General features: G+C 42.8%; 57 protein-coding genes and 1 tRNA gene (1 of these 58 only partly in view). 31 read left to right on the top strand and 27 right to left on the bottom strand.

Annotation, left to right across the window (positions count from 1 at the left end; translation table 11 throughout):
- Positions 1 to 121 precede the first annotated feature (121 nt).
- The gene (locus IEV61_RS05085) at positions 122 to 709 is read right to left on the bottom strand and encodes a non-canonical purine NTP diphosphatase (protein ID WP_188414339.1); all 588 of its coding nucleotides are present in this window, start codon (positions 707 to 709) and stop codon (positions 122 to 124) included.
- A gap of 2 nt (positions 710 to 711) precedes the next feature.
- Positions 712 to 1,251 (bottom strand): hypothetical protein, encoded by a 540-nt coding sequence (locus IEV61_RS05080; protein ID WP_188414338.1) that lies wholly within the window; start codon positions 1,249 to 1,251, stop codon positions 712 to 714.
- 65 nt (positions 1,252 to 1,316) lie between these two features.
- Between IEV61_RS05080 and IEV61_RS05075 the strand changes: the two genes are divergently transcribed.
- Positions 1,317 to 2,810, top strand: a complete 1,494-nt coding sequence (locus IEV61_RS05075) for a peptidylprolyl isomerase (protein WP_308472317.1) — start codon at positions 1,317 to 1,319, stop codon at positions 2,808 to 2,810.
- 8 nt (positions 2,811 to 2,818) lie between these two features.
- Entirely contained in the window at positions 2,819 to 3,784 is a 966-nt protein-coding gene (locus tag IEV61_RS05070; RefSeq protein WP_188414337.1) for an AAA family ATPase, read from the top strand.
- A 778-nt stretch (positions 3,785 to 4,562) separates the two neighbouring features.
- On the opposite strand, the gene trhO is transcribed toward IEV61_RS05070, so the two are convergent.
- The gene (trhO, locus tag IEV61_RS05065) at positions 4,563 to 5,522 is read right to left on the bottom strand and encodes an oxygen-dependent tRNA uridine(34) hydroxylase TrhO (protein WP_188414336.1); all 960 of its coding nucleotides are present in this window, start codon (positions 5,520 to 5,522) and stop codon (positions 4,563 to 4,565) included.
- A gap of 162 nt (positions 5,523 to 5,684) precedes the next feature.
- Positions 5,685 to 8,204: a DUF5686 and carboxypeptidase regulatory-like domain-containing protein gene (locus tag IEV61_RS05060; protein ID WP_188414335.1), complete on the bottom strand. Its 2,520-nt coding sequence runs from the start codon at positions 8,202 to 8,204 to the stop codon at positions 5,685 to 5,687.
- Positions 8,205 to 8,334: 130 nt separating this feature from the next.
- Here IEV61_RS05060 and kbl point away from each other — a divergent pair, with 130 nt between their 5' ends.
- Genes kbl through IEV61_RS05030 form a run of 6 tightly spaced genes read left to right on the top strand, consistent with a single transcriptional unit; the run spans position 8,335 to position 12,309 of the window.
- Positions 8,335 to 9,525: a glycine C-acetyltransferase gene (gene kbl, locus IEV61_RS05055; protein ID WP_188414334.1), complete on the top strand. Its 1,191-nt coding sequence runs from the start codon at positions 8,335 to 8,337 to the stop codon at positions 9,523 to 9,525.
- A 39-nt stretch (positions 9,526 to 9,564) separates the two neighbouring features.
- Complete coding sequence (locus IEV61_RS05050) at positions 9,565 to 9,852, top strand: DUF6364 family protein (RefSeq protein ID WP_188414333.1); 288 nt, start codon at positions 9,565 to 9,567, stop codon at positions 9,850 to 9,852.
- A complete protein-coding gene (locus tag IEV61_RS05045) occupies positions 9,842 to 10,261 on the top strand; it encodes a type II toxin-antitoxin system VapC family toxin (RefSeq protein ID WP_188414331.1) in 420 nt (139 codons plus the stop codon). The genes IEV61_RS05050 and IEV61_RS05045 overlap by 11 nt, the downstream gene beginning before the upstream one ends.
- Before the next feature lie 9 nt (positions 10,262 to 10,270).
- Positions 10,271 to 11,305 carry a phenylalanine--tRNA ligase subunit alpha gene (gene pheS, locus IEV61_RS05040; RefSeq protein WP_188414330.1) on the top strand — a complete coding sequence of 345 codons (1,035 nt, stop codon included), beginning with the start codon at positions 10,271 to 10,273 and terminating at the stop codon, positions 11,303 to 11,305.
- A 2-nt stretch (positions 11,306 to 11,307) separates the two neighbouring features.
- Entirely contained in the window at positions 11,308 to 11,721 is a 414-nt protein-coding gene (locus tag IEV61_RS05035) for a Rieske (2Fe-2S) protein (protein ID WP_188414329.1), read from the top strand.
- A 3-nt stretch (positions 11,722 to 11,724) separates the two neighbouring features.
- Positions 11,725 to 12,309 carry a TetR/AcrR family transcriptional regulator gene (locus tag IEV61_RS05030; protein WP_188414328.1) on the top strand — a complete coding sequence of 195 codons (585 nt, stop codon included), beginning with the start codon at positions 11,725 to 11,727 and terminating at the stop codon, positions 12,307 to 12,309.
- Positions 12,310 to 12,327: 18 nt separating this feature from the next.
- Here the strand turns inward: IEV61_RS05030 and IEV61_RS05025 are convergent, their stop codons facing one another.
- Entirely contained in the window at positions 12,328 to 13,365 is a 1,038-nt protein-coding gene (locus IEV61_RS05025) for an LLM class flavin-dependent oxidoreductase (protein WP_188414327.1), read from the bottom strand.
- Positions 13,366 to 13,713: 348 nt separating this feature from the next.
- On the opposite strand from IEV61_RS05025, the gene IEV61_RS05020 reads away from it, so the two are divergent.
- Positions 13,714 to 13,866, top strand: coding sequence for a hypothetical protein (locus IEV61_RS05020; protein WP_188414326.1), 153 nt, complete (start codon positions 13,714 to 13,716; stop codon positions 13,864 to 13,866).
- Positions 13,867 to 14,083: 217 nt separating this feature from the next.
- Here the strand turns inward: IEV61_RS05020 and IEV61_RS05015 are convergent, their stop codons facing one another.
- Complete coding sequence (locus IEV61_RS05015) at positions 14,084 to 14,437, bottom strand: HesB/IscA family protein (RefSeq protein WP_188414325.1); 354 nt, start codon at positions 14,435 to 14,437, stop codon at positions 14,084 to 14,086.
- Positions 14,438 to 14,533: 96 nt separating this feature from the next.
- On the opposite strand from IEV61_RS05015, the gene IEV61_RS05010 reads away from it, so the two are divergent.
- Positions 14,534 to 15,064, top strand: a complete 531-nt coding sequence (locus IEV61_RS05010) for a DUF7935 family protein (RefSeq protein WP_188414324.1) — start codon at positions 14,534 to 14,536, stop codon at positions 15,062 to 15,064.
- A gap of 455 nt (positions 15,065 to 15,519) precedes the next feature.
- Positions 15,520 to 16,947 carry a chromosomal replication initiator protein DnaA gene (gene dnaA / locus IEV61_RS05005; protein WP_188414322.1) on the top strand — a complete coding sequence of 476 codons (1,428 nt, stop codon included), beginning with the start codon at positions 15,520 to 15,522 and terminating at the stop codon, positions 16,945 to 16,947.
- A 118-nt stretch (positions 16,948 to 17,065) separates the two neighbouring features.
- Here the strand turns inward: dnaA and IEV61_RS05000 are convergent, their stop codons facing one another.
- The 6 genes from IEV61_RS05000 to IEV61_RS04975 all read right to left on the bottom strand — a co-directional run bounded on the left by IEV61_RS05000 (position 17,066) and on the right by IEV61_RS04975 (position 20,584).
- On the bottom strand, positions 17,066 to 17,596 hold the full coding sequence (locus IEV61_RS05000; RefSeq protein ID WP_188414320.1) for a Uma2 family endonuclease: 531 nt from the start codon (positions 17,594 to 17,596) through the stop codon (positions 17,066 to 17,068).
- 62 nt (positions 17,597 to 17,658) lie between these two features.
- Positions 17,659 to 18,207 carry an NUDIX hydrolase gene (locus IEV61_RS04995; RefSeq protein ID WP_188414318.1) on the bottom strand — a complete coding sequence of 183 codons (549 nt, stop codon included), beginning with the start codon at positions 18,205 to 18,207 and terminating at the stop codon, positions 17,659 to 17,661.
- Complete coding sequence (locus IEV61_RS04990; RefSeq protein ID WP_188414316.1) at positions 18,200 to 18,610, bottom strand: hypothetical protein; 411 nt, start codon at positions 18,608 to 18,610, stop codon at positions 18,200 to 18,202. The genes IEV61_RS04995 and IEV61_RS04990 overlap by 8 nt, the downstream gene beginning before the upstream one ends.
- A gap of 12 nt (positions 18,611 to 18,622) precedes the next feature.
- Positions 18,623 to 19,423 (bottom strand): TPM domain-containing protein, encoded by an 801-nt coding sequence (locus IEV61_RS04985; protein WP_188414314.1) that lies wholly within the window; start codon positions 19,421 to 19,423, stop codon positions 18,623 to 18,625.
- 13 nt (positions 19,424 to 19,436) lie between these two features.
- On the bottom strand, positions 19,437 to 19,871 hold the full coding sequence (locus IEV61_RS04980) for a TPM domain-containing protein (RefSeq protein ID WP_188414312.1): 435 nt from the start codon (positions 19,869 to 19,871) through the stop codon (positions 19,437 to 19,439).
- A gap of 134 nt (positions 19,872 to 20,005) precedes the next feature.
- On the bottom strand, positions 20,006 to 20,584 hold the full coding sequence (locus tag IEV61_RS04975; protein WP_188414310.1) for a LemA family protein: 579 nt from the start codon (positions 20,582 to 20,584) through the stop codon (positions 20,006 to 20,008).
- 133 nt (positions 20,585 to 20,717) lie between these two features.
- Between IEV61_RS04975 and IEV61_RS04970 the strand changes: the two genes are divergently transcribed.
- The 3 genes from IEV61_RS04970 to IEV61_RS04960 all read left to right on the top strand — a co-directional run bounded on the left by IEV61_RS04970 (position 20,718) and on the right by IEV61_RS04960 (position 25,786).
- A complete protein-coding gene (locus IEV61_RS04970) occupies positions 20,718 to 23,021 on the top strand; it encodes a GH92 family glycosyl hydrolase (protein WP_188414308.1) in 2,304 nt (767 codons plus the stop codon).
- 333 nt (positions 23,022 to 23,354) lie between these two features.
- Positions 23,355 to 25,454 carry an LruC domain-containing protein gene (locus IEV61_RS04965; RefSeq protein WP_188414306.1) on the top strand — a complete coding sequence of 700 codons (2,100 nt, stop codon included), beginning with the start codon at positions 23,355 to 23,357 and terminating at the stop codon, positions 25,452 to 25,454.
- Positions 25,455 to 25,600: 146 nt separating this feature from the next.
- Complete coding sequence (locus tag IEV61_RS04960) at positions 25,601 to 25,786, top strand: CsbD family protein (RefSeq protein ID WP_188414304.1); 186 nt, start codon at positions 25,601 to 25,603, stop codon at positions 25,784 to 25,786.
- A 199-nt stretch (positions 25,787 to 25,985) separates the two neighbouring features.
- On the opposite strand, the gene IEV61_RS04955 is transcribed toward IEV61_RS04960, so the two are convergent.
- Positions 25,986 to 28,412 carry a TonB-dependent receptor gene (locus tag IEV61_RS04955; RefSeq protein WP_188414302.1) on the bottom strand — a complete coding sequence of 809 codons (2,427 nt, stop codon included), beginning with the start codon at positions 28,410 to 28,412 and terminating at the stop codon, positions 25,986 to 25,988.
- Positions 28,413 to 28,623: 211 nt separating this feature from the next.
- On the opposite strand from IEV61_RS04955, the gene IEV61_RS04950 reads away from it, so the two are divergent.
- A complete protein-coding gene (locus IEV61_RS04950; protein WP_188414300.1) occupies positions 28,624 to 29,925 on the top strand; it encodes a zinc dependent phospholipase C family protein in 1,302 nt (433 codons plus the stop codon).
- A 231-nt stretch (positions 29,926 to 30,156) separates the two neighbouring features.
- On the opposite strand, the gene IEV61_RS04945 is transcribed toward IEV61_RS04950, so the two are convergent.
- Positions 30,157 to 30,615 (bottom strand): ferritin-like domain-containing protein, encoded by a 459-nt coding sequence (locus IEV61_RS04945; protein WP_188414298.1) that lies wholly within the window; start codon positions 30,613 to 30,615, stop codon positions 30,157 to 30,159.
- Positions 30,616 to 30,827: 212 nt separating this feature from the next.
- Between IEV61_RS04945 and IEV61_RS04940 the strand changes: the two genes are divergently transcribed.
- The 4 genes from IEV61_RS04940 (at position 30,828) to IEV61_RS04925 (ending at position 33,876) form a co-directional block, all read left to right on the top strand.
- Positions 30,828 to 31,202, top strand: a complete 375-nt coding sequence (locus IEV61_RS04940; RefSeq protein WP_188414296.1) for a single-stranded DNA-binding protein — start codon at positions 30,828 to 30,830, stop codon at positions 31,200 to 31,202.
- A gap of 73 nt (positions 31,203 to 31,275) precedes the next feature.
- The gene (locus IEV61_RS04935; protein WP_188414294.1) at positions 31,276 to 31,452 is read left to right on the top strand and encodes a hypothetical protein; all 177 of its coding nucleotides are present in this window, start codon (positions 31,276 to 31,278) and stop codon (positions 31,450 to 31,452) included.
- 75 nt (positions 31,453 to 31,527) lie between these two features.
- On the top strand, positions 31,528 to 32,313 hold the full coding sequence (locus IEV61_RS04930; protein ID WP_188414292.1) for a DUF4350 domain-containing protein: 786 nt from the start codon (positions 31,528 to 31,530) through the stop codon (positions 32,311 to 32,313).
- Between the two features lie 108 nt (positions 32,314 to 32,421).
- Positions 32,422 to 33,876, top strand: a complete 1,455-nt coding sequence (locus IEV61_RS04925; RefSeq protein WP_188414291.1) for a phytoene desaturase family protein — start codon at positions 32,422 to 32,424, stop codon at positions 33,874 to 33,876.
- A 157-nt stretch (positions 33,877 to 34,033) separates the two neighbouring features.
- Here IEV61_RS04925 and IEV61_RS04920 read toward each other — a convergent pair whose 3' ends face one another.
- The 3 genes from IEV61_RS04920 to IEV61_RS04910 all read right to left on the bottom strand — a co-directional run bounded on the left by IEV61_RS04920 (position 34,034) and on the right by IEV61_RS04910 (position 37,290).
- On the bottom strand, positions 34,034 to 34,501 hold the full coding sequence (locus IEV61_RS04920; RefSeq protein ID WP_188414289.1) for an SEL1-like repeat protein: 468 nt from the start codon (positions 34,499 to 34,501) through the stop codon (positions 34,034 to 34,036).
- Positions 34,502 to 34,744: 243 nt separating this feature from the next.
- Positions 34,745 to 36,919, bottom strand: coding sequence for a TonB-dependent receptor (locus tag IEV61_RS04915; RefSeq protein ID WP_188414287.1), 2,175 nt, complete (start codon positions 36,917 to 36,919; stop codon positions 34,745 to 34,747).
- 53 nt (positions 36,920 to 36,972) lie between these two features.
- Positions 36,973 to 37,290: a hypothetical protein gene (locus tag IEV61_RS04910; protein ID WP_188414286.1), complete on the bottom strand. Its 318-nt coding sequence runs from the start codon at positions 37,288 to 37,290 to the stop codon at positions 36,973 to 36,975.
- A gap of 219 nt (positions 37,291 to 37,509) precedes the next feature.
- Between IEV61_RS04910 and IEV61_RS04905 the strand changes: the two genes are divergently transcribed.
- From IEV61_RS04905 to IEV61_RS04895, 3 genes are all read left to right on the top strand, one after another.
- A complete protein-coding gene (locus IEV61_RS04905; RefSeq protein ID WP_229747039.1) occupies positions 37,510 to 39,063 on the top strand; it encodes a PAS domain-containing sensor histidine kinase in 1,554 nt (517 codons plus the stop codon).
- The gene (locus IEV61_RS04900) at positions 39,056 to 39,421 is read left to right on the top strand and encodes a response regulator (protein WP_188414283.1); all 366 of its coding nucleotides are present in this window, start codon (positions 39,056 to 39,058) and stop codon (positions 39,419 to 39,421) included. Before IEV61_RS04905 ends, IEV61_RS04900 begins: the two co-directional genes overlap by 8 nt.
- A gap of 141 nt (positions 39,422 to 39,562) precedes the next feature.
- Positions 39,563 to 39,952, top strand: coding sequence for a hypothetical protein (locus tag IEV61_RS04895; protein ID WP_188414281.1), 390 nt, complete (start codon positions 39,563 to 39,565; stop codon positions 39,950 to 39,952).
- Positions 39,953 to 40,026: 74 nt separating this feature from the next.
- On the opposite strand, the gene IEV61_RS04890 is transcribed toward IEV61_RS04895, so the two are convergent.
- From IEV61_RS04890 to IEV61_RS04875, 4 genes are all read right to left on the bottom strand, one after another.
- Positions 40,027 to 42,018, bottom strand: coding sequence for an ATP-binding protein (locus IEV61_RS04890; protein ID WP_188414279.1), 1,992 nt, complete (start codon positions 42,016 to 42,018; stop codon positions 40,027 to 40,029).
- 278 nt (positions 42,019 to 42,296) lie between these two features.
- On the bottom strand, positions 42,297 to 43,298 hold the full coding sequence (locus IEV61_RS04885) for a hypothetical protein (protein WP_188414277.1): 1,002 nt from the start codon (positions 43,296 to 43,298) through the stop codon (positions 42,297 to 42,299).
- 3 nt (positions 43,299 to 43,301) lie between these two features.
- On the bottom strand, positions 43,302 to 44,687 hold the full coding sequence (locus tag IEV61_RS04880; protein ID WP_229747038.1) for an MBOAT family O-acyltransferase: 1,386 nt from the start codon (positions 44,685 to 44,687) through the stop codon (positions 43,302 to 43,304).
- A gap of 546 nt (positions 44,688 to 45,233) precedes the next feature.
- Positions 45,234 to 45,307, bottom strand: a tRNA-Ala gene (locus tag IEV61_RS04875).
- Between the two features lie 448 nt (positions 45,308 to 45,755).
- Between IEV61_RS04875 and IEV61_RS04870 the strand changes: the two genes are divergently transcribed.
- The 4 genes from IEV61_RS04870 to IEV61_RS04855 all read left to right on the top strand — a co-directional run bounded on the left by IEV61_RS04870 (position 45,756) and on the right by IEV61_RS04855 (position 47,719).
- On the top strand, positions 45,756 to 46,952 hold the full coding sequence (locus IEV61_RS04870) for an MFS transporter (RefSeq protein ID WP_229747037.1): 1,197 nt from the start codon (positions 45,756 to 45,758) through the stop codon (positions 46,950 to 46,952).
- A gap of 193 nt (positions 46,953 to 47,145) precedes the next feature.
- A complete protein-coding gene (locus IEV61_RS04865; RefSeq protein WP_188414273.1) occupies positions 47,146 to 47,334 on the top strand; it encodes a hypothetical protein in 189 nt (62 codons plus the stop codon).
- Positions 47,335 to 47,356: 22 nt separating this feature from the next.
- Complete coding sequence (locus tag IEV61_RS04860) at positions 47,357 to 47,527, top strand: hypothetical protein (RefSeq protein ID WP_188414272.1); 171 nt, start codon at positions 47,357 to 47,359, stop codon at positions 47,525 to 47,527.
- Positions 47,528 to 47,563: 36 nt separating this feature from the next.
- Positions 47,564 to 47,719 carry a hypothetical protein gene (locus tag IEV61_RS04855; RefSeq protein WP_188414270.1) on the top strand — a complete coding sequence of 52 codons (156 nt, stop codon included), beginning with the start codon at positions 47,564 to 47,566 and terminating at the stop codon, positions 47,717 to 47,719.
- 72 nt (positions 47,720 to 47,791) lie between these two features.
- Here the strand turns inward: IEV61_RS04855 and lpxB are convergent, their stop codons facing one another.
- Together lpxB and IEV61_RS04845 are read right to left on the bottom strand one after the other, a co-directional pair.
- Positions 47,792 to 48,904 (bottom strand): lipid-A-disaccharide synthase, encoded by a 1,113-nt coding sequence (gene lpxB, locus IEV61_RS04850; RefSeq protein ID WP_188414268.1) that lies wholly within the window; start codon positions 48,902 to 48,904, stop codon positions 47,792 to 47,794.
- Positions 48,901 to 49,164: a stationary phase survival protein SurE gene (locus tag IEV61_RS04845; protein ID WP_188414266.1), complete on the bottom strand. Its 264-nt coding sequence runs from the start codon at positions 49,162 to 49,164 to the stop codon at positions 48,901 to 48,903. Before IEV61_RS04845 ends, lpxB begins: the two co-directional genes overlap by 4 nt.
- Before the next feature lie 78 nt (positions 49,165 to 49,242).
- Between IEV61_RS04845 and IEV61_RS04840 the strand changes: the two genes are divergently transcribed.
- The gene (locus IEV61_RS04840) at positions 49,243 to 49,806 is read left to right on the top strand and encodes a hypothetical protein (RefSeq protein ID WP_188414264.1); all 564 of its coding nucleotides are present in this window, start codon (positions 49,243 to 49,245) and stop codon (positions 49,804 to 49,806) included.
- A gap of 174 nt (positions 49,807 to 49,980) precedes the next feature.
- Positions 49,981 to 50,598, top strand: a complete 618-nt coding sequence (locus IEV61_RS04835; protein ID WP_188414262.1) for a PAS domain-containing protein — start codon at positions 49,981 to 49,983, stop codon at positions 50,596 to 50,598.
- Between the two features lie 5 nt (positions 50,599 to 50,603).
- On the opposite strand, the gene surE is transcribed toward IEV61_RS04835, so the two are convergent.
- Positions 50,604 to 51,371, bottom strand: a complete 768-nt coding sequence (gene surE, locus IEV61_RS04830; RefSeq protein ID WP_188414260.1) for a 5'/3'-nucleotidase SurE — start codon at positions 51,369 to 51,371, stop codon at positions 50,604 to 50,606.
- 271 nt (positions 51,372 to 51,642) lie between these two features.
- Here surE and IEV61_RS04825 point away from each other — a divergent pair, with 271 nt between their 5' ends.
- From IEV61_RS04825 to IEV61_RS04815, 3 genes are all read left to right on the top strand, one after another.
- A complete protein-coding gene (locus IEV61_RS04825; protein WP_188414258.1) occupies positions 51,643 to 52,440 on the top strand; it encodes a glycosyltransferase family 2 protein in 798 nt (265 codons plus the stop codon).
- Positions 52,441 to 52,558: 118 nt separating this feature from the next.
- Positions 52,559 to 52,969: a response regulator transcription factor gene (locus IEV61_RS04820; protein ID WP_229747036.1), complete on the top strand. Its 411-nt coding sequence runs from the start codon at positions 52,559 to 52,561 to the stop codon at positions 52,967 to 52,969.
- Positions 52,966 to 54,201 carry a sugar transferase gene (locus IEV61_RS04815; protein ID WP_188414254.1) on the top strand — a complete coding sequence of 412 codons (1,236 nt, stop codon included), beginning with the start codon at positions 52,966 to 52,968 and terminating at the stop codon, positions 54,199 to 54,201. The genes IEV61_RS04820 and IEV61_RS04815 overlap by 4 nt, the downstream gene beginning before the upstream one ends.
- 172 nt (positions 54,202 to 54,373) lie before the next feature.
- On the opposite strand, the gene IEV61_RS04810 is transcribed toward IEV61_RS04815, so the two are convergent.
- From IEV61_RS04810 to IEV61_RS04800, 3 genes are all read right to left on the bottom strand, one after another.
- On the bottom strand, positions 54,374 to 54,988 hold the full coding sequence (locus IEV61_RS04810; RefSeq protein WP_188414252.1) for an acyltransferase: 615 nt from the start codon (positions 54,986 to 54,988) through the stop codon (positions 54,374 to 54,376).
- A gap of 171 nt (positions 54,989 to 55,159) precedes the next feature.
- Positions 55,160 to 56,329, bottom strand: coding sequence for a glycosyltransferase family 2 protein (locus IEV61_RS04805; protein ID WP_188414250.1), 1,170 nt, complete (start codon positions 56,327 to 56,329; stop codon positions 55,160 to 55,162).
- Positions 56,330 to 56,332: 3 nt separating this feature from the next.
- On the bottom strand, positions 56,333 to 56,508 hold the 3' end of the coding sequence (locus IEV61_RS04800) for a glycosyltransferase family 2 protein (RefSeq protein WP_188414248.1). 739 nt of this gene lie beyond the right edge of the window; the window shows 176 of its 915 coding nt (coding positions 740-915); the start codon falls outside the window, past its right edge — the gene reads right to left on this strand; it ends in the stop codon at positions 56,333 to 56,335.

The following is a 56,508-nucleotide window of genomic DNA, read 5'->3' as shown; positions in this document are numbered from 1 at the left end:
AGGCGTTCACGCCTGGCCGCATTTTAAGGTAAGCGTCCACGCTTACGTAGTAATATTAGTTCGTAAGCGTGGACGCTTACATCAGGATTCATTGAGGCGTGGACGCCTCAACGGGCATTTATCAAACCGTCTTTTCCTTCAGAAACGCGATCAGCTTTTCCATAGCTATAGCCCGGTGGCTAATGCTATTCTTCTCTTCCATCGTCATTTCGGCAAAGGTAATGCTGTAGCCTTCGGGCTCAAATATGGGGTCGTAGCCAAAGCCATCGGTTCCGGCTTTTTCTTCACGAATGGTGCCATTGACGGTACCTTCAAAAAAGTGTTCCTCACCGTTCCACATCAGCGAGATTACCGTGCGAAAACTTGCTTTACGGTTGCTTTGACCTTGCAGGTTTTGCAATACTTTGTTAATGTTAGCCTCGTGGTTACCATGAGTGCCTGCATAACGGGCCGAGTAAACGCCGGGTTCATTGTTCAGGGCTTCAACTTCCAGTCCGCTGTCGTCGCCAAAGCAATTGAGGTTGTACTTGTTAAAAATGTAGTGACTTTTTATAGAGGCATTTTCACGGAAGGTAGTACCGGTTTCGGCAATATCATCGGTGCAATTAATATCGGTAAGGCTGAGCAATTGCAGCTGATTGCCGGTTTTAGCGGCTACTTCTTCAAGCTTATGTTGGTTATTAGTGGCAAAAACTAAGGTAGCGGGCATTGTTAAAAAGTTTTGATTTGGTTCCAAAAGGCTTTGGTGTTTTCTTTATTACCCATCATTTCCTCAAAGGCAAAGGTGTAAAGGGCCTGGCAGTTATCGGCCTGGTCGGTTTCGTTCAATACAAGCGCCGGCAAATTTGAGGGCAAGGCTTTGCTGCCTAAAATTAAAAGCTTTTGTGGCTTGAAAAATTGCGATAACTGCTCCCAGTTTGCTGCCTGGGTATGAGCCAGGTTTACAATGGCCAGATCTTGCAGTGAGTAGTTAATGCGGGTAACGGTGCTTATTAAAGCGTTTAAGTGTGCCTCGGCAATAAATTCATCGGCAGTGTAATGCGTTAGCACCAAAAAGTTTTTTTGATTATCGCCTAAGTACTTAAACGTTATTACAGGCGTTTCATCAATTATTGTGGGTGTTTCTATTGGGGCAAGCGGCTCTGATGGCTGCGCAATAGGATTGCGGTAAGCGTCGCGGTCGGCCCGGAGCAAAAACAGATCATCGGGTAAAAAGTACTGTAGCTGGTTAAGCGGCGTATCCAATTTCACTTTAACAAATTTTAACAAAATTAGCTAAAGCAAGTGAGGGTTTATGGGCATATTCGCATATTATTATGCCACAGGTATATAATGACATATTAATGCCGCCGAAGTCGGGAAATTTTGCGAAATTCGGAGGTTTATTTCAGTGGCGCTGCGCTTACTTACGGCAGTGCGCAATTAAATGGTACATGAGAAAGTTTATAGTTGTTTTTTTTAGTAGTTTATTAACTTTTGGTTTTGCCCAGGCACAACGCAGCACTTTAGATAAGGTGGCGGGCGTGGTAGGCGGAAGCATTATTTTAAAATCGGATATAGAGTTACAGTATGCCAACTACCTGGCACAGGGCGGTGCGGCTAATCCTGATATTAAGTGTGCTATTTTAAGTCGTTTGTTAACCCAAAAATTACTGGCACAGCAAGCGGTAATTGATAGTGTTACCGTAACCGAGGATGATGTAGATGCTAATATTGACCGCCGTATGCGCGGTATGATACAACGTGCCGGCGGACAAGACCGCCTGGAGCAGTTCTTGGGTCGTTCTACCATCCAGTATAAAGATGAGATACGCCCCGACATCAAGGAGCAAATGATTGCAGAAAAGATGCAGGGAAAGATCACCGAAAAAGTGAGTGTTACCCCGCAGGAAGTTCAGCGCTTTTACAGCCATATCCCTAAAGACAGCTTACCATCTTACAACAAAGAGGTAGAGGTTGGAGAGATCGTTTTTCAACCGAAACTGAATAAAGACGAAAAGCAGTTTTACAAAGACAAAGCCGAAGGTTTACGTACCCGTGTAAAGAACGGTGAAGATTTTGGTAACATCGCACGGATCTATTCGCAAGATCCGGGTTCGGCTATGGATGGGGGAGATTTAGGCTTTTTTGACCGTAGTACTATGGCTAAAGAGTTTACCGCAACCGCGTTTAAATTAAAAGCAGGCGAAATCTCTCCCGTGTTTGAAACCGAGTTTGGCTTTCACTTTTTACAGGTAATAGAGCGCCGTGGTGAGCAGGTTCACGCCCGTCACGTATTGGTTATTCCGGTAATTACACCGGGTAGTTTAACACGTATTAAGGCTAAAGCCGATAGCGTTTATGACCTCATTACCAAAAACAAGCAAATTGATTTTTCTACCGCTGCATCGGTTTACTCTGATGATAGAGAAACCAAATATAATGGCGGTATGATACTGAATGCCGAAGAAGTACAATCGCGTTCAACGCTGATCCCTACCAACAAATTAGACCCGCAGGTGGCTTTAATTGTTGATACCATGAAAGTGAATGGTATTTCAAAACCACAGTTATTTACCGCTCAGGATGGTAAACAAACTTACAAGATCTTGTACCTGCGCTCGGTAACGGATGCACATAAGGCCAATTTGGCGCAAGATTTACCAAAGCTAAAAGAAGTAGCCCAAGCCGATAAAGTGAACCGCACGGTAAGCGAATGGTTTGAAAAGAAAAGGAAAAGCACTTTTGTGCGTTTAGACCCTGAATTTACCACATGTGCCGAATTAAAGCCATGGATAAACACACAGCAAACTGCTCAAGTTAAGCCTTAATATAGTTTATGACGTCGTACCGTTCGGAAGTAGAGGCCGCTGATGCTCTAAAACAGGCCTACCAAAACATTAAAGCTGAAATAGCCAAGGTTATTGTAGGCCAGGATGAAGTGGTAAAGTCAGTATTGATCTCTATTTTTAGCAACGGGCACTGCTTGCTGGTAGGCGTACCGGGGCTGGCCAAAACCCTGCTGGTGCAAACCATTGCACGGGTATTAGACCTTAACTTTAACAGGGTACAGTTTACCCCCGACTTAATGCCCTCGGACATTATAGGTGCCGAAATTTTGGGAGAAGACCGCCACTTTAAATTTATTAAAGGACCCATTTTCTCCAACATTATTTTGGCCGATGAAATTAATCGTACGCCGCCCAAAACCCAAGCTGCGCTGTTAGAAGCTATGCAGGAAAAAGCCGTTACTGCGGCCGGTGTTACACACCAGTTGGACAAACCCTTTTTTGTACTGGCTACCCAAAACCCCATAGAGCAGGAGGGAACCTATCCTCTGCCCGAGGCACAGCTTGACCGCTTTATGTTCAACGTAACGTTAAGCTATCCATCATTTGCCGAGGAGTTACAGGTGGTAAAGAATACGACGAGTACGAATAATGTACAGTTAAATAAAATAATTACAGCTGCCGAAATTGTGGAGTTTCAGCAGTTGGTGCGTAACATCCCCGTGAGCGATCATGTGCTCGAATATGCGGTGCGTATGGTGTCTAAAACCCGTCCGCAGGGAGAGTTGGCTACCCCGCAAGTAAAGCGTTTGTTAAACTGGGGCGCTGGTCCGCGGGCTTCGCAATACCTAGTGCTGGGCGCTAAATGCCATGCCGTTATCAGTGGCAAGTATTCGCCCGATATTGAAGACGTGCAGGCCGTAGCCAAACCTATTTTAAGGCACCGCATTGTTCGCAGCTACCATGCCGAAGCCGAAGGGTTATCTGCCGATCAGATTATTGAGCAGTTGTTTTAAAAATTGCTTTTGTAGATATTAAGAGGAGGCTTCGTGTAAACGGGGCCTTTTTGGTTCCCGGGTAGTCTGAAGACTACCGGCATACGTGTTCGAAGTTAAAGACTGCGAACAGTGCTGTTGTGTTTCTGGTTATCAATAAGTTTCTTCCGTTGTTAAAAGCTATCTTTAGCCTGATATGGTAAAGGTCGCTTCGAAAAAGTTGTTCAGAATATGGATCGTCAATGCCGTGCTATGCGTAGCCGGAATGTTGATCTATAGGTATTTTATTGTAAAAGCTATACCTAATGAGCAAAACTTCTTTTTCGCGTTATTGACAGTTGGGGTAGCTATACTGAAAGTAGTTTGGTCCCAGTTGTTTTTCTTTTTAATGCTTTTTTGTGGTTTAACCATTTTTTTAAATCTAAATCAGCGCATTGTAAATAGCCTGTTTTTATCCCTGTTAACTTTTCTGCTCATTCCTTTTTCATTAACAGTCTACATCATCATTGATACCGTGGCATCAAGTAACTGGACAATAGAACTCCCCTTATTTATAGATTGGATAATGCCTCCTATAATCTATATCGCATTTACAAGTGTGCAATTTTTGTTGTTTAGAAGATACGTATCGCAAGTTAAAAATGTAATTCAGTAGTCTGAAGACTTCTGAAGCTTGACCTGTCTACTATACTTTAAAATAGCCCTATACCTATAAATAACAAAAGCGCCATTCGGCGCTTTTGTTATTTATAGACTTTTACAATTAATTGCTTTAAAGTAATGTCGTAGCTATATGCCGTTATTCTGCAACCTGCAGTTTACTTTTCTTCGTAATATTAACCGGTTGAGGCACTTTTACATAATAGCCGGTACCGTCATAAACACGCTTGCGTGGATGGCTTTGGCATTCGGTTGAGCAGGCGCCTTCCAGTTGAGTGCCGCATTCATCGCATTGCGTAAAGTGTTCGTTGCACTCAGGGTTGGCGCAGTTGATCATTTTATCGGTGTGCTTGCCACAGTTGCGGCAGGTAGATATTACTACCGGGTTAACCTGGTTCACATCAACCGTTAAACGATTGTCGAACACGTAGCATTTACCTTCAAAATCTTGTCCGCCGGCTTCTTTACCATATTTAATAATCCCACCGTGCAACTGGTATACATTCTCAAATCCTTCGTGTAAGAGCAATGCCGATGCTTTTTCGCACTTGATGCCGCCTGTGCAATAGGTAAGTATCTTTTTATCTTTAAACTTGGCCAGCTCGTTAATCTTCGATGGAAAATCGCGAAAGTTTTCAATATCCAGCGTTACTGCATTTTTAAACTTACCAACCGAGTGTTCATAGTTAGAACGCACATCCAGAATCACTACATCATCGCGGTCTTTCATAGCCAAAAACTCGGCTGGCTCCAGGTGCTTGCCGGTTTGCTTTTTAGGGTCTATGAGGTTAGGATCGCGCAGGCCCGAGTGTACAATTTCAGATTTGTAGCGGCAGTGAATCTTTACAAAAGATGGTTCGTCTACCTCGTCAATTTTGAAATCGGTATGGGCAAACCGCTCATCGGCATGCACCGTTTCCATGTAGGTTTTACAGGATTCTGCTGTGCCAGATACGGTACCGTTCAAGCCTTCTTCGGCTACAATGATACGGCCGGTTAAACCTAAGCTTTTACAAAATTTTAGATGGTCGGCCGCAAATTGCTCCGCATCGGTTATTGTTGAATAACAATAATACAGTAGGGTGTTATACTTTGCCATAAAAACATTGATACTGCTTCAAACAGCGTTTAATGAGTGGCAAAGATAAGGCTTTGAAAAATGATGTGCAAATAAGCAGATATGAGGATGTGCAAATGAAGAGATTGCTTTAATCGAAGGTTATTTTGGTCATTTGCACATCTACTCATTTGCACATCATTCTTATCTCAAGCCGTAAAATATCCTGAAGCCTTGTATAGCCTTGTGGCCACCATCGAAAGATATACCGTAATCTACCCTGAAAATAAAGCGTTGTACCCCTATATAGAATTCAGAATAGTTACCCTTAACCGGCTGAATAAGCGTGTTGTTGCCTACGCCCGAATAGGTGCTGTGCTGCGCTTGGGTAAGGTAGTTGGCACCCACAACTTCTTCTAATTTCAGTTTACGGATGAATGGTATTTTGCTCAGGAAGTTACCGGCAAAGTTATGCTCGTAGTGTGCCTCAAGGAAAGACCTGTCGGTGCTGTAAGCATAAAAAGGCAGGAAGTGAAAGCTGCCGATAGTTGGATTAAATACCGTTCCCTGGTTACCAAAAAAATGGTTATAATCCATAAAGTAGAGGCTGCGATGGTTAAGGAAAGTACCGGCCGTAATTTTAAAAGCAGAGAATCCAGCCAGGCCAACCTGCATATGGTCATCAAAAACATCGAGTGAAGTAAAGTCATAATTCACATCCGAACCTAAGATGCCGCTTACTCCTTTACGGTAATTTAAGCGTATTTTGGGATATTTTGATGGTTCGATATACCGACCATCGGGGCGGGTAATGTATTGCTGGCGGAAAGTATAGGTAAGTGAGGCTTTAATGGTTAAAGCCTGATTAGTTGGAAATAACTGTGACTCAACCGTAGGTGGGTTTGCCAATGGATTATTAGCAGTATAGGTCTTTTCCTTGTTATCAAAAGCATGATTGAACGAGGTGTTATACAATTGCTCACGCTCTGCATAAGAAGCCTGTGTGTTCAACAACAGTCCGTTAACAAGTTCGCGCTGCCAGGCAACTACACCAAAGCGGGTACGGTATAACTTAACGTAGTTATTTTCATAAAACAGGGTACTCAATGTGTTGAAAAATAGCGACCGGGTGCCCGCATTGTTCAGGTCGAGGATATCGCTGCCAAACCTGGCCGATAGTACCGACTGTGTTTTAGGGTCGTAATTATAAGTAAAACCCAGGTTGGCGTTCAGCATTTTTGCCGCAAAGCCATAACGTAATTCAGGTGTAACGGAGAACGACTGCCCGTTATCAAAACCCTTAATGTAATGCACTTTTGCATCAATACCATAGCCTTCTACTGTGTTGTAAAATACGGTTTGCAGGAAAGGGTTAAGGTATAATGATTGCCGTGTTTTTCGGTCGTAAAACTGGTGACCAAAGATGAGGTAAGAAAGCGACACCGGGTTAAAATCATTCTGCGCCCGGTTAAGCGAATCAAGATAGCGTGGGGTGTTTTGTATTTTGGCTAAACTATCCTTTTTAATGTAATCTGCCTCCTCAACATTAGTTAAAGGTACGGGGCGGTTACTGTTCCAGTAACGCATGTTTTTAGCGTTGGCCTGCGTATCTATGCGCATTACTTCGCCATCAAAATAGCCTTTTTTAAAGCCCGGGTTTAAATTGTAATTGTTGTAAACGGCCAGGTAATAACCTTTAAATTTAAAGCCAAGCACATCGCCACCAAAATTAAATAATGATGAAGTGGGTAGCCAAACGCTGTCAGTTATAGGGATGTACTGCTGGCTAATATTCAGGGTATCTACAAGGTTAATATTCGCATCCTTATTAGTAAGATATAGGTCAACCCCGTAAATGCGCCAGTCGCCCTCAACTACATAAACATTACCCTGGTATACGGCCTCGTTACTACGTTTAGGAATTACCTGTATCTTATCTATCTGGCGTCCGCTTTTTACAGAACGGCCTATTAATTTATAATTATAAAAGGAGTTGGCATTTTCGGCAAAAGGCGATACAAATGCACGCGCGCTTAGTCCCTGAATTTCAAAATTGTTTTGGTAAAAGTTGATCTGCAAATCCGATGCCTTATTGTAGCTAAAGGCCGTGTTTTGTCCCGCAGTTTTAGAAGCGATCATAACCTCTTTAATATGATCCGGACTCTTATAGTTATACTCAGAGATAGATTCTGACTGATAAAGTATTCCCTTTCCGCTGGCATCCAGTTGTAAGGCACGGGCCACGTTCTTATTCATGAGCGATTTTGGTGCACTTACCAACCGCTGTACGCCTTTCACAAATACAGCGCAAGAGTACTCGTTCACTTGGTTAAGGTAATACTCGCGTTTGCCAATAACCTTTTTCATAATATCCACAGCCGGGTCGGTTTCGTTACCGGTACCTGCTTCACCCTGTAATACAAAGGGTTCATTCATCAGCGTAATGTTACGCTCTTGGTTACTACTTGTTAGGGTTATCTTTTCAGTGTGCTCCAAATAGCCCACGTAGCGGTATACCACCGTGTAGGTGCCGGCCTGTAATTTAAACTCGTATTCGCCCTCTTCATTTGCTGTAGTACCATAGGTGGTATTACGTATATAAATGGACGCAAATGATACCGGAACATTCTTTTCGTCGACAATTTTACCTGATAAACGATAAGTTTGGGCAGATACCTGCGCGGCAACGGCAATAAAAAATAAGAATAGTAAACGTGCTTTCATGATGGGGAATGTATATGTATATAGCATTAGTAGCCAAAATGTTTGTTTACACAGCAATTATTTCTTAGCTATGACTTCATGAGGGCTTAATGTTTGATAATGCTTACTTTTGCACTCTAAACAATAAGCCATGTATAATACCTTAAAACCGGTTTTACAGCAAGAGTTAGCTGACATTGAAAGCGCCGGCCTATATAAGAAAGAACGCGTGATCATTTCTCCGCAAGGAGCGGATATTGAAGTTTTGGGCGGACAGGAAGTTGTGAACTTTTGTGCCAACAACTACCTGGGCTTGTCGTCGCATCCGCAAGTAATTGAGGCGGCCAAGGCAGCAATTGATGCACACGGTTACGGCTTATCATCGGTTCGCTTTATTTGTGGAACGCAGGACATTCACAAAGAATTGGAGAAAAAGCTTTCGGAGTTTTTGGGTACCGAAGATACCATACTTTACGCCGCAGCTTTTGATGCCAACGGGGGTGTATTTGAGCCGCTTTTTAACGAGCAGGACGCTATTATATCAGACGAGTTGAACCATGCATCTATTATTGATGGCATACGCCTGTGCAAAGCACAGCGTCACCGTTATAAGCACGATGATATGGCCGATTTGGAAGGAAAGCTTAAAGCTACGCAAGAATTGCGTCACCGTATTATTGTGACCGACGGTGCTTTTTCTATGGACGGCACCATTGCACAGTTAGATAAGATTTGCGACCTGGCCGACAAATACAATGCCCTGGTCATGATAGATGAATGCCACTGCTCGGGCTTTTTAGGCAAAACCGGCCGTGGTACACATGAGCACCATAATGTAATGGGCAGGGTTGATATCATAACCGGTACTTTAGGCAAAGCTTTGGGCGGTGCCTCAGGTGGTTTTACAGCAGCCCGTCAAGAAATTGTAGATATTCTACGTCAGCGATCACGCCCTTACCTGTTCTCTAATACGCTGGCTCCTTCTATAGTCGGAGCATCTATAGCTGTGTTAGATATGTTAAGCGAGGCTACCACTTTACGCGATAAGTTGGAAAGCAACACCCTATACTTTCGCGAAAAAATGACCGAAGCGGGCTTCGACATCAAACCGGGCGTACATCCTATTGTGCCCGTAATGCTGTACGACGCAAAACTGTCGCAGCAGTTTGCTGCCCGCATGTTAGAAGAAGGTATTTATGTAATTGGCTTTTACTACCCGGTGGTACCACAAGGTAAAGCGCGCATTCGTGTGCAAATATCTGCCGCTCATGAGCAACACCATTTGGATAAGGCTATTACGGCATTTATTAAAGTAGGTAAGGAGTTAGGGGTAATTAAATAAAGGCTTAATTTAATTATATTTGTGTAAAGGAGTTACGTTATGACAGCAATTCAGATTACTTTAAACTTAGAGAAGGATACTGCTGAGAAGATAAAAGAGTACGTTGCAAAGCAACAACTAAATTTGAATGTCTTATTGGAAAATCATTTAAGAGATATAGTAAGTCAAAATAATATACCTGATATAGAAGAAAAGAAGTTTGACTTGAAAAACAGGGAAATTTCCCCTGAGATATTAGCTTTAACCGGTATTATTAAGGGGGATTATACAGACGAGGATGTTGATAATATGAAATATGAGTATTTGAAGGAGAAGCATGGCCTCTAAGCGTTCGTTTGTTGACAGTGATGTTATATTAGACTTATTTCTCGAACGTCAACCTTTCTACCAATTTAGTCAAACATTACTTAATTCATCAAATCAGGGCGAATATTCTTTATATACTTCAGCATTGGTTATTGCTAATGTGCACTACTTTTTAAATAAATCTTTAAGAGATAAAAGCATTGCTAAGAAGCAAATAGAATTGCTTACTCATTTTATCAGCATTTTACCCGTAGGTAATGAAGATATTCAAGCAGCTATTAATAGTTCAGGTAATGATTTCGAAGATAGCATACAAATCCATGTAGCGCAGAAGCACAATTGCGATTATATTATTACCCGCAACACAAAAGACTATAAACACGCTGATATTCCGGTATTAACCGCCGAACAATTTTTACAAACATTATAACCCCGCATTATGCAGGAGCAAATAGATCAATATACTACCGAAGTAGAAGCTTTTAACCCGGCCAATGCCGATGAACTGGAAACTTTCCGTATAAAGTTTTTAGGTACTAAAGGACTTGTAAAAGACCTGTTCGAGCAATTTAAGAGCACTACGCCCGAGGAGAAACGCACTTTAGGCAAAGTGCTTAACCAGTTTAAACAACTGGCCGAAGGTAAATACCAGCTATTGAAGGAGCACTTTGATGCACAAATTACCACTGCTACAGCCCAACAAGACCTAACCCTGCCGGGCGAAGGTTTTGCCGTAGGCTCGCGCCATCCATTGTCGCTGGTACGTAACGAGATCATTGATATTTTTAAACGTTTGGGATTTGTGGTGGCTGAGGGACCAGAAATTGAAGACGACTGGCATAACTTCTCGGCCTTAAATTTTCCGGAAGAACACCCTGCGCGCGATATGCAGGATACTTTCTTTATTACCAAAGATGGCGGAAAAGATAGCATTGCATTACGTACACATACGTCATCGGTACAGGTACGCATGATGGAAAGTGGCAAGCCGCCGTTCCGGGCTATTATGCCGGGTCGTGTTTACCGTAATGAGGCTATATCGGCCCGTGCACATTGCTTTTTTCACCAGGTAGAAGGATTATATGTTGATGAGAACGTATCATTTGCCGATTTGAAACAAACCTTGTATCACTTCGTGCAGGAACTGTACGGCGAGGGTACTAAAGTACGTTTCCGCCCGTCTTACTTCCCATTCACCGAGCCATCGGCCGAAATGGATATCTCTTGTACCATTTGCAAAGGCGCCGGCTGTAATATGTGTAAATACAGCGGTTATGTAGAAATATTAGGCTGTGGTATGGTTGATCCTAATGTATTGGAGAATTGCGGTATAGATAGTAAGAAATATACAGGCTTTGCCTTTGGGATGGGTATTGAGCGTATTACTAACTTAAAATATGTGATACGCGATCTGCGTTTGTTCTCGGAAAACGACGTGCGCTTCCTCAAGCAGTTTAAAACCGATATTGTATAAGCATGAATAAATGGTATTGCCTTTTGCTGGTGTTGGTTGGTTTAGGCTGCGGAAAAGGCGATAACAGTTATGTACCCAGCGTGAGCGTGAATTTTCAGGCTCCGCTTGCCGACCCTAAATTAATTAAGCTAAACAGCGTGGGCGGCTCGGTTATTATTAGCGGTTACGGCGTTGCAGGATTAATTATTTACCGGTCAGGCGCATCATCGTATGTAGCATTTGACCGTTGCAGCAGTTACCAGCCAGAAAAACGCTGCGCTGTTACTATTGATGATACCGGTTTAACCGCTACGGATCCCTGTAGCGCGGCTAAGTTCTTATTAAGCGATGGATCGCCGGTCAAAGCGCCTGCTACGCGCTCATTGAAGCCATATAGTGTATATGTTAATAATTTTAACATATTTGTATCTAATTGATACATGGAAGCCGATAAAATAAGAGAAAGCATTAAACGCTCGTCGCAGGAGTTGTTTCGCAAATTCGGTTACCATAAAACCAGTGTTAACGAGATTGCCAAAAAAACCAAGATAGCCAAAGCTACTATCTATAAATACTTTGACAGCAAGGAGGCTATTTTACACTCTTTGTTAATGGATTATATACAGGTTAGCGTAGATGAATTGATCCACACTGATACGCCCGACCTGGATGAGGAAGCGCATCTGAGTAACCTCATCATGAAAACCTGTCGCTTATCTTATACCGTGTGTAATGAGTTCATCGGCTGGGATTTTATCCGTGAATCTACCAACTCGCAAGAGTTTCTGCGTAATCTATCTAATGAGTTAGAAGATTTGTTGGTTAGTTCATTTACCACTTTAAGTGGTATCCGCAAACATGAAAGCTACCAGCAACGCATCAGGTTCCTGATCAAGTGCAGCAAAAACATTGTATTTAGCTTTGCGTTTACCTCGGTGAGCGACAGCGATGTGCGCAAAAATTTCGTATCGTTTCAAAAAGAAATACTGCCTTACCTGGTAAAAGCAGCTATTACCATAAATTGAGTACGGCAATAGTATGCTTTATATTAATCTTTGTTTCCTTAAAAGCGGCGCTACCTGGGTGCCCAGTAGGGTGATAGCATTCATCAACTTTTCGTGTGATAGTTTGGCATTGTCCATTTGAAAGGTAACACGATCTATACCACCCAATGCTTCGCTGTGACGCAAGATCTTTTCAGCAACGTCTTCGGGTCCGCCAACTAATAACGCACCTAACGGACTAGCCTGTGCGTCAAACTGCTGACGTGTAACCGGCGGCCAGCCACGTTCGCGACCTATTTTGGTAAAGGTTTCGGCATAGCCGGGATAGAATTCTTCTACAGCTTCTTCGGTGGTATTGCCTACATAGCCTAAGGAGTGTAAGCCAACCTTTAACTGTCCGGGTAAGTGCCCGGCACGTTTTCCGGCTTCGCGGTATAAATCAACCAACTGGCGGAACCGGTGTGTTTGTCCGCCAATAATGGCCACCATTAATGGTAAGCCCAGCGTACCTGCCCTTACAAATGATTCGGGCGTGCCGCCTACGCCTAACCATACCGGTAGTTTGGGCTGTAACGGGCGTGGATAAATAGCCTGCGCATTCAGGGGGGCTCTAAACTTGCCCGACCAGGTTACGATTTCCTCATCTCGAATGCTTAGTAACAAGTCAAGCTTTTCGGTAAATAACTCATCGTAATTTTGCAGGTTTAAGCCAAACAGCGGGAAAGCTTCTGTGAACGAACCACGGCCAACCACCATCTCAGCGCGCCCCCTGGAAATGAGGTCTAAAGTAGCGAAGTTTTGAAATGCACGAACCGGATCAATAGCGCTGAGCACAGTTACCGCACTTGTTAAGCGTATATTTTGGGTACGTGCAGCTGCGGCAGCCAAAATAACAGCCGGAGCCGAATCTAAAAACTCCTTACGGTGATGTTCGCCAATGCCGAATATGTCCAGCCCAACTTTATCGGCCAGTTCTATTCTATCCAGCAAACGGCCCAAGGCATCGGCACTGCCGGTAATAGTGTGCTCATCCTGTTCTACATAGGCTGCTGCAAAGCTGTCAATTCCAATTTCCATCTTTATTATTACACTCCTGTTATTTTAAAAGTTAAGCTCAGTTAAAGCCGTTGATTGCTGTTGTTTGTTCGGGAGCAAAGTACGCTTAATTGAATAAAATTAAATTTGACATTTGTCAATAAATAGATTATCAGGCACTTATTTGTGGTTGAAAGGGAATGGAAATGTTTGAGAAGGATGTTATATTATTTATTTTTCAATTTAAGTAATCCTAACTCCCGCAAACGTGGTTTAATTGGCACATAAATTATATTAATTGCAATAATTAAAATATTGTATATTAAGCCAATATTTATTACGTAATTTGTATTAATTAATCATAAAGATTAACAATTTAATACATCTACTATGAAAGCAATATCACCAAGTAACCTTAGCCCGCAAAATGTGGAGCCAAGGAATAATGATAACAATTTGTATTTAGTAGCTATGCTTATTACTGCGGTTTTATTATTCGGAGTAGCTTACTACGACCAGGTTTTATCGCATTTTATACGCTAATCTTACTAAGCTTTTAAAACTTCGTTTAGTTTAACGTCTTAGGTTTTTGCTTTGAAGTGGGCAATTAATTTAGATCGTTTATTCAAACGCTTTGTTGGAAAAGTATATTTAATTATTAAATAGATTCAAAAGAATCGTTAAGCAGGTATTTAAAGCCTGCATAAAAAAAGCAGCCTTGGGTTTTACAAGGCTGCTTTTTTTATGTGTATTAAGATTATTAAACGGAAAAGGAAGAACCGCAGCCGCATGAACTGGCAGCGTTGGGATTGTTAAATACAAATCCACGAGAGTTTAAGCCGTCTTGAAAATCTATTTGCATGCCGGCCAGGTACATGCCATGTGCCTTGTGCATATATACCTTAATGCCATCGATCATGAATATCTTGTCGCCTTCTTTCATCTGGTCAAAACCCAGCACATAGCTCATTCCCGAACAGCCACCACCTTCAACGCCAACGCGCAGGCCAAAGTCATCGCTCAGTTCTTGCTGATCTTTCAATTTTATAAGTTCTCTTGCAGCACCTTCGGTAAAAGTTACCGGTGCAGGTGCAGTATCAACCGCTGTGCTCATGTTATTTTTAATTTAGCTAAGACAAATATAAGTTAAAATGCAGATTTTTGCAGCAGCCTCATTATTTATGACGGTGTTGTAACATAAAAAAACTGTATGGTTCTTTACAATATACTGATCGATATTTTAAAATTTACCGTTGCTGGTATTGGCGTGGTTTGGGTAGCGTTCTACCTGTTTAAACCTTACATGGATAAGAACGAACGTTTGCAGATATTGGAACTTAAAAGATCCGCCGATAATCAAACTTTGCCGCTGCGCTTGCAAGCTTATGAGCGAGTGGTTTTATTTATTGAACGTATTAATCCGTCAAGCCTGCTGGTGCGTTTAAACGGTGCAGGTTTTTCTGCTGCCGATTTGCACCACCAAGCCGTTCAGGAAGTTAATGGAGAATATCAGCACAATATTACGCAACAGGTTTATGTGAGCAGCCGGGCCTGGGCCGTTATTCGCCGCTTAAAAGACGATACCGTAAACCTGCTCAACAGCACATTGCGCAGCCTGCCCGAAAACGCTTCAGGGCTGGATTTTAGCCGCGCTTTGCTTACCCACCTCAGCCAGATGGAAAACAATCCTTATGATACTGCAGCCAGCATGATCAGGAAAGATCTGGAAGAATTATTTTAACCCACCTCAACTGTAACAAGAACGCTACATGCCAAATAAATGTGCAATGTTATGTACAGTAAAGTACAGACGGTGTACACTGCGTTTTAACTTTTAGTTAGTGCGTTTGAATGGTAAAATATTATTTTACGCAGTTTCAATTGTTTAGCTTATGGATATTGGTTAAAACGGGAATATGGCTTAAGTCTTGATGTAAGTGGATGCAAAGCCAATGTTTAGCTTATATTTGCACCGCCGGAAATTGATAGTTTTCTACGATGCATTAAGCGATATTCTTTTAAAATTAGTATAGTTATATTAATAAGAAAATTGTGGTATAGCATAAAAAATAACGTGTACAAACTTCAAATTTTATTTTTTAATCCGCTTTTTTTTTGAATATTCGATGTTCCGTGGCGGCGCCGAATAAAGTTAAGCTCGGGTTTGGAAATCAGCTTTTTATCTTTAATTGTTATATGGAAAAAACTTGTACTAGTGTTTGGAATAGCTGTTTGCAGATTGTTAAAGATAACATCCCAACCCAGAGCTTTAAAACTTGGTTCGAGCCTATCAAGGCATTGAGGTTGGATGGCAGCGTGCTAACCATACAGGTACCAAGTTTATTTTTTTACGAATGGCTGGAAGAACATTACGTTGGACTGCTTCGTAAAACCATTAAAAAGCAGTTAGGCGATGAAGGCCGGCTGGAGTACAACATTGTGGTAGAACAATCATCATCCAATAAGCCTTTCACTACCAATATGCCCTCTAACGGCAATGGTGCTGAGGCTAAAAACCAGAGTATGCCGATTCCTATTTCCTTAAATAAGGATATTAAGAATCCGTTTGTTATACCAGGTTTAAAAAAATTACATGTAGATCCGCAGTTAAATCAGAATTATACTTTTGAAAACTTTGTGGAGGGCGATTGTAATCGTTTAGCCCGTTCGGCCGGTTATGCCGTGGCTGCTAAACCGGGCGGTACCTCATTTAACCCGCTCATGATCTACGGTGCGGTAGGTTTAGGTAAAACTCACCTGGCCCAGGCCATTGGTAACGAAATCAAGCGCACTTTGCCAGACAAGTTGGTGCTTTATGTGTCGTGCGAAAAATTTACACAACAGTTTGTTGACGCGCTAAAGCATAATAACATTAACGACTTCGTAAACTTTTACCAGGCCATTGATGTGCTCATTATGGATGATGTACACAACTTTGCCGGTAAAGAAAAAACACAGGATTTCTTTTTCCATATTTTTAACCACCTGCACCAGTCGGGCCGCCAGCTGATCATTACCTCAGATAAGGCGCCTAAAGATCTGTCGGGCTTAGAAGAACGTTTATTGTCCCGTTTTAAATGGGGCTTATCTGCCGATCTGCAAACGCCTGATCTGGAGCATCGTATGGCTATCCTCAAAAACAAAACTTATCAGGATGGTATTGAGCTGCCTGATGATGTGATTGAGTATGTAGCCCATAACATTGACAATAATATTCGTGAGCTGGAAGGTGCTATGGTATCTTTACTGGCACAATCAACACTGATGCGCCGGGAGATAGACTTGAACCTGGCTAAATCCATGCTGAAGAACTTTGTTAAACATTCGGTGAAAGAAATTTCTATCGAGTATATACAAAGCCTGGTATGCGAATACTTTGAGGTACCGGTTGATATGGTAAAATCACAAACCCGCAAACGCGAAATTGTGCAGGCTCGCCAAATTTCTATGTACCTGGCCAAAGCCCATACCAAGAGCTCGTTAAAATCAATAGGTAACTTCTTTGGTGGCCGCGATCACTCTACGGTGATATATGCCTGCCAAACGGTTGAAGATTTAATTGATACCGATAAGAAATTTAAAAGCTACGTTGCAGACATACAGAAGAAGCTGAAAATGTCGTAATTCAAAATTGTCCTTTTACTAACCAATTATAAATCAAGAGCCCTGCCATATGTGCAGGGCTTTTCCTATTTAAAATATCGTTGTCAACAGATCAAAATGCTGTAATTGAGATAAATGATCAGAAATTGATGTTAAGATCAAGTTGAGTGATCAGGAGTTTTCCACTTTCGATGGTCGGCAGAGCTGTATACTTGTGCTCATTAAGCAAGTAATGCCACACTTGCCTGGTTTCCGGGTCTATAATGATGTATTCAGGTACCTGATTGCGCTCGTATAGTTCTAATTCCTGTTTTGATCCGTGGCTCTTATTAGTAGATAAAATCTCAATAATCAGGTCGGGAGCACCGATAATGCCATTTCGCTCAATAATAGATAATCTTTCTTTTTTTATAAAAAGAATGTCTGGTTGTACTACGTTAGTTTGGTCATCTAAATATACATCACAAGGAGCTACAAAAGCTTCACCTAAGACATTATCTTCAATGAACGTTTGGATTCTTGCAAAGAGTTTTCCTAATAATCTTTGGTGATAGGTGGTAGGTGACGGCGACATATAAAGCGTGTTGTCAATTACTTCACACAATGTTCCCTCTGGAAGCATATTGAATACCTCCATGGCAGTACGCGGTATATCGAGTATGTGTTTCATGACAATACTAATATAAGTATAATTGCTAAAATCTAAAAAAGTTTAACAATGAACTTATGCTATTAAAACGCTCCCAATTTCATTAAAGCGTAGAATAGCGTGCTTACATGTAACGCCTGTGTGATCTTGTTACCAGCCAACAATTGCTTTACCTCTTCTATAGTATATTCTTCTACCTCAATTTGCTCTTGCTCATCCAAATGCTGGCCTTGTACCTTTTTGCCGCCACGGCCTAAGTAGCAATGGGTAATGTTATTGCCGGTAGATGGGTTTGCACGAAGTTTACAAAGCGGTTCCAGTTCATCAAATTGATAGCCGGTTTCTTCCAGCAACTCGCGTTTCATGCCAGCCTCGGGTAATTCGCCAGGCTCAATAACGCCACCGGGAATTTCTAATGACACCACACCTGCCGCGTGGCGGTACTGGCGCACCATAATAATCTTGTTATCCTCCGTTAAGGCAACGGCATTGGCCCAGTCAGGGTATTCCAGTACGTAATAGGAGGGTACTATACGGCCATCGGGCATTAAGCACCTATCGGTGCGCAAAGTTGCCCAGGGGCCTTTATGAATATATTCAGAACTGAGAACCTGCCACTTTAATTCAGCCATGGTGCTTTTGAATGTATTGTTGAATAAAATTGCGTTTGCTCAGGTTGTCGAACGATTGCTGATGATGTTGCTGTTCAAGCATATCGTAAATAACCAGTACTTTTTGCAGTTGTGTTAGCGTTTCGGTATCAGCAGTCAAGGGTTCCTGGTCATGATTGATCATTTGAGCCAAAGCATTCAGCTTCGCCGCGTTAAAGTTCTTATACTCCAGCCATTGTTTAAAGGATTCGGGAGTAGAGGAAAGTAGTTCTTCCCGGGTTAGCCCAAACTCATCAACCAGCGCATGCGTGTATAACTGCTCAGCCTCTTCTTCGTGCCCGGCTTGGCTTTTAAGGCCAAGCAGCTTAGCTATTAAGCGGGCCAGGCGCTCGGCTTCGTTCAGGAGAAAATCTTTTTGGTACATGGCTGCGCTTTATTACCAGCTGCCGCTGCTTCCGCCGCCGCCGCTGCTTCCACCACCGAAACCGCCAAAGCCGCCGCCACCGCCGCCACCAAAACCTCCGCCGCCGCCGAAGCCACCACCACCTCCGCGACCGCTTCCGCCAAGCATGCTGCCTGCTAAAAACCACCAAAAAGGACTTGCACCACCGCGCCTGCCTATGATTTGGCCGCCACCGCCGCCGCCACCTTTGCTTACAAAGATGATGATCACGATGATAATGATGATGATTACCACGCCAGAACCTCCTCCGCCGCCATCACGGTCATTGCGTTTTTTAGCTTTTGGGTCGGCTTTAAACTCGCCCTTGGTAAATTTGATAACATCATCAGTAGCCTGATCAAGGCCGGCAAAGTAGTTACCTGCTTTAAAATTAGGCTTAATATCCTGCTGAATAATTTGCTGCGTGGCTGCATCCGTTAGCGCGCCTTCTACGCCGTAGCCTGTTTGTATGGTAACTTTACGGTCGCCAATGGCCGCTAATATAAGTACACCATTGTTTTTACCTTTTTGGCCAATACCCCACTCGCGTATGAGTTGCGTGCCATACTGGGCAATGTCATAATCGCCAACCGATTTAATAAGTACTACGGCCACTTGGGTAGAGGTAGAATCGTTAAAGGCAACCAGCTTGTTTTCGAGCTGTTGCTTTTCATCGGCCGAAAGCGAGTTGGTATAATCGGTAACGAGCGTAGTTGATTTAGGCGGAAACTGCTGTGCTAAGGCCATCATGCTGATGAGCATTAAATTGAGCAGGAACACGGTTCTTTTAAGCATCTTGATATGTAAGTTATTCGCCATCCATGAAGGCAATGTCGTCTGATAGTTCGTTCCGGTCACCGGTTAAAATGGGGAAATATCGCTGCAGTTGCTTACCAGCCTTTTCAATTCCGGTTACCAGCCCCTGTATCAAATTGCCTTCTTTGAAACACTGTAGCATGGCTTCCTTGGTTTTATCCCAAAAATCTGCCGGAACCAATTGATTGATGCCCGAATCGCCGATGATGGCAAACTTACGATCGTTAGCGGCCAGGTATATAAGCACACCGTTGCGCAGTTGGGTTTTCTCCATCTCCAGTTTAAAAAAATAGGTGGCCGCACGGTCTAAAGGCTCTTCTGAACAGGTTTTTTCCACACAAATCCTGATCTCGCCCGAGGTATTCTTCTCGGCCCGCTCAATGGCTTGCCTTATGCGCTGCTGCTCTTCGTCGTTAAATAATGCCATGGGTTTATTAATGAGTGAATGAGTGAGGGTTTAAATGAGTGAATGTAAGGGAAGGATTTAAGTGAGTGTAAAAGGGCTAATTAGCCCCTATACTTACTCACTCATTCGCTCATTCAATAATTCACTCATTGTCTTTAGAATTCAACTTTAGGTGCATTTTTAGCAGCTGCATCGGCCTCGAAGTAACCTTTGGTGGTAAAGCCAAACATTTTTGCGGTTAAGTTAGCCGGGAAAGCACGTATCTTGCTGTTATAAGCTTGTACTGAAGTATTAAAATCCATACGGGCTACGCTGATGCGGTTCTCGGTGCCTTCTAACTGCGCTTGTAAAGCGGTAAAGTTATCGTTGGCGCGCAGGGTAGGGTAGTTTTCGGTAACGCTTAATAAACGGCCTAAAGCAGTGCTTAATTCACCTTGTGCCTGTTGGTATTTTTGAATAGTTTCAGGTGTAAGTTTAGAGGCATCTACCTGTACAGATGTAGCTTTGGCACGGGCTTCTGTTACTGCAGTTAAGGTTCCTTTTTCAAAGTTGGCTACACCTTTTACGGTTGCTACCAAATTGGGTATCAAATCGGCACGGCGCTGGTACTGGCTTTGTACCGCTCCCCATTTGGCTTTGGTATCTTCATCAAGTTGGGTAATGTTGTTATAGCTGCAAGAGCTAAAACTCATGGCTACCATAATAAACAGGATGGCTGAAAATAAATTTTTCATCTTTGGTCTTAAGTTTTTGATTAAAGTTGAACTTTGGTAATTAGATTACAAACGTTGTACCGTTGTTACAGTTTTTACCATTAATGCCAATATGGCAATTATGTTTGATATAGCGTTTTTATAGTAGTTAAAAATGAAGAATAGTTATCTGCCTTTTACTTTTTTGTTAATAATTAGCGGTTTAGCCAATGCGCAAACCAAACCTGCCGAAAAACTGGTGCCTTATGTAAAGCCTATCATAGGCACCCAACGTATGGGCCACACCTACCCGGGTGCTACTGTTCCGTTTGGGATGGTGCAGTTGAGCCCCGAAACTGATAGTGTAGGGTACGAGCTTAACGGCAAGTATAACCCTAAAGTGTATGAGTACTGCGCCGGTTACCAGTATGAAGACAAAACCATAACCGGCTTTAGCCATACCCATTTTAGCGGCACCGGCCACTCCGACCTGGGCGATTTTTTAGTGATGCCCACAGTTGGTGCGCTCAGATTAAATCCCGGTACGGCTGATAAGCCCGGTAGTGGTTACCGCTCCCGGTTTTCTCACCAAAACGAGGTAAGCCAGGCCAATTACTATAAAGTTAAGCTCGACGATTATAACATACAGGCCGAAATGACCACCAGTACACGCGTTGGCTTTCACCAGTATATCTTTCCTAAAGCAGATGATGCGCATATTGTGCTCGACTTAACAGCCGGTATTTATAATTATCCCGATAAAAACGTTTGGACCTATATACGCGTGGTTAACGATACGTTGGTAACCGGTTACCGCCAAACCAATGGATGGGCCAAAAACAGGGTGCTGTACTTTGCCATGCGTTTTTCTAAGCCCTTTATTTCGCATGGTTTCCGTAATGAATCTACCAAGGAGGTTTACCGCGGTTTTTGGGGTAAATTTAATCAGAACCGGAACTTTCCCGAAATTTCGGGACAACGGATCAAAGCTTATTTCGATTTTAAGACCACCGAGGGCGAAAAGGTGAAGATAAAAATGGCGCTATCGCCCGTGAGTATGGAAGGTGCCTTAGCCAATATGCAGGCGGAAGTACCGGGCTGGGATTTTGAAAAGGTAAAGGCCGACGGGCAACAGCAGTGGGAAAGCGAATTGCACAAGATCGTGATCCAAACCAACAACAAGGCCACTAAGGAGAACTTTTATACGGCCATGTACCATACATTGATCAATCCTACCATTTATATGGATGCGGATGGTAAATACAAGGGATTGGATCAGAATGTTCACCAGGCTAACGGCTTTACTAATTATACCACCTTCTCATTATGGGATACCTACCGCGCCTTACATCCCCTGTTCAACATTATTGATCCGGCGCGTAATAACGATATGGTGAAAAGTATGCTGGCCCATTTTGAGCAAAGTCCCGAGCACATGTTACCCGTATGGTCAAACTCAGGTAACGAAAATTGGTGCATGTCGGGTTACCATAGCGTATCAGTTATTGCCGATGCCATTATTAAAGGTAATGCCGCCGGTATAGATGCCAACAAGGCCTTAGATGCCTGCGTAACCACTGCGCGCCAACGCAACTATGAAGGCATAGGTTTTTATATAGATATGGGGTATATTCCTGATGAAAGGAATGGCACATCGGTATCGAGCACGTTAGAGTATGCTTATGATGACTGGACCATTGCGCAATTAGCCAAAAAGCTGGGCAGGCAGGATATTTACGAGGAATTTTATAAACGCTCACAAAATTATAAGAACGTGTATGATAAGGCGTCTGGATTTATGCGGCCGCGTTTAGCCAATGGCACATTCAGGCCAAAGTTTGACCCATTGACCACTATAGGCCAGGGCTTTATTGAAGGCAACGCCTGGAACTATACACTGTTTGCACCTCAAGATCCTAAAGGATTAATTGAATTGATGGGCGGCAATAAACGCTTTGTACCTTACCTCGATTCGCTTTTCACCATGCATTTGCCAGATAAGTTTTTTGAGGAAACAGAAGATATTACCCGCGATGGCATTATTGGTAATTATGTGCATGGTAACGAGCCATCTCACCACTTAGCCTATCTCTATAACTGGACCAACCAGCCTTGGAAAACCCAGGAGCGCGTGCGGATGATACTCCCCAAAATGTACAAACCCACCCCCGATGGTCTTGGAGGTAATGATGATACCGGCCAAATGAGCGCCTGGTTTATTTTTACCAACCTGGGCTTTTACCCAGTGGCGCCCGGCAGTGATGCCTACGCCTTGGGAAGCCCGGCCATTGACGGTGCTACTATTCAGCTACCCGGTGGAAAAGCATTTACCGTAACCGTGAAAAACCAAGCTGAGAAAAATGTATATGTGCAAAAGGTTCTTTTAAATGGCAAATTGTTAAATAGCTTGTCAATTACCCATGCCGATATTATGAATGGTGGTAACCTTACTTTCTATATGAGCAGCAAACATCGGTAATAAGTAATTTGCGGTATGCAAAGCCTCCTTAGCACAAGTACTGCTAAGGAGGCTTTTTGCGTTTTATGCAAAATATTAAGATAAATGTTAGCTTCGAGGCAGGGGTGATCTGCTATTGAATGCTTAAGAGAGTTTAATGGTTGTTAATTAATAAGCTCCATTATTAACCAATAATTACTACCTGCTTATTGGGGAGCAAATTGGCTATTATTTTATAGCTATGGGGAATAGCCACCACAAAAATTCCACAAGGGCTAACCTAAAAAGCTGCTTTGCCGTATAAAAGCGTGTTGGAACAGCATTTGCCTATTCACAAACATATTAAACAAATTTATGAAACACCTTTTTACATGTGCCTTAATGGCTGGCGTAGTAGCGCTCTCAGCTTGCAAAAAAGATTCTATGCAGCAAACAGAAGAGCCAACCACTACTACCGCCAATAAGATTGCTCCTGACGGATTCAACTTTTCAACCACAAAAAATGTTAGTTTAAACTTAACGCTGCGTGCTAATAATAACGATGCCTTAGCCGGTGTAGTAGTTAGCGTATACCTTCCCAATACCGAAAGCCCTATTTTTAAAGGTATCACCAATTCAAGCGGTGTTTTACAAGGTAGCATTGTGGTGCCAACATCGGCTGCCAAATTAGTTATCGATCCGGCTTATGTTGGTTTGATGCGCAATGCCGAAGCTGCAATCTCTGGTAGCAATGCTGTTACTGCTACCATTGGCGGTAAAGATGGTTTCAGCGGCGATATTATTCCTCAAGAAGTTACCGTATCTACAACTGGTGGAACTACCATGTCTTCAAAATCAACATCAGCATTTGGCGACCCTACGTTTTCTTATCCGAGCCCTTACGGTTCGTCATCTTCTGCAGTAGTAAATAGTACTGCTTATCCTTTCAAATTAGGTCGTCCGGTTTATTTGGAGGCTACTCCTGATAACATCGACGCTTCATTACTTTCATACGTAAATGCATCATTGCCAGAAGGCAGCCAGTTGCCAAATACTCACCCCGAGTATTTAACCACCAGTGCGGTTCCTAACCTGAATATTACTGCTACCTCTGATGTTTGGATCACATTCGTATCTGAAGGAGCAAGTTTCATGAATACCCTGGCTTTTTATACTTACCCAACCGGAAGCGCACCTACAAGTGTATTTGACATTGATAATGCTACGCTTGTTTTTCCTAATGCCTCTGCTTACGGCTCAAGCGGTGGCTTAAAACCTGGCGACAAAGTAAAGATAGGCCGCTTCAGTGCCGGTACCTCTATCGGTTTCGTTTTAATTCAAAATGCATGGACAGGTAGTGGCGTACAAACAGGCAGTGCTAAATTTTATTCAGATTACAGACTTAACCCTGAATCAACTACGGCTAAAAAGAAACATACCGTTACCCTATATGACGATGTACACAAATTGTTCCTTATCGGCTTTGAAGACATTAACAGGGACAGTAATTCTGACCACGACTTTAATGACCTGGTAGTATATGCAAGCTCAAATCCGGTTACTGCTATATCACCAGTTGGTGTACCTACCATTGATAAAGGTGGCGACACCGATGGCGATGGCGTTCAAGATGAGCAAGATGAATTTCCTAACGATGCTTCTAAAGCTTATTTAAGCTACTTTCCTTCACAAACAGGTTATGGCAGCATTGCGTTTGAAGATAACTGGCCTAAAAAAGGCGACTTTGACCTGAACGATTTAGTGGTAAATTACCGTTTAACTTTAACCAGTAACGCTCAAAACCAAATTGTTGAATTAAAAGGCGATTTCACACCATTAGCTTCAGGTGCCTCATTCCACAACGGTTTCGGTGTTCAGTTACCAATTGCAGCATCATCTGTTAGCTCGGTTACCGGCCAGCAATTCATCAGCAACTATATTACCCTGGCAAGCAACGGTGTTGAAGCCGGCCAATCAAAAGCAGTAATTATTCCTTTTGATAACCACGAGGCTTTAGTGAAAAACCCTGATGGTGCCTACTTTATCAATACCTTAATGACTAAAGATAAGGTAACTGCCAAAACAGCAACGGTTGTTGTGAAATTTGCTTCACCTATCGCAGCTGCATCATTGCCAATGTCGGGCTGCAATCCATTCCTGATCAGCGATATGCGCCGCGGATACGAAATTCACTTACCTGGTTTTGCACCAACTGATAAAGCTACAAGCAGCTTGTTCGGTAAAGATGATGACGCTTCTGTAGTAAGCAGTGGTAAAACTTACCTTTCTAAAGAAAACTACCCTTGGGCCATCAGCTTCTTCAGCGAGTACAAATACCCAATCGAATTGCAGGCAGTAGATAAAGCCTACCCTCACTTTGCTGAGTGGGCTACCTCGGGCGGTAACTTATTCCCAGATTGGTATAGCAATACAGGTACAGGTTTTAGAGATAACTCTAAAATATACAGCAAATAATTTTTTAGATAGATACCCATTATATTTAGCATGGCTGCCTCTTTTGAGGCAGCCTTTTTTATGTATAGCTATTTGCTCCTGTATATGGTTTGTAAAACCAAACCCATAATGTGTTGTTATTATTACACATTTAAACAGATACCATTATGGATAAGTTAGAAATAAAAGGAGGCTGGAACGAGCTGAAAGGTAAAATTAAACAAGCCTATGCCGACCTTACCGACGATGATTTGAAACACGAAGAAGGCCAGGACGATGAATTGTTGGGCAAGCTTCAGCAAAAAACCGGCAAAGGCCGCGATGAGTTGGTTAAATGGATCAACAGTTTATAATACAATAACTAAGGCCGGTATTCCGGCCTTAGTTATTAAAAAGAAAAGTTAAAACAACGGTCCAAGTAAATAATTGTCCCTAAGTCCCTAAGTCCCTAAGTCCCTAAGTCCCTAAGTCCCTAAGTCCCTAAGTCCCTAAGTCCCTAAGTCCCTAAGTCCCTAAGTCCCTAAGTCCCTAAGTCCCTAAGTCCCTAAGTCCCTAATTGCTGCTGCTCTTGTCGTCGTTGTTAATGTTTCGTTTGTTCTTTTTGATGTCGCTGCTCAGGCCGCCAAACTTGTAACTGAAACTGATATTGAAGGTGCGGTAGATCTGGTAAGAGGTGTTCGACTGGTAAAAGTCTGGCGTGTCAGAATATTGCGTAAAGGCAAATGTTTTTTGATAAGGGTTATTTACCACCAAGGTTATGGTAGCGTTCTTATTCAAAAATGATTTACTGCCGCTTAACGAGGAATACACATAATCGTTAGAACTTCCCTGCAACAAAATATAACGCCGGTTATACCCACCAGATGCCCCGAACGACCATGTGTCTGCCGGTTTATAAGTAACGTTGGCAAATGTATTGGTACGTATGCCCCTGTTGCTGTAGAAGCGGCCGTTGTAAGGGCCGGTTACCCAAACATAAAATAACCCACTATAAAAATTCAGATTCAATTTATTATTGAAGGCATAATTACCGCTAACATTCCAACGCAGTATTTTTACCGTACCCACGTTATCATACGTGTTGGTAGATACACCATTGGCCACGCTTAATACCTGTACAATGCTGTTGCCGGTGTACATATAACTTATTTTATTACTCAATGTGCCTTTACCTGTTTTAGTATGGGTTAACTCAAATAGCTGGCTGGTTACCGGCCGCAGGTTGGGATTGCCGGTAGATATATACTGCACGTTGGTACGGTCTACAAATGGGTTAAGCTGCTGTATATAAGGCCGTTCTAAGCGGCTGGTATAGCCAAACGTAATACTTTGATTGTTAGGTAAGCTGCGCATGGCCGATACCGATGGTACCAGGTTGGTATAATTCATCATGAGCGGTGTATTGTTGGTAATAAAGTTGGCATCAATACGGGTATGCTCCAAACGCGCGCCTGCTTTAAAGGTGTATTTGCTTAATTTAAGCTGGTAAGAGTTGTACAAGCTGTACACATCCTGGTGATATTTAAAATCGTTGCGGCGGGTAGGGTCGTCTGTGTAGCCGTTAGCAAGCAATTGCTGGCCCGATGCTTCGCTGAAATTGCTTCTTAAAATAGCTTTGGCTCCGCCTTCAATAGTAAGTTGGTTAACCGGGTGTACATAATCTAACTGAAAGGTATGTTCTCTGGCGCCGGCATCATTTTTTTGGTTGTAATCGGGGTTGCTAAAATTAACCCGGTTAACGGCATTTACATTGCTGTTTTGCCCGTTTAGGTAATAAGAATACCTGTACGATGCCGTGAGCAACTGATCTTTTTTATGTTTAAAACCCAGTTGGTAATTAAGCCCTGCATCAATACCCTGCCAGTTCATGCCTCCATTACTCAATAGCAAATACGATTGCTGGGTTGTGGTGTAAAACTGTGTGTTGCGGCTAAATTCTTGTTTAAATTTACCCAGGCTGTAATTAATATTGGCCGTTAGCAGGTTAAGCGTGTCAAGTTCGTAACTCATTTCGCCGCCGCCATATAAATAATTACCACCGTTGGCCATAGAAACCTGTTGCTTAAAGAGGGAAGTAGGTACATCGGGCTGTTGGGCAGTAAAAGTTTGCCTGAAATTATCGGCAGTAACACGAGTGGTAGTTTGCCTGCCTGTTCCAAAAAAGGCCGATGCCCCAAATTTATTGTTCTTAATAGTGCCGGTTCCGCTTATGCTTGGCCCGTAAGGGTAACTGTAACGCGTACTTAAAGTTCCATTATAACCATCGGCCGTTTTTTTGAAAGTAATAATATTGATAATACCTGCTAAACCTTCGCTATCATACTTAGAGGGTGGTGTAGTTATCACTTCAATTTTTTGAATGGTATTGGCCGGCATGGAGCGCAGCACATCTTTAGGACTGTTGGCCAGTAAGGCCGATGGTTTACCGTTAATAAATATGCGGTAACTGCCACTGCCTTGCAGTTGAATATTGTCATCGCCGTCAACACTTAGGAGGGGTACTCGGCGCATCATATCCATGGCGGTCAAAGCCTTGCTGTCCGGATCGGCCTGCACATCATAACTCAGGCGGTCAATTTCCTGTTTTACCAAAGGGCGCGAAGCGCTGATGGCTACTTCTTTTAATTGGCTTGATGAGGTTGCCAGCGTTAGTGTGCCTAAGTCAATAACCGGGTGTGCACTGGTGCTAAATGCAGGTACGGTAATAGTTTTAGATTGATAGCCCACCGCAATTAACATTAACTGGTAGCTCTTAACTGGTAGCTGACTTAGCTCAAAGCTTCCATCGGTTTTGGTTAAACTGCTTTTGATTACCTGTTGCGTTACAGAATCTTTTAATGATAGCGTAATATAGCTTAAAGGCTTGTTTGTAGCCGAATCAATGACCAACCCCTTAACGGTGGCAGGGCCTGTAATGGGTTGCGATAGGGCAAAAAAGGCCATGCACCCGCAAATTGCAGTGAGTATTAGTTTCTTCATGATGGTTGAGGCTAAGTTTTTAGCTTGCTGCGTTAAGCTGTTTTAATGCTCAAAAGCGACTGTTTAATTGTTATATACCCTACAAGACGTGTTAATGCTGCCTGCGTTGCATCAAAGTCGTATTTTGCTTAAATAGTAGGGCCAGAGTGCCTCATAATCAAACACATTATTTAAATTGGTGTTGTGTATGTTACATCGAACTTAATACTACATGCCGTTTCTGAAGAATATATTTAAAAGTTGCTTTTTCCTGTTGTTAATTAGTTGTTTGCCGTTGACCGGGCAGTGTTTCTCTATCCTTGCTCATGAAGCCATTGTTGATGCAGAATGGGATATTACTTTAAAACCTTTGCTCCTGAAAAAGTACCCTGGTGCAACCCTTGATGATTTAATTAAGGCGCACTCTTATACCTACGGCGGTAGCCTGGTAGCCGATATTGGCTACATGCCCGGTGGCGATGCTTATTTTACCGATCTATTGCATTATGTACGTAGCGGTGATTTTATCATTAATTTATTAAATGAGGCCAATAGCTTGAACGAGTATGCCTTTGCATTGGGTGCCTTATCGCATTACATGGCCGATAAGTATGGCCACAGCATGGCTACCAACGTTACCGTACCCGAACTGTACCCTAAGCTTAAGCAGAAGTTTGGTAATGTTGTTACTTACGAAAACGATCATACTTCGCACAGTCGCATGGAGTTTGCCTACGATGCCGTACAAGTTGGCCGCAGTAATTACGCCTCGGTGGCTTATCATGATTTTATTGGCTTTAACATTGCAACTCCAGTATTGGAAAAAGCTTTTTTTAAAACTTACGGACAACAGTTGAACGTGATCTTTAAAAACTTTGACGCAAGTATATCAATGATGCGCTGGGGGGTAAAAAATCTTTTTCCGGCGCTTACCAAAAAGGCTTGGAGAGCAAAAAGGAGAGAGATCAGACAAGCTAACGGCAATGCAAAGGTGCGTAGTTTTAAATATAAGATGAGCCGCCGCATGTATAACAAAGAGTTTTCGGGTAAGCGCAATAAGCCCGACTTTAAAGCCCGGGCATTGGCTTTCCTGGTTAAGGTAATGCCCAAGATAGGGCCGCTGAAAAACTTGAAGTTTGTGTACCCAGGCGTAGAAGGAGAAAAGCGGTTTACGCAGGTTTTTGATACCATTATACAAAAGTATGCCATAGCTTCCAGGCAATGGGATGCACAAACATTAACGTTAAACGATATTAATTTAGATACAGGTGAACCGCTTGGTTACGGCGATTACCACCTGGCTGATAATACTTATTGCAAACTGGTACTTAATTTGCAAAAAGAGGGTTTTGCCTGCCTTACGCCGGTTTTAAAAGAGCATTTGGTGAAATATTTTGATGGCGCTTTACTGCACGAAACTTATAAAGAGAACCCCGAAGATGAAGCCGAAATGCAACTGGCATTGCAGCAAATGCGCAATTACAAGCCTCTGCCGGCCAAAGATATAAGCGTTACAGCTAGTACCGTGAAATAATAAATCCCATGCCTTGAGGAGCATAGGATTTATAAATTAATCTTTCTTTTTAGACGAAGATTTTACACAATTTGGAACGGTTTTACCGCCCTTTTCCTTGGTTCCCTTTTTTTCGTAACCACTCCAGTAAGGGTCTTTTTTTCCTTTGGTTGGCATAATGAGTAAAGTTTACTGTGAAAAATGAAGGCCGCCCGTTAAGGCGGCCTCAGTTAATTGTGTTTATTAAGGCAATTACGCTTGGCTATCGCGTAGTGCTTTAATACGGTCGTGTGCCTGGTTAATGGCTTCGGCCTGGGTAGATACGGTTTGTATAGCTTCCGAAGCTAAATTGCTTTCCGGAGATAATGCTTCTCTGTAAGCTTTCTTAATAGCATCTTCGCCGCGTTCGCATTCTTGTAAGACTGCTTTACGGTCGTGGCCGCTAAATAAAGCTTTTACCTCGATCCATGCACGGTGAATAGTACCGCTTGCGCTGTTGCCTGTTTCAGTATCGGCACCTTGGCTTGCTACAATAGCGGTTAGCTCTTGTGCAAACTTGCGGCTTTGTGCGCTATAATCTTCAAATATTGATTTCAGGTCATGATCATTATCACCTAAATCTTTCAGTGCGCGTTCAAAACCTGCACTGCGATCGTTATTAATTTCAATTAAATCATTTAGCACTTCTGCTGATTTTGTTGGAGTTTCCATAGGGTCTTGTAATATGTTAATTCATAGTAAAAACTCTTAATAAGTGCTTTGGTTTTAATAATTTATAATTATCTCACCCGTGTGTATTGTAAATGATATTTCATAAAAGTTAAAGTGGTCGTTCGTTTAACGTAATGTATTTATTAAAATAACCCTTAATCTGAATTTTATAAGGTAGATTTGTTAATTAGGTACAATCAACCGGGCGCAGTATGTGGGGAGTTAATAAAGTAGTTTTGATAGGCCATTTGGGTAAAGATCCGGAGATAAGACGATTGGCCGACAATGTTTCTGTGGTGAGTTTCCCGTTAGCCACCTCCGAGCAGGTTACTTTAGCCGAAAGCCGGGTAGAAGAAACCGAGTGGCATAATATTATCATGTGGCGCAGCCTGGCCGATGCTGCCCATAAATTTCTAAAAAAGGGTAAACTTGTTTATTTGGAAGGAAAATTACGCACACGTTCTTTTGAAGACAAGCAAGGTGTAAAACGTAGTATAACAGAGGTGCTGGCCGAAAGCTTTACCATCCTTGGCCGCAACAGCGATTTTACTCCCGACGAAAATATGACCTACAAGCACACCGATTAACAGGTTTTTTAAAACCACCATCCTGCACGAGTGTTATAAATTACTATCGTAAACATTTGCTAAAAATATCAATATGCCAAACGAAAAAGTAAAAACCACCGAAGATAAAGAAACCGAGAAACTGCAAACTGAAGCCCCTATAGATGAGCGCGACGAAGTAAAGCAAGCCGAAGAGCGCACCCGCAAATTGCAGGAAGATGCAAAAACGGCCAGTATCCATCACGGCAACGATCAGCCCTCCGAAGACTGATCGGCGGCTTAAGCTATGTTAATTATATATAAATAGTTAGCTTAGTATTTCCTGTTTATTATATTTACTAACTACATGAAATTAGCTTATCAATATGGCATTGCCGCTGCCTTGTGTTTACTTGGCTGCAAGGCAAGGGCGCAAACGGTAACTTTAGATTATTACTTTAACCACGAAACCCACAAGAACAGCAAAGGTGAACCTGAGCGTTTTCATTACCTGTGGACCGAGAAAGCCAATACCGGATATTCCATTTTAGGCGATGTGTTTAAGAGTCAGGGTTTCAACCTTAAATCTTTAGAGGCTGCACCAACAGCAGCTAATTTGAAAGGTACCGGTGTATACATTATTGTTGACCCCGATAGCCGTAAGGAAAACCCATCGCCAAATTATATTGAACCGGCCGATGTTATGCAGATTGCTGATTGGGTAAAGCAGGGCGGTGTGCTGGTTATGTTTGCCAACGACAGCGCTAACGTAGAACTACCACATTTTAACCAGTTGGCCGCTGCCTTTGGCATGCATTTCAATGATGACATGCAAAACCACGTGATTGATGATGCTCATTTTGCCGATGGTGGCGTTACAGTGACCGGTAACCCCATGTTTAAAACAGCCAAAAGAATATTCATGAAAGATGTGTGCTCTATTAGTACTACCGGGAATGCCAAACCGATGCTTAAAAATAGTGCCGGTGCAACCATTATTGCCACCTCCAAACACGGCAAGGGTTCTGTTGTGGCTATTAGCGACCCCTGGTTGTATGACGAATACACCAACGGGCGCCTGCCTGCCGAATACGAAAACGACAAAGCCGCATACGACCTGGTTGTTTGGCTTAAACAACAGCTTAAAAAATAAATATGATTGCTTCCTCCCAGGTAGGAATAGGTTAACCCAACTACTAACTAACATAATTATCAAAGGCTTTTCATCCTGTAGAAAAGCCTTTTTAATGAATAGTACTTTATGCAAAGCAAAACCGATTACGATGCCGTAGTGGTAGGGTCGGGCCCTAATGGCCTGGCGGCAGCCATTATGTTGCAGCAAAATGGTTTGCAGGTTTTGCTCTTAGAGGGTAAAGCGGAAATTGGAGGCGGCTTGCGCACTGCAGAGCTTACCCTCCCCGGTTACCAGCACGATATATGTTCGGCCATACACCCGCTGGCCGTAAACTCCCCTTACTTGCAAACTTTGCCGCTTCAGCAATTCGGGCTTGACTATATTTTTCCTGATGTGCCTGCTGCACATCCCTTTGATGATGGTACGGCAGCTATCTTAAAAAGCTCTTTAGCCGATACGGCACAGCTGCTGGGTACCGATGCACAAGCTTACCAACAATTAATACAACCCCTGGTCAATAGCTGGCCGGGCATTGCCCCCAACGTTTTAGGGCCGTTGAGCTGGCCAAAACATCCATTGGATATGGCCCGCTTTGGGCTAAAGGGATTGCAGCCCGCCACTGTTTTAGCCAGGTTGTTTAAAACCACACAAGCGCGTGGTTTGTGGGCAGGTATGGCGGCACACGCCATACAACCCTTAACTAATTACGCTACGGCTGCGGCAGCACTGGTGTTGTTAACGCAGGCACATTTAAAAGGCTGGCCATTGCCCAGGGGCGGCTCCCAAGCCATTGCCAATTCCATGGCAGCCTATTTTAGGTCATTAGGTGGGCAAATTGAAACCAATACTTACATCAGTAACATGAGTCAGCTGCCATTGGCAAGGGCGGTGCTTTTTGATGTTACTCCCAGGCAGTTACTGCAAATTGCCGGGCACCGGTTTTCGCCGCTCTATCAATACCAGCTAAAGCGCTATCGCTACGGTATGGGCGTTTTTAAGGTAGATTGGGCGCTGGATGGCCCAATACCTTTTACCGCTTCCTCGTGCATGCAAGCCGGAACCGTACATTTGGGCGGTACCCTCGAAGAAATTGCAGCCGGCGAGCAGCAGGCAGCCAACGGCCAGCATGCCGAACGCCCCTTTGTGCTGCTGGCTCAGCAAAGCTTGTTTGATAACAGCCGCGCACCCCAGGGTAAACACACTGCCTGGGCCTATTGCCATGTACCGCAGGGTTCAACCAAAGACATGACCCAAGCCATTGAAAACCAGGTAGAGCGCTTTGCACCCGGTTTTAAAGACCTTATCCTGGCGCGCAGCACCATGAATACCCTGCAAATGGAAGCTTATAATCCTAACTACATAGGTGGTGATATTAACGGGGGCGTGCTCAGCCTGTCGCAATTGTTTACCCGGCCGGCACTGCGCTGGTCGCCTTACCGTACTTCGGCCAAGGGGCTGTATATCTGCTCATCATCTACGCCACCGGGTGGCGGGGTGCATGGTATGTGCGGCTATTACGCCGCTAAACGGGTATTAAAAGATATGTTTGGCAGGGAGGTGAACAGCCTTCATCGTCGGTAGGTTTTTCTTCATAAGGCCTTAGCTTTTCTTCAAAAAACTTCATATATCTTTATTGAATTTGAGGCAGGGGCGTGGAGCATTTTTGGTTATTTAATTCTTAAACCAATCTTTAAACTGATGACCTAACGGTATAAGAATTACAACATTTTACGAGCAACTATTGCGGACAGTTTTGTTTATCCTTCCACTTTAGTTTGTATTCATCTATTAGTTTATTTGCAGCATCTAATTGCTCTGGTTTGAGGTAACCTTTTATCACATACCGAGTGCTCGCCATTCTTTGTGACGGTAAGTATTCGGCGGCTAACACGGCCCACATATACGCCTTAATTATATAGTCGGGTTGCTCGTCAGAAGCTGACATTAAATTGGCAGCTAATGGTCCCATCGCATTTGTCTGTTTTTGTTCTGCCGCTAATAATAGCCAGTGTCTTGCTAAAGAATCATTAGTTGTAACAGATAGACCATATTGATAGGAGAATCCAATTACATATTGTGCCAGGCAATTTCCTTTTTCAGCGTATGGCTTCAAAGTACTAAATGCTTGTTTGTAATTCTTAGCATCAAATGCTTGTAGGCCTTTGTCTAAATCAACTTGAGCGTAAGAAAAGTTATAAGTGATCATGAAAGAAGCATAATAGCACTATATGATTAAATAATTTACGCATAACTTTAGTTTGTATATTTTGATTGGAAACTATTAATATATTAATTCTACAAAGTGTAAACATCGCCCACGTCGACTTTTGATTTTAAAAAGAACCGTTTTGACAAACCTTTACAAAGGCAAGGTAGCTATTTTGTTTAGGGTCGCAATAACTTCTTTAATTAACGAAACTTAGGTAATTTTTTTAATGAAATATACACTTTACAACTTCACTTTAATTCCGCCGTTCACCACGAAGCCGTCCAGCGGGGCGTAAATGTCGCGGAAGGTGGGGTTGGTTAGGCTGCCGGTGTAAATGGTATCGAAACGGGTTTGGCGGGTATCGGTCAGGTTTTCAAAATTGATGAAAATTGAAAAGCGTTTCCACAGGCGTTCGGCCATAAAGCCGGCGGTCCAGTAGGCTTTGCCACGGGTACCATCGTTCAGTTGCTGACTGCTGAAATAGTAGGCTTCGGCACCCAGTTTCCAATTATCTTCTACTTCGTACATGAGTACATTGTTTAAGCGGTGGCGGCTCACCAGCGGGTAGGGGCTAATTACAGTGCCTATATGTTGGGTAACATGTGCAAGGGTATAACCCACAAAAAGCTTAAAATCAGCATAGGTCAATTTAACATTGGTTTCCAGTCCTTTGGTATTCAAATCGGCGCGGGGCTGCTGGTATTGAAGGTTGCCGTTGCCGAGTGCGGTGAGCAGGATGGGATTGTTAACGCGGGTATAAAAGAAAAGCTGGTTAACGCTTAAACTTACGGCATCGTCAAATAAAGCGGTACGGTAATTCACATCAAGGTTAGCACCGTAAGAGCGTTCGGCCGTGGTGCCGGCCACATTAATAGGCAGCACATTGCGAAACTGAATGCGCTCGGCATCCTCGGTAAACACGTTAGGTGCCTTGTAGCCCATGCCGCCGCCCAACCGCAGGCTCCATTGCGAATTGAACCTATACAAGCCCGATAGCCGCGGCAACACAAAAAAGCCGTAGCGGTTATGATGATCACCCCTTAAGCCGGTTTCGAGGGTGAACTTTTCTGTGGCGTTCCAGGTGTTTTGTACAAAGCCGCCTATGGTATTGTGGCTATAACTGCGCAAAGGGAAACTGCTATTGGCATCTTCATTAAAATGATCGGTGAGCAGGTTTAAGCCAGCCACCCAATCTGCTTTGGTGCCATTGTAAGCGTAGTTGCCCTCGGTGTAGGTAGACGTTTGCGCGCCCGAAAAGCGGTAGCCCGGCAAGTTAATGGTACGGTCGTAATAACTGATGCTATTTTTAAAGGTAAGCTGCTGCTGGTAGGTCAATTTATGATTCAGCGTAACCTGGGTGCTGTACCGGCCGGTTTTGTTTTCTTCAAAATAACTGTGTTGCGCATTGCCGTAGCCTTTAATGTAATGCAGGTCGCCGCTAATACGGTTTTCAACAGTGGTGTTAATGCCTGCGTTAAGCGTAGTGCGCTCGTTAAAGTAAAAGAACAGCTTAGGGTTTAGCGTAAAGCGGTTGTAACGGGGGATAGCCGTTAGGTCAATATGGGCAGGGTCGTACGGCGAACCGTGGTTGTAGGCCGCATATACCGTAGTGCCGATTTTGTTAAACTTTTGGGCGTAAAAAGCGCTGGCATCCAACCCTGCGGCCGATGTGCCATTGAGTAAAAAGTTTAACTGGCGCTCGTTGGTTGGTGTTTTAGAAACCAGATTAACCAGCCCCGCAATAGCCCCGCCGCCATACAGGGTAGAGGATGAGCCTTTGATCACTTCTACCTGTTTTAAATCAAGGGGAGCAACTTGCAAAAGGCCTAATCCGCCCGAAAAGCCTGAATAGAGCGGAAACCCATCGCGGATGATTTGGGTGTATTTACCATCCAAACCCTGTATGCGTATGCTGGAGTTACCGCTGGTGGCCGATGTTTGCTGTGTTTGTATGCCGGTACTTTCGGCCAGCAGCATACGTATATCGCCGGGCTTCATGTTGCCCTTCTCGTCCAGCTCCTCGCCGCTTATCACTTCAACCCTTGTTGGTATATTGCTAATGGTGCGGCTGCTGCGCGTGGCTGTTACCACCACAGCTTCCAGTTCTTCCTCATCGGGCATTAACAAAACAATGGCGGGCTGGGTTTGCGAAAGGGGGAAGGTCAAGGTATCGGTAAGGGTTTTATAACCCGCATAGCGGTATTCAATAATTTGCCTGCCGTTGGCAACAGGGGTAAGGGTGATTAACCCGCCGGTATCGGCAGCGGCGCTCATGCGGCTGCCGGTTACTGTTGCCGTAGCACCGGTAAGCGGCTGATTGGTTTTGGCATCTTTAATAAATGCACGGTAGGTATTTTGAGCATAAGCCGTTACGGTGCAAAGCAGCACCGTAACGAGCGCAATGAAGTGTTTCATTTAAATGAAAAGAAGATTAAGTTAATACTAAATGGAAATAGTTGGGGAGAGTATTAACCTAACTGCGGCGGCTGCCAAATACGCTGGCTAACTTCATGAACATGAGGGGCCAGGTACCCGGGGCATGATCTTGCAAGGCGTTCGGTAACTATTGCCAGGCTGTAGGTAACGGGTTTGGCCACTACAAAACCCACGCACTGCCCGCAGCTAAAAAAAGGCGAGCAATCTGAACATGACTTGGGGCTTTTAGTGGTTTTAGAAAGCTGACCGCTTTTGGCCGGTAACAGGGTTATGCAGGCATCATCGGTGCAGCAGGGTTTTACTGCTAACAGCAAAGCATATAAGCATCCTAATAATACCACAAACCTCATGCGGTAAAATTAGTAAAAATGTACTGATAGTACGTGATAGGGCGGGTTGCCTGTTTAACATAAATAGAATATTTTAGCCAACCATTTAACTAAAATTGAGTTTACTTAAGTAACAGTTGGTACATGCTGTTGTGGGCAAACAATAATCATAAACGGTGGTTATATCCATCTAAATTGATTATCCATCAGTTACTTATAACTTATTAGAAGATATATACTTTGGAGATATTAGATAATGGTGAGTTTTCGTTTTCGCACGATAACTTACAACGCGATTTCGACCTGCTGCGGCAGGCGCTTGATGCGAGTATAACGGGTATCATCATCACCGATCATCAGCAGCCTGATAACCCGATCATTTACTGCAATTCTGCTTTTGAAAAGCTAAGCGGTTACACCCGTAAAGAAATTATTGGGCATAATTGCCGTTTTTTACAGCGCGAGGATCGTAATCAAAAAGAACGTTTGATATTAAGGGAAGCTATACAAAGCGGCAAGGATTGCGTGGTAGAGATTAGGAATTACCGTAAAAGCGGTGAGCTGTTCTGGAATGAATTGTATATGTCGCCCATTATAGACGAGAACGGCAAAGTAACCCATTTTATTGGCGTGCAAAACGACGTTACCCGCCGTAAAAAAGCCGAGCTTGAACTGTTGCATCACCAACAGGTAATGGAGCAAAAAATTGAAGAGCGTACGAGGGTGATCAGGGAGAGCGAAGAGTACCTGGCCAGTATCTACCAAACTGTTCGCGAAAGCTTAATTGTACTCGATCCTAACTTTGGCGTACTCAGTGTAAATGAGCATTTTCTGAAGACCTTTAAAGTTTCGTTAGGTGAAACCGAGGGTAAGAAGCTGTATGAATTAGGTAACGGACAATGGGATATACCTCCGCTTAAGCAGTTACTGGAAGATGTATTGCCAACCAATAACCCCGTAGAGAACTTTGAGGTAGAGCACGATTTTCCGCACATTGGCAAGAAACTGATGTTGCTGAACGCGCACCGCATTGAGCTGGAGGGTAAATATAAAGACCGTATACTCATTGCTATTGAGGATATAACCGAGCGCCGCGAAATTGAACGACGTAAGGATGATTTTCTTTCGATAGCCAGCCATGAGCTTAAAACGCCGCTTACCACGGTAAAAGGCTACGTACAAATGATGAGCCGCTTTATGCCCGAAAACTCGAGCGATAAATTTAAGGGCGTTGTAGAAAAAACCGGTGTTTATATAGATCGACTTAATAACCTCATTTCTGAACTGCTGGACGTATCGCGTATACAAACCGGTAATATTGAGCTGCATAAAGAGCAGTTTGACTTTGATAAAATGGTTCACGAAACGGTGGAGGGTATGCAGGCCGCCAATAAAGACCATCAAATTATTATTAAAGGCAAAGCCACCAATAGTTTTGTGGGAGACGAATCGCACCTGATACAGGTTTTAAATAACCTCTTGTCTAATGCCATTAAATATGCGCCCGAATCGCGCGAGGTGCTGATTTACTTATCTACGGTGAGCAATTACCTTAAGGTTTCGGTAATTGACCATGGCATGGGTATCAATATCGAAGATCAAAAAAGAATTTTTGAACGTTTTTATCGTGTTGGCGATATACAGCAACATTATCCGGGTATGGGTATTGGATTATACATTTGCGATCAAATTATTAAGAACCATGAAGGCACCCTTTGGGTTGAAAGCGAAAAAGGAAGGGGATCTACCTTTAGCTTTACACTTCCTTTAAACGAAAGGGCAGGTAATGAGTAACAAAAAAATATTGGTTTGCGATGATGATGAAGGCATATTGGATATGGTATCATTTATCCTGGAAGACAGCGGCTACGATGTGATACCTGAGCGCAACAGCATGAATGTATACAACCTCATTGTAAAAGAGCGCCCCGATCTCTTACTGCTTGATCTTTGGATGCCGGTGCTCTCTGGCGATCAGGTACTTAAAGTGCTTAAAAGTAACCCTGAAACCAGTGGCTTACCGGTCATCGTGGTATCGGCCAGTACCGAAGGCGCTAAAATAGCGCATGACGCCGGCGCCAGCGATTTTTTAGCCAAACCGTTTGATATTGAACAACTGGTTAACCGGGTGCAGCACATGCTGGCATCTTAAGAGTTTGAAGATATAGTTTACAGAGCCCGCTTATAGGGCTCTGTAATGTTTATACCAATTTTCCTTTCGAGTGGTAAGGAGAAGTTCTGTCACTAAAAATCCGTTTTGAAAATTTCGGTAATGTTTACTTACCTTCATAGTATGAAATACCTGTGTGCGTTAATTTGCTTTGTGGCTTTATTTACGGTCAAAGCATCTGCCCAAACCGATAGCGTAAAGAAGATCACCACGGCCGATTTTTCTAAACCCGTGCCGTCTAAAACTATAGCTGCTGAGGTGGGGCATATGGTTGCCGTTTGCGATACCGTGGTTGATTACCGGGTGGTTAGTCCGGCGCTTACCTTATTAAATTTAGGCGGCAGGTATCCTAATCAAAATATAACCATCGCCCTTAAAGGACCCAAGGTTAACCTTGCCAACATGAAAGGTAAAGCTGTATGCTTTTATGGCGAAATTGCCCTGTTCAAAAACAAGCCCGAAATGGTGGTTACCGAGCCGGTACAAATCATGGATATTAGTAAATATCAATAACCTGTATTGAAGCCGTGAATTAGTACTTAGCAGTTGCCTGCTGGCTAACCGTTGCTTAAGAAACCCCGGCCTCGTTATGATGTTACCGGTATTTGGAACCAAAAGGTGCTGCCCTTGCCCAGTTCGCTGTCTACACCAATTTGGCCGCCATGCCTTGCAATGATCTCTTTGCAAATGTACAGGCCAATGCCAAAACCTTTAACGGTATTCATGCGCTCGCTCTCTACCCGGTAAAACCGGTCGAAAACATGAGGCTGGTCTTTAGGAGCAATACCCATACCTTCGTCTGTAACGCTTACGTAAGCTATATTATCGCGGGTAAGGCAGGCTACCTGTATGGCGCTGTCTTTAGGCGAATATTTAACCGCGTTATTGATGAAATTGGTAAGCACCTGTAATATCTTGTCCTGATCTGCCTCCACCGGGGTAAAAACCACCGGCTTGAAAACAACCCGGTGAGAAGTAACCGTGGCCAGCGATTCATCTTCGGCCTCCTTAACCAATGCCGCCATATCAAAACGTTTAAGGTTAAGTTTAATTTTGCCCTCGCCCATACGCGCCACATCTAAAAAACCGCTAATGAGCGTGAGCATGCGTTGCACCTGGCGTTTGGCCTTGCCGGCAATGTCTAATATGGTTTCATCATTATTTTTAGCGGCCTTGATGTTAAGCATTTGTATATAGCCGCTGATGGAAGTAAGCGGCGAACGCAGTTCATGGCTTACCATGCCTATAAAATCGTTTTTGCGTTGCTCGTCAAGCTTGCGCTCGGTAATATCGAGCAATGTACCTGAAAAGAACGGCGACTTTCCATCGTCGGTTGATGGGTACACTTTACCTGTAGCCCTTACCCAGCATTGCTGTTTGTCATGATAGCCAATGATAGGATATTCAATATCATAAGAAGCTCCTTCTTTAATGGCCGCATCGATGGCGTTTACTACCTTGTCGCGGTATTCTTCGGTAATTTGATCTATTGTTGCCTGGTAAGAAATAGGTTCGTCGGCCGTAAAACCAAGCATTTCTTTCAATCTTGCCGAAGGCACAAATTCATGGGTATCTACATCAAGGTAAAAAGTTCCTAAATCGGCCGATTGTACGGCAAGACGCAATCTTTCTTCGGCCAGTTCCACTGTTTGGCGGCCTTTCACAACCTTAGTAATATCGTGTGCCGTATTCAGGATCCCCCAAACCTGGCCATCGGGCATTTTAAGGGGGGTAAAGCCGTAGTTATAATAAAATTCTTTAAGCTGCCCCTCATGCATATAAGACATATGCGCTTCGGTTTGCTCGTAAGCAATACCTTTGCGATACACCTGCCGCATGGTACGCGGAAAATCAAGGGCGGCCAGCTCAGGCAGTGCCTTATTAAAAGGCATACCAAACACCAGTTCGTTTTTACCCCAAGCCTTGAGCATGATCTTGTTGGCAAAACGTATAGTCATATCCTCGCCTACGTGTAAAGCCATAGCCAGGGGCGTGTGCTCAATAATTTGCATAGCCTCCTGCTCTTTATTGGTGAGCAGCGTATTAAGCTTATTTATACGTTTGCCCGCAACCTCAAGCTCTAACAGCTTTTTACGGAGTTTAAGCTTGGAAATGACCTGTGCGGCCAAAATTTTTAGGGCCGACTGCTGTACATCGGTTAACGTCCTGCGTTCGCGGTCAATTACGCAAAGCGAACCCAGTGCATAGCCGCCTTCATCAACCAGCGGTACGCCGGCATAAAAAATAATATTGGGGTCGCCGGTTACCAGTGCATTTTCCTGGAAGCGTTTGTCTTTTTGGGCATCCTCCACCTGTAGCATTTCATCGGGCTTGTTAATGGCATGGGCGCAAAAAGACAAGGCCCGGTCTGTTTCCGAAACAGCTAACCCATGGTGCGATTTAAACCACTGCCGGTTTTTATCAACCAAACTGATCAGTGCTATTGGTGTGCCGCAAATAGCAGAGGCCAGTTCGGTAAGCTCGTCAAAATCCTTTTCGGTAGCGGTATCAAGAATATGATACGAGTAAAGGGCAGCGAGGCGTTCATCCTCGTTATGGGGCAATGGTGCAGTTGGCATGGGTTTAATCAGGGGCAAAAAAACTACCGTAAAAGTGTTGATTTTTTTATGCTAAAACAACAAACGTAAGGAATAAGCGTCTTTTGACATTACTTAATTTTTGTATGGGTAAGCAAAATCAACTTTCCATTTAACACATAAGCCGGGTGTTTGTTGATAAGATTAAGGGAGTTTCTTAATGATCAATCCCTGTTCTGCCGTGATTATAATGCATTTCTATATAGTAGCTGAACGTGCACCTCCCCTTTGTAAAAAGAGGTGCACGTTCAAGTCATGTGCTATTTATATATTATCTTTAGTATACTGTCACCTACTTTGGGCCGGTAATGACTTGTTTCGTAATAATTCATTTTATCTTCCGTGAATGAGTTTTTGCCTGAAAAGTCGTAAAGGTGACTGCCAAATTCTTTCTGTAGTAACAAAATGTCTTTAGGGTTAAACTTTATTTGTTCATACAGCGGGCTTATAACTACTTTGTACTGAGCATTGTTTTTTTCTAAAATTCTCCTTATTTCACTCAGCATAAATTCTTGCTTTTTATTTATTTGCGGGATAGAATCTATCTTTTCTGAAGTCCTTTTATAGAACATTTCTTTCCGCTTCAAATAGTAGTTTGCAGGGTGCTGAGTGATCTCATTTTCTTGATCGATAATGTTAATCTCGTTAGTTAATGTGTCATAAGTAATCTTCCTGTTTTCTATGTATCCTGCCATAAACGGTTTGTAAGCGCCTATGATTTTGTAGCTAAAAAAAGCAAACATGAATTTAGGGTTAAGATATGCTTTAAAAAACTCTGATTGGAAATCGATGCTGCTTTCTCCAGACGTTGCCGGATGCTTTATAAACAAATGACCTTTATGGTTTTCGGAATTAACAAATGAGGCATCCCTGCAGAGTATAATTAATGCGTTGTTTATTTTTACTTTTTTTGATTCAAGATATTTAAGCTTTGTATATATTCCATATATAGATTCTCCAGAAGCGTCGAACATAAACGTTTTATCCCCAGCAGATAAATATTTTTGCCATGAAGCTGGCCTGAAAGCTAAAGTTCTGGAACTGCCAAAAATAAACGAGTTATACCCTCGTTTGCTATAGTTATTGTTAAACATGGTAGTAGATATGTAATCCCGGTTGGGAATCACATAAGAGTATGAATAGTCGCTATAATGTTTAACAACTTTAAAGGGGTCATAATAATAATATGATACAAACAAAAGTATCATGGGGATGATGCCTATTAAGGAGAAATAAGCTATTGTGGTAATGAATTTTTTCATGAACTAAAACTGGAAATAAATGAATTGCTGCTCTGAGCCGGCAAAGAAGTACATAGCTAGAATTAAGCAATAATACATTAGCCACCTTAAAGGCCTATTCCATTTAGCTCCTAACTTTGCAATTGCATACTGTTGTTCTCTTCCAAACCATTCAATAATGATAAATATAACAGTCATGATCATAATTGGAATTGCTTCCGACCTTCCTGCAAATTGAGGGATTTTGAATAAGGACTTAGAAAATATTCCGGAGATATATGTGAAGGCGTGAGCAATACTGGATGCGCGAAAGAATATCCAGGCAAGTACTGTTAAGCCAAAGGTTAAACAAATTGAAAAAAACTCTTTTAATGTTGGTAAATATTTACCCTTTGCAACAATATCCAGATTCTTTCTATTTGTTCCAAAAATTATTGAAGGCATTATGTAAAGTGCATTTAAAAAGCCCCAGGCAACAAATGTCCAATTGGCTCCATGCCAAAAACCACTTACAATAAATATGATAAACGTATTTCTTATGGTCATCAACATTCCGCCTTTACTACCTCCTAAAGGAAAATACAGATAATCTTTAAACCAGGAGGATAACGAAATGTGCCAACGCCTCCAAAATTCAGCAATGTCTCTCGAAAAATATGGGAAAGCAAAGTTTCTTAATAATTCAATACCAAACAGCCTTGCAGTACCCAGCGCAATATCAGAGTAGCCAGAAAAATCACAATAAATTTGAAACGAGAAAAGTATAGCACCTAATAGAAGTGTACTTCCTGATAAACCTGCGGAATTGTTGAAGATAGTATTGGCATATTCGGCGCAATTATCTGCTATAACAATTTTTTTAAATAGTCCCCATAAAATTTGCCTTAAACCGTCAACCGCATTAGAATAATTGAACTCTCTTTTTTTACTAATTTGGGGTAACAGGTGTGTTGCTCTTTCAATTGGACCAGCCACAAGTAACGGGAAAAAACTAACAAATACAGAATATTCAACAAAATCTCTTTCGGGCTCTATTCTATTTTTGTAGATATCAATAACATAGGATAAACCATGGAAAGTATAAAATGAAATTCCAACTGGTAATAAAATTTGTAAAGAACCCAAATGGACATTAAATCCTAATAAAGACAGCCCATTAGCAAATGAATCTGTGAAAAAGTTATAATACTTGAATACACAAAGAAAGCCCAAATTGATTCCTATACTAAGCCACAACCAAAACTTTTTTCTGCTTAACTTGGAGTTTTCATGTATTTTAATACCCGTATAGTAATCTAAAACAGTCGAAAAGATTAGCAAAAACATAAACCGCCAATCCCAACAGGCATAAAAGAAATAGCTTGAGACAAGGAGCAAAATATTTTGTAACCTTAACTGTCCTTTAGCCACAAACCAGTAAAGTATAAAAACGATGGGTAGGAAAATTGCGAAATTTAATGAATTGAAGAGCATTTAATTTTTCTTTAGTATTGCGAGCGCTGGTTATGCATAATGAAATGCATTTAGTAATTGATGTATAAAGCACTTTTGCATTGGTGTTTATCCTTTCTACTAATTTTCAAAAGTAGTGATTAGAAATTGTTTTGGGTACTTATTTATATTGAAAAATACATTTAGAAAGTTGTTCAGTTGGTGAGGACTGAGCGCGTGGATGTAACAGTGGTGCACAGCTTTCAAATTATTAAATATAGCTACACCTCAAGTCTAAAAATTGATGTGTGTTATGTTTTTCTGAACTTTTAAGTTAATGAAGTACTACAGCATAATTACCGTTCATGAATTTCTGTTTGGTTTAGTATTTATTGATAGTACAATACAAGAGTTTTAAGGCTAAGTTTTGATCAAACTCACAACCTGATTATTATATGGTTTATACTTCAACAAAAAAGCCCATATCGAACATTTGTAAATGTCTCAATATGAGCTTAATATGTGTGGAGAATATCGGAGTCGAACCGATGACCTCTTGCATGCCATGCAAGCGCTCTAGCCAGCTGAGCTAATCCCCCGTTGGGATGGCAAAAGTAATAAAAAGTTATAAACTGCCAAATTTTGATTTCACATGTTTAAAAATAATTTGGTTGAGGTAGTTCGTTTATGGCGATTTCAAAAATCTCTAAAATAAGCAAGGCCCCTGATGGGCAGGGGCCTGTACTAACCAATTATAAACCTAAATTATGAGAAGACTATTTTCTGTATCTTTCGAGTACGGTGTAAAAGTAACACTTACTTTTTATTCTGCAAAATAAATTTGAAAAAAAATTATAAAAAATTTACTGGCTTGCCTTTAAGCTTGCAAAGATGGTAGGAAAGTGTTCTAAATGTTAACAAATGTTAAATTTCAGTCAATGTTATAACATCGTTTTAAGGGAATTTATCATTTTAACATTGGCATGATTGTTCAGGTAGAAATGCTAAGGTATGTTTAGCATTTTTGCAAACATCTATTTACTGTTTATGTCTGCTACCACGGCCTCGCCTCAACATCATCAACTTACGCCGCTTATACTTTGGACCATGACCCTGGCCACAGGTTTTATTGTGGCCAATATTTACTATAACCAACCTCTGCTGGGCGATATTGCCACTACCTTTCGCATTAGCAATGGCGAAGCAGGGCAAATAGCCATGTTTACCCAAATAGGCTACGCCACAGGTTTGCTGCTCATCATCCCCCTGGCCGATATGTTTAAGCGTAAGCGGCTAATGTTAATAGACCTGGCTTTTGTAGTGGTTGCCTTATTGCTGGCAGCCAGCGCACAAAAGGTTTGGATATTGGCTGTAAGCAGTTTACTGGTGGGCATAACTTCGGTAGTGCCGCAGGTGCTGGTGGCCATGGCCGCACATTTGGCTAAACCTGAGGAGCGGGGGCGAAAAATAGGCTTTATCATGAGCGGTTTGCTCATTGGAATCCTGGTGTCGCGTACAATTAGCGGGTTTGTGGGCGAGCAATTGGGCTGGCGTGCCATGTTTTACATTGCAGCAGGGCTGATGCTGATTATGTGGGTACTTATTGCCTTGGTAGTACCTGAGGTGGAGCCCGACTACAAAGGGAGCTACGGCAGCCTGATGAAATCGCTTATCTCTATTATTAAGGAAGAACCCAAGCTCCGGCTGGCGGCTTTCAGAGGTGCCTTGTGTTTTGCCTGCTTCAGTGCATTTTGGACTACGCTGGTTTTTCTGTTGCGCGAGCCACCGTTTAACGAAGGGAGTGCCGTAGCAGGGGCTTTTGGGCTGATCGGGGCGTTCGGCGCTTTGGCAGCCTCGCTTATAGGCCGATTGAGCGATAAGGCCAATCCTAACCAGTTAATTACTTATACGCTGGTGCTCTTGCTGCTGTCGTTCATCATATTTATGGTATTTAGCCATAGCTTGATAGGCTTAATTATAGGTGTTATATTGATGGATATGGGCGTGCAGGCTACGCACATTTCAAACCAGGCCATTATATTTTCTCTTAATCCAAACGCACGCAACCGTATTAACACGGTTTACATGGTGTCGTATTTTGTAGGAGGATCGGCGGGTACTTTCCTGGCTTCTAAAATTTGGGGCACTTACCATTGGGCGGGGGTGTGCGTTATTGGGATCACACTGTCTGCTATTGTACTGATTGTACATTTAATTGGTCGTGCAAAAAAGGGCAGAGCTTAAACTTTGTATACAGTTATTGACTATTCTTTGCAACACGATATATGGCCAATCTTCACGTCAAAATTTTTTAAAAAGCATTCTTTGTAATGCTAAAGCAGTTTTTGTGGTTAATTATCAATTATTTGTAAATAATTATTGTTGACGCCAGGCACTTTGGCACCAAGTTAGAATAACACCTGTCAAATTCACTGATATGGTAACTGTTGAAAATGGAAACCCCGATAATACGAAGGAACAAGCCTGGGAAAACCCGGCAAGCCCTAAAGATGCCTCGGACGACCGTGATGACGAACAAGTGCAAAGGCAGTACGAAGAGGCCAAACGTCGTAAAGACAACCTGACCGAAAAAGATCATATAGACAAAGAAAAAAAGACGGAATAATTAATATTTAACCTATCAAACCATGAAGAACTCAACTAAACCATCTATAACTAAATTAGTTAACCGTTTTGATAACGAATTAAAAGCTATGTTGCTTGAAGATTTAAAAAACGTTAGAAGCGCAAAGAACCAGTTAATTGATAGCATTAAACAAAGCATTAGCGCTAAAGGTAAAGGCTTATCTGCAGCTTAATTATAAAATCACATCGCCTACACTACACATCTACCTATGAAAAACTATACTCAACCTGCCGCAAGCAAATTGGCTAAACAGTTTGACAACGAGTTAAAGAAAATTTTACTGGCCGATTTAAATGTATTTAAATTGAAAAATCAGCCTGAAGCAGCACCAGTTTTACAATTAAACACAGTATCCGCTGCATAAAAGCATCTACTACATCTATCTATAAATTCTACAACATCACCTATGAAAACTTAAAGCTCCGCATGCGGGGCTTTATTTGTTTAAAGCATATTGGTAAATAAGGGTTGCAGTTTGGGCCGATGCACCCGGTTTACCCATAATTTGGTGCAACTGCCCGTAATGAGCAAGCATGGCATCCCGGTAACTTCCTTCGTTAGCTAACTGCTCCAGTTCGGTGCTGATGTTGTGTGTGTTGCAATCTTCTTGAATCAGTTCCTGCACCACACGTTTATCCATGATCAAATTAACAAGTGATATGTATTTGATCTTTAAAACCAGTCGGCCGGCGGTAACCATGAGTTGGTTAGCCTTATAAACCACCACCTGTGGTATGTTGAATAAAGCGGTTTCTAAAGTGGCCGTGCCCGATGCTACTATGGCTGCCCGGGCATGGTATAGCAAATCATAAGTGGCGTTAAATACCACAGGTAATGTTTGGCCATTTAAGTAAGGTTCGTAATAAGCAGCGTTAAAAGAGGGCGCCCCTGCAACCACAAACTGGTATTGTGGGTAGCGTTTGGCCACGGCGGTCATTTCTGGCAAAAGACGGCTAATTTCCTGTTTTCGGCTTCCGGGCAATAAGGCAATAATGGGCTTGTCGGATAAATTGTTGGCCGATAAAAATCCCTGATCAGGCTTAAAGGCGGCTACGGCATCTAATAAAGGGTTGCCTACGTAATCAACCTTCATGTCGAAGCGGTTAAAGAAATCAACCTCAAATGGCAAAATGCAAAATAGATGGTCAACAACTCTTTTAATCTTATGTACCCGCTTCTGGTTCCAGGCCCATACCTTGGGCGATATATAATAGCAAACCATTAGTCCCTGGCTTTTGGCAAACTCTGCAATCTTTAAATTAAACCCAGGGAAATCTATCAGGATCAGTACATCGGGCTGCCAGCTAACAATATCCTGCTTGCAGGTTTTCATGTTTTGAAGAATGGTGCGCAGGTTCATCACCACCTCTACAATACCCATGTAAGCCATGCTCGAATAGTGTTTTACCAGCATGCCACCCTGCGCCAACATAAGGTCGCCGCCAAAAAAGCGGAACTCAGCTTCAGGGTCCTTTTCTTTCAAGGCTTTCATCAGGTTGGCTCCATGCAAATCGCCAGAGGCTTCGCCCGCTACCAGGTAATATTTCATGCAAGCCTAATTTTAAATACCAGTATGAGTATAACACAAACAAAGGTGGTAAGCATTACACCCCTGCCGGTATCGTCCATGTTTTTTTTGAAGCAAACACGTATGATGAACAGGTTAATGCCCAAGGCCACCAGGTAGGGTATGGCAGGTTTGTGAAGCAGCACCACACCTTTATAGAGCACATTGAAAGTAAACCAAGCCAATGCCGGTACTATCAACCCTAAAATAACGCCCGAAAGCATAGAATTTTTATTGAGCATATATTTTTCAAAAATACAATACTCAAAGGTTTTTAATGTTATTTTGACCTACTGATTAACGCAGCAAAAGCCATTGAGATGAAAAAGATATTTACACTTGCTATTTGTACCATGCTGGGCCTTGCGGCCTGGGCACAAAAAATTATTCCGCAAATAAAAAACGGAACGGTGCTTAACTACACGGCTAACGTGCGGGCTATGGGCCAAACGCTGCCTGTTACAATGACCATTACCGAAATAAATGCGCCCTTGCGTATAAAATGGGTAATTAGTGGCCTGGGTACAGGTATATATGAAGTTTCGGCCAAGGCTATACAGAGCGGTACAAAAATGGCCCTTCGCGAGCCGGGTTACGAGCCGGTAACCCAGCTAAAGGATAGTGAAACCATTGGATTTTTATCTAAAGATACCTTTGGTAATTTAGTGAACGCAAAGGCTTTTGAACTGAACGGCCAAAAGTTTACCGTAACCGACGGGGCGGCTGCTTACCTGCTGGATGGCAAAGAAGCTGATACATTTTATGCCGTAAGTGCTAACGGTAAAACCAAGTTATGGGTGTTAAACAACCCCGACTTCCCTTTAATATGCAAAATTGAGGGCGCACCGCAGGGTATTGACCTTACGTTGAACAGCGTGCAGTAGAGCGTATTTATACTGTTAAGTTAAAGTATTAAAGGTATTGGTAAAACAATGCCTTTTTTGTTTTGTACTTTTGTATAACAATTAGTCGCGTACAATTATTCTTTTCATCCTTCCCTTGCCGATACTTAGTACTAATAGTTAGAGCATTTAATTTTATTACCATACCTGTTTTGCATGGCCACTACCTTTGACCATATTGTTAAGTTACTTCATAATTCTAGCACCTTTTATTTGGTTTTGGTTGACGATGATGGCAATTACGCTTATCACAACGATTACTTTACCGAAAAATACGCCTATTATTATAAAGGTGAAGGTAAGCGCTCAGCACTGGCAGCATTACACCCCGGCGATCATGGTGCCTGCATGAAGGCCAATATGCTGTGTAGAAAAAACCCGGATGAATGTTACCAATTAACGCTTCGTAAACTGAACGGCACCGGCGGTTATACCATTACCCAGTGGGATTTTAAAGCTAATTGCACACCCGAAGGTCAAATAGCAGGGGTGGTAGGCATAGGATATGACATTACCGACTTTGAATCGCGGCAAGATCATATCCGGTTTTTAACCTCCACGCTGCGCGATGTTGCTTACAAGCAATCGCACATTGTGAGGCGGCCGCTGGCCAACATTGTAGGCCTGGTAGAATTGCTGGAGCAGGGCGAGGTTAACGAATCGTCGGCAGCAATTATTAAAATGCTGAAACAAAGCTGCCGCGAACTCGACCATGAGTTTGATAACTTCCTTATCAAGGATGAAGGTCCGCTATCCGACCCTGATACAGAATAGCTACCTCAAAACTTCCAGCTATTCAATATAGATATAGCATGGTGTGCCGTCATATCAAACTGTACAGGTACAACAGATACATAATCATGTTCAAGAGCCCATACATCGGTATCCTCGCCCTGATCGTTTAACTGAAACTCGCCTGTGAGCCAGTAATAGGGGCGTTGGTGCGGGTCCATGCGTTCGTCAAACTCTTCGGCCCATTTACCGTTTGCCTGCCTGCAAATTTTTATACCATTTAAATCGGCAGTTTTAGGGAAGTTTACGTTAAGTAACGTGCTTGCGGGCAGCCCATGCTCCAATACCTGGGTAGCTATGGCCTTTACATATTTGGCGCATGGCTCAAAGTTAGCCTGCTGCGTATAATCATCTAAAGAAAAGCCAATAGACGGTATACCTTCAATAGCGCCCTCTACCGCGGCCGACATGGTGCCCGAGTAAAGTACGTTAATAGAATTGTTTAATCCATGATTGATGCCCGATACACACAGATCGGGCTTGCTGCCTTTAAAAATACGGTTCACGGCCAGTTTTACACAATCAACCGGTGTGCCCGAGCATTTATACATTTCCACACCCTCGTATAAATCCACGGCATCCAGCCTTAAAGGTTTACCAATGGTTATGGCATGGCCCATGCCCGATTGCGGACTATCGGGCGCTACCACTACTACGCGGCCAAGCTGTTGCATGGTTTCTAATAATACTTTGATGCCCGGTGCCGTGATGCCATCATCATTAACCACTAAAATGGTAGGGGTCTGCTTTTCCATAGGCGCAAAATTAGGCATAATGAATGTAATGCCTCCGGAATAATTCATTAAGGCGCAAAATGTTCTTTGGATCGTTTAGCGCTAAAAATATTTTTAAAAAAGCCATACTAATTAAAATTACGTACGTATACATCTGCTTTGCAGTAATTCATTTTTAGAGCCGCTGGTGGTGTGCTTCAATGCGAATTGTGTAAATTTTTTATTAAATCAATTATTTATTTGTCAAAAAGATAAATATTCAAACTTAAAATTATAATTTGCTTCATTTTGTATGAGACCCGTATCTATACCAGCTTATATTAGTAACTACTTCTACAAACAGCAGGATCCTGAACAAATAAAGCAGGCCTATCAAAGTTTGTATAAGGGCAGTCCAGAGGTTTCGGTAGTGATGCCGGCTTATAACGAAGAAACTACCATTGTGCAAACATTGGCTTCGTTATGTAACAACCGTACAAAATGGTCGGTAGAAATTATTGTGGTTAACAATAACTCTAAAGACAAAACAGAAGAATTGGTAAAAGCCTGTGGCGTAAACTGCATTTTAGAAACAACGCAGGGCATAACACCCGCCCGCAATGCCGGTTTGGCGCAGGCGCGCGGTAAATATATATTGGATGCCGACGCCGATACCATTTACCCGGTAGACTGGATTGAAGAGATGGTGAAACCCCTGGCCGACGATAGTAAGAAAGTAGCCATGACGTATGGCGTGTTTTCTTTTATACCCGTGGGCAGTACAGGACGGTTTACATATTTCTTTTATGAATATTTGTCTGACTTAACGCGTTATTACAATACGCTGTTTAAAACCGAGGCGGTGAACGTTTACGGTTTTAACTCGGGTTTCAGGCGCGAAGAGGGTTTGCAGGTAGAGGGTTTTAACCATCCGCCGGGTACAAACGAAGATGGGTATTTGGCACTAAAATTAAAAAACAAAGGCTTTGGTAAAATATATCGGGTGAGCAATCCTAAGGCCATTGTATGGACAACCGACCGTAGGATACAAATTGACGGTGGTTTATGGAAGGCCACTGTAAAACGATTTAAACGCGTATTTATTTCGTAATACCACGATATTATAAAACCTTTGCGGAATAATATTCGTAACAGGATAAAAAACGATAAGTATGATACCTGTTATTAACAACCTTTTAAACACACACAACACAAGCAAATCCACTCGTATGGGGTTCTCTGACACTGGGCAAACTAAGATACTGATTATCGAAGACGATAATTATATGCAGCTAATACTCAGGAAGTTTTTAGGTAAGTCTTATGAAATTGAAATATGCCCTTCTGCACTGGAGGCCCTTTCTTTTTTGCAAAACGGTAACATACCCGATTTAGTTATTTCTGATTTAAACACGCCTAACCTTAGCGGCCTGGAATTTATTACCCAGATGCAAAGCAGCGACTTTTTCAAATCCATTCCCGTGGTTATCGTTTCGGGCGAGGATAGTTCGGAAATAAGGGTGAAGTGTTTAAACACAGGTGCCGACGATTTTATTGTAAAGCCATTTAACCCGGCCGAACTTGAAGCTCGTGTAAGAGCTATTTTAAGAAGAATAGGAAAGAATGTGCAAAGCATATGAGTGCCGAAACGTACCCACATCAGCGGCAGATTATAGCTCTGATTAACCTGGACGATGAATTAACCATCTCCATTAATCAATGCAATTTTAAAGACCGCCAACTGATGCATTTCAAAAACGGAATGCAGTTGTTTTCGGCCTGGCAGCAAAATAAACTCAACATAGCCGCTATCATTTCTCAGGACGAGGTTCTGGCATCATCAGGTATCACCTTGCTCGAAACGCTGAAGAAGAATAATTTGGGTAATATACCTTTCTTTTTGGTTGTTAACCACTTCAATAGCAACTTAAGGCAATTATCGCTTAACGCCGGTGTAGCCGATGTGTTTAAGAGGCCCGTATCTGAAAAGAAGATTGAAACCCGCGTTAATTTCCTGATAGATTACTGGAAGGTATTAAAAGATAATTCGTCGCAGCGCATCAGCAATGCCTACCAGGTGCCATGGGGCAAGCGTGCGTTTGATATGTTTTTTTCGGGAATGGCATTACTGATGCTTTCACCTTTATTCTTGCTGGTGTATTTGCTCATCAAGTTAGAATCAAAAGGACCGGCATTTTATTACTCTTTACGGGTGGGCACGGGTTACCAGGTATTTAAGTTCTACAAATTCAGGTCGATGTATGTAAACGCCGATCAGCGTTTAAAAGATCTGAAACACCTGAACCAATATGATACCGATGCTGCTGCCAAGAAAGAGAAAGATGCATCGGAAAACAAGGAAGCAACCGAGGAACAGGTAATAGAGAATACATCGTTCCTTTGCGCAGATTGTGTGTCATCCGGCAAATGCCAGTTCCCGATGTATGCCGATAAGGTACACTGGTGTGAGCGCGAGTATATAGATAATAAAAAGACAAGCGCAGGTTCGGCTTTCTTCAAGATCAAGAACGATCCTCGTATTACCCGCATAGGCAACTTTATCCGCAATACGAGTATTGATGAATTGCCGCAATTATGGAACGTTTTTATAGGCGATATGAGCATAGTAGGTAACCGCCCGTTACCGCTTTACGAAGCCGAAAAACTAACCACCGATAAATATGCCCTGCGTTTTCACGCACCGGCCGGCATTACCGGACTGTGGCAGGTAGAAAAACGCGGAAAAGGCGATATGAGCGAAGAAGAACGCCTGATGCTCGACAACGTTTACGCCCAAAACCACAGCCTGGTAAACGACGTAAAACTCATCCTCAAAACCATACCCGCACTCCTGCAAAAGGAAAGCGTGTAAGGAGTAGAACCAAGAGCTAAGAAACAAGAGACAAGGTTATCATAAAAAATGCCATTCGTTGAGAATGGCATTTTTTTTAAAGTAGTATTTTGATCAAGAAGGTCTTTGCGCTTGATTCTTCGCTCTTGGCTCTTTCCTCTTGTTTCTTGGCTCTCATTTCTTGCTTCTATCCTCAAACTCTCACCCAATCCTTCAAGTCAAAATCATACTTCTTTATAACTTTGGCCGGGTTACCCACGGCTACTGAGTAGGGCGGAATATCTTTAGTTACCACCGCGTTGGCGGCCACTACGCTGTGCTTGCCAATGGTAACGCCTGCGGTAATTACGGCATTGGCGGCTATCCAGCAATCGTCTTCAATAATAATGGGGGCAGTCAGTATTTTTTGGGCATGAATAGGCATGGTTACATCACGATATTCATGGTTAAGGGCGCTCACCACAATGTTTTGCGCCATAATAACATCGTTGCCTATGGTAACCGGGCCAATGATAACGTTGCTCATGCCTATGAGGGTATTTTCGCCTATAAGCACATCACCTACGCCATTGTTAATAGTGCAAAAATCTTCAATGGTCGAGTTTTGGCCCAGCTCAAAGCGGTTGAAGGGCAACACATCTATACGGGTGCGGTATCTTATTTTAGAGCCCTTGCCCCGTTTGTGTAAAAAGGGGTTTACCAGCAATTTAACCCAAAAGCGTGGCGTAGCCTCTCCTTTAGGAATGAGCATACGGTGTACTATCTTTTTAAGCTTCGGGTCGTTCTTTATCTTGTCTTTAAGCGACATACGCTTTGTATTTATTTGTATTTTATAAATCATTCCCCTCTTGAGGGGGGTTAGGGGTGTGTTATTCACTAATCGCTTGTACGTGGCCCCTGCCACCACACTTCCAGCCGTGCCCTTCTAAAGAGAGGATTTTTTGAAAAGCCCTCCCTCCCGGGGAGGGTTGGGAGGGGCCTACTTCCTCTCCGACTTTTCCCAGGCCGCGCTTTGTGTGCCTGCCCAATACCTGAAAATGCCCCGTATTACCGCATAATTCATCATGCAAAAGTAGTAGGGAATAAACAGGGCTTTAACCTTGATCTCCTGCCGTTCTAACAGCCAGCCAGCCAACGATGCCAGGTAAAAGGCCACTTGACCTATCAGTAAAACATGGTAGAGCATACTGCCACCGGCAGCTACAATAGCGATGTTAAGCAACAGCGCCAGTATCATTAAAAAGGGCGTTACCGTCCACCGTAAAACCCGGTGACTAATGTATTGAAAAGACAGCAGCGGCTGTTTAAACGGGTTTAACAAGCTCTTTAACCAAACAATAGACTGTATACCCCCGGCTGCAATACGGATCTTTCTTTTCAGCTCTTCCTTCACATTGGCTGAGGAGGTTTCGGTAGCATATGCCTCCGGTTCGTACAATACCCGGTAACCGTCCTGTGCAACCAGCAACGAGATCATAAAATCGTCCAGAATAGCATTAGGTGATACCGGCCTGTATAAAGCTTTGCGTATGCTAAACAACTCGCCGGCGGCACCTACTACAGAATATAGCTCGGCGTCCCAGGCCTTTAATTTCGATTCGTATTTCCAGTAAAAACCTTCGCCTGCGGTGGCATCGGCACTTGCATCTATATGTATGCGCTTTTCACCAGCCACGGCACCCACGCGTGCATCGGCATAATGGCGGCAAATTTTAAGTAAGGCATCAGGGTTTAAATAGGTATTGGCATCGGTAAACACTACCACTTCGGTGGTCACGGTGTCCATAGCGCGGTGCACCGCCGCTATTTTACCCCTGCGGTCGGGCGAATGCATAAGCCTGATCTGCGGGTAAGCCGCTACCAACTCTGGTGTGCGGTCACTCGAGCCATCGGTAATAAACAGTAGGTCGAGCTTACCAGCCGGGTATTCAAGTTCAAGCGTGTTTTTGATCTTTTCGATGATAAAACCTTCCTCATTATAAGCGGCAATCACCAGCGTACAGGTAGGCAAATCGGCATCTGCAACCACGGGGATAACCGGTAAGCCACGCAACTTGCGCTTTATTTTAATGATGATAAATAGCAATATGCCATAACCGAAGAACGCATAAAAAACAACAAAGAGGCTAAGCCAAAGTAATACTTCCATAGTTTATAGCTTGTAGCCCAAATCGGTACTGTTTTTTGCGTGAGTAAAATTCCAACTAATGGCTTTAAGCAATAGGGTGGTAAAACCCTTATGCCCCTGGCGAATATAATTGATGATGTTGCGTGGCGTAACCAGCAGTATAAAGTAGATGTAAAACACGATAACAGCCAAAGCCGATG

Source organism: Mucilaginibacter galii, from assembly GCF_014635825.1.
Taxonomy (GTDB): Bacteria; Bacteroidota; Bacteroidia; order Sphingobacteriales; family Sphingobacteriaceae; genus Mucilaginibacter; species Mucilaginibacter galii.
The sequence above is the reverse complement of the archived record's forward strand: the minus strand, read 5'-3'. Positions and strand labels throughout refer to the sequence as shown.

Excerpts from the sequence above, each read along its gene's own strand:
- IEV61_RS05085 (WP_188414339.1), bottom strand. The coding sequence starts at position 709 with ATGCCCGCTACCTTAGTTTTTGCCACTAATAACCAACATAAGCTTGAA.
- IEV61_RS05075 (WP_308472317.1), top strand. The coding sequence starts at position 1,317 with ATGCCACAGGTATATAATGACATATTAATGCCGCCGAAGTCGGGAAAT.
- IEV61_RS05070 (WP_188414337.1), top strand. The coding sequence starts at position 2,819 with ATGACGTCGTACCGTTCGGAAGTAGAGGCCGCTGATGCTCTAAAACAG.
- trhO (WP_188414336.1), bottom strand. The coding sequence starts at position 5,522 with ATGGCAAAGTATAACACCCTACTGTATTATTGTTATTCAACAATAACC.
- IEV61_RS05060 (WP_188414335.1), bottom strand. The coding sequence starts at position 8,204 with ATGAAAGCACGTTTACTATTCTTATTTTTTATTGCCGTTGCCGCGCAG.
- kbl (WP_188414334.1), top strand. The coding sequence starts at position 8,335 with ATGTATAATACCTTAAAACCGGTTTTACAGCAAGAGTTAGCTGACATT.
- IEV61_RS05050 (WP_188414333.1), top strand. The coding sequence starts at position 9,565 with ATGACAGCAATTCAGATTACTTTAAACTTAGAGAAGGATACTGCTGAG.
- IEV61_RS05045 (WP_188414331.1), top strand. The coding sequence starts at position 9,842 with ATGGCCTCTAAGCGTTCGTTTGTTGACAGTGATGTTATATTAGACTTA.
- pheS (WP_188414330.1), top strand. The coding sequence starts at position 10,271 with ATGCAGGAGCAAATAGATCAATATACTACCGAAGTAGAAGCTTTTAAC.
- IEV61_RS05035 (WP_188414329.1), top strand. The coding sequence starts at position 11,308 with ATGAATAAATGGTATTGCCTTTTGCTGGTGTTGGTTGGTTTAGGCTGC.
- IEV61_RS05030 (WP_188414328.1), top strand. The coding sequence starts at position 11,725 with ATGGAAGCCGATAAAATAAGAGAAAGCATTAAACGCTCGTCGCAGGAG.
- IEV61_RS05025 (WP_188414327.1), bottom strand. The coding sequence starts at position 13,365 with ATGGAAATTGGAATTGACAGCTTTGCAGCAGCCTATGTAGAACAGGAT.
- IEV61_RS05020 (WP_188414326.1), top strand. The coding sequence starts at position 13,714 with ATGAAAGCAATATCACCAAGTAACCTTAGCCCGCAAAATGTGGAGCCA.
- IEV61_RS05015 (WP_188414325.1), bottom strand. The coding sequence starts at position 14,437 with ATGAGCACAGCGGTTGATACTGCACCTGCACCGGTAACTTTTACCGAA.
- IEV61_RS05010 (WP_188414324.1), top strand. The coding sequence starts at position 14,534 with ATGGTTCTTTACAATATACTGATCGATATTTTAAAATTTACCGTTGCT.
- dnaA (WP_188414322.1), top strand. The coding sequence starts at position 15,520 with ATGGAAAAAACTTGTACTAGTGTTTGGAATAGCTGTTTGCAGATTGTT.
- IEV61_RS05000 (WP_188414320.1), bottom strand. The coding sequence starts at position 17,596 with ATGAAACACATACTCGATATACCGCGTACTGCCATGGAGGTATTCAAT.
- IEV61_RS04995 (WP_188414318.1), bottom strand. The coding sequence starts at position 18,207 with ATGGCTGAATTAAAGTGGCAGGTTCTCAGTTCTGAATATATTCATAAA.
- IEV61_RS04990 (WP_188414316.1), bottom strand. The coding sequence starts at position 18,610 with ATGTACCAAAAAGATTTTCTCCTGAACGAAGCCGAGCGCCTGGCCCGC.
- IEV61_RS04985 (WP_188414314.1), bottom strand. The coding sequence starts at position 19,423 with ATGCTTAAAAGAACCGTGTTCCTGCTCAATTTAATGCTCATCAGCATG.
- IEV61_RS04980 (WP_188414312.1), bottom strand. The coding sequence starts at position 19,871 with ATGGCATTATTTAACGACGAAGAGCAGCAGCGCATAAGGCAAGCCATT.
- IEV61_RS04975 (WP_188414310.1), bottom strand. The coding sequence starts at position 20,584 with ATGAAAAATTTATTTTCAGCCATCCTGTTTATTATGGTAGCCATGAGT.
- IEV61_RS04970 (WP_188414308.1), top strand. The coding sequence starts at position 20,718 with ATGAAGAATAGTTATCTGCCTTTTACTTTTTTGTTAATAATTAGCGGT.
- IEV61_RS04965 (WP_188414306.1), top strand. The coding sequence starts at position 23,355 with ATGAAACACCTTTTTACATGTGCCTTAATGGCTGGCGTAGTAGCGCTC.
- IEV61_RS04960 (WP_188414304.1), top strand. The coding sequence starts at position 25,601 with ATGGATAAGTTAGAAATAAAAGGAGGCTGGAACGAGCTGAAAGGTAAA.
- IEV61_RS04955 (WP_188414302.1), bottom strand. The coding sequence starts at position 28,412 with ATGAAGAAACTAATACTCACTGCAATTTGCGGGTGCATGGCCTTTTTT.
- IEV61_RS04950 (WP_188414300.1), top strand. The coding sequence starts at position 28,624 with ATGCCGTTTCTGAAGAATATATTTAAAAGTTGCTTTTTCCTGTTGTTA.
- IEV61_RS04945 (WP_188414298.1), bottom strand. The coding sequence starts at position 30,615 with ATGGAAACTCCAACAAAATCAGCAGAAGTGCTAAATGATTTAATTGAA.
- IEV61_RS04940 (WP_188414296.1), top strand. The coding sequence starts at position 30,828 with ATGTGGGGAGTTAATAAAGTAGTTTTGATAGGCCATTTGGGTAAAGAT.
- IEV61_RS04935 (WP_188414294.1), top strand. The coding sequence starts at position 31,276 with ATGCCAAACGAAAAAGTAAAAACCACCGAAGATAAAGAAACCGAGAAA.
- IEV61_RS04930 (WP_188414292.1), top strand. The coding sequence starts at position 31,528 with ATGAAATTAGCTTATCAATATGGCATTGCCGCTGCCTTGTGTTTACTT.
- IEV61_RS04925 (WP_188414291.1), top strand. The coding sequence starts at position 32,422 with ATGCAAAGCAAAACCGATTACGATGCCGTAGTGGTAGGGTCGGGCCCT.
- IEV61_RS04920 (WP_188414289.1), bottom strand. The coding sequence starts at position 34,501 with ATGATCACTTATAACTTTTCTTACGCTCAAGTTGATTTAGACAAAGGC.
- IEV61_RS04915 (WP_188414287.1), bottom strand. The coding sequence starts at position 36,919 with ATGAAACACTTCATTGCGCTCGTTACGGTGCTGCTTTGCACCGTAACG.
- IEV61_RS04910 (WP_188414286.1), bottom strand. The coding sequence starts at position 37,290 with ATGAGGTTTGTGGTATTATTAGGATGCTTATATGCTTTGCTGTTAGCA.
- IEV61_RS04900 (WP_188414283.1), top strand. The coding sequence starts at position 39,056 with ATGAGTAACAAAAAAATATTGGTTTGCGATGATGATGAAGGCATATTG.
- IEV61_RS04895 (WP_188414281.1), top strand. The coding sequence starts at position 39,563 with ATGAAATACCTGTGTGCGTTAATTTGCTTTGTGGCTTTATTTACGGTC.
- IEV61_RS04890 (WP_188414279.1), bottom strand. The coding sequence starts at position 42,018 with ATGCCAACTGCACCATTGCCCCATAACGAGGATGAACGCCTCGCTGCC.
- IEV61_RS04885 (WP_188414277.1), bottom strand. The coding sequence starts at position 43,298 with ATGAAAAAATTCATTACCACAATAGCTTATTTCTCCTTAATAGGCATC.
- IEV61_RS04870 (WP_229747037.1), top strand. The coding sequence starts at position 45,756 with ATGTCTGCTACCACGGCCTCGCCTCAACATCATCAACTTACGCCGCTT.
- IEV61_RS04865 (WP_188414273.1), top strand. The coding sequence starts at position 47,146 with ATGGTAACTGTTGAAAATGGAAACCCCGATAATACGAAGGAACAAGCC.
- IEV61_RS04860 (WP_188414272.1), top strand. The coding sequence starts at position 47,357 with ATGAAGAACTCAACTAAACCATCTATAACTAAATTAGTTAACCGTTTT.
- IEV61_RS04855 (WP_188414270.1), top strand. The coding sequence starts at position 47,564 with ATGAAAAACTATACTCAACCTGCCGCAAGCAAATTGGCTAAACAGTTT.
- lpxB (WP_188414268.1), bottom strand. The coding sequence starts at position 48,904 with ATGAAATATTACCTGGTAGCGGGCGAAGCCTCTGGCGATTTGCATGGA.
- IEV61_RS04845 (WP_188414266.1), bottom strand. The coding sequence starts at position 49,164 with ATGCTCAATAAAAATTCTATGCTTTCGGGCGTTATTTTAGGGTTGATA.
- IEV61_RS04840 (WP_188414264.1), top strand. The coding sequence starts at position 49,243 with ATGAAAAAGATATTTACACTTGCTATTTGTACCATGCTGGGCCTTGCG.
- IEV61_RS04835 (WP_188414262.1), top strand. The coding sequence starts at position 49,981 with ATGGCCACTACCTTTGACCATATTGTTAAGTTACTTCATAATTCTAGC.
- surE (WP_188414260.1), bottom strand. The coding sequence starts at position 51,371 with ATGGAAAAGCAGACCCCTACCATTTTAGTGGTTAATGATGATGGCATC.
- IEV61_RS04825 (WP_188414258.1), top strand. The coding sequence starts at position 51,643 with ATGAGACCCGTATCTATACCAGCTTATATTAGTAACTACTTCTACAAA.
- IEV61_RS04820 (WP_229747036.1), top strand. The coding sequence starts at position 52,559 with ATGGGGTTCTCTGACACTGGGCAAACTAAGATACTGATTATCGAAGAC.
- IEV61_RS04815 (WP_188414254.1), top strand. The coding sequence starts at position 52,966 with ATGAGTGCCGAAACGTACCCACATCAGCGGCAGATTATAGCTCTGATT.
- IEV61_RS04810 (WP_188414252.1), bottom strand. The coding sequence starts at position 54,988 with ATGTCGCTTAAAGACAAGATAAAGAACGACCCGAAGCTTAAAAAGATA.
- IEV61_RS04805 (WP_188414250.1), bottom strand. The coding sequence starts at position 56,329 with ATGGAAGTATTACTTTGGCTTAGCCTCTTTGTTGTTTTTTATGCGTTC.